Source organism: Enterococcus sp. AMC1252 (assembly GCF_058216515.1).
On the sequence record NZ_CM177097.1, the window covers coordinates 2075804 to 2133474 of the forward strand.

Below are 57671 nucleotides of genomic sequence, written 5' to 3' on the forward strand. Positions count from 1 at the left end.
TTCTTTTACGTCTGCTTCAGATACTTTTCCTTTACGACGTAATTTGCTCATTGCCTGTTGTAGGCGATCTGTTAAACTTTCAAAAGCCATAATCTCATTCCTCTACTTCTTGTATTTGTTCTATATATTGGGCAATCGTTGTATCTTTCGGATAGGTTTCGCTCACGTAGCTTTTTAATGTTTCTAGCAATTCTCCACGTACGACATAATCCGAAAAAAGATGAAGTTTTTTTTCATATTCTTCCAAAATTTTTTCTGTCCGTTTGATATTGTCGTAAACTGCCTGACGGCTGATATCATATTCTTCAGCGATTTCACCTAATGAAAAATCATCCGCATAGTACATCTCCATATAATTCATTTGTTTTTCTGTCAACAAAGTGGAGTAAAATTCAAACAACGCATTCATTCGATTGGTTTTCTCAATTTCCATAGTTATTACTCCTATCTTCAATCCCTTTTAGGTTACCGATTTCAGACTGATTAGTCAATAGTTCTTATTTGATTTTCAAGGATTTTTTTAAGATTCAATCAATCGATCATAATAACTTTGCATATTTGCACAAAAATCCTTTTCAGAGAAGCAATCTTCTGTTAGCTCTTGCCGATAATTTTTCTGACATTAACATTTATCACGTTCAATTACTGCTTGCCACTCACTTTCTGAAATTACATCAAGTCCTTTAGTGATGAAATAAGCAGTTGCAACACCTGGACCGGTACGAAGACTACCAGAAAATGTACCATCATAAATACTTATCCCTCCGCATGAAGGGCTATTTTCTTTCAAAATAATCGTTGTGATATTTTTTTCAACTAGATTTTGATAGGCGATGATTGCCCCCTGTTTAAACAAACTAGTCATATCTTCTCCTGTTTTAGTGAGGACTTTGGCTTTATCGTTCCAAACATCAAAACCGTCTCCTCCACAAATTTCAGCAGGCTCCCGAGGTATCGGTAACCCGCCCAAAACTTCAGGGCAAACAAGGATTGCTTGACCATTTTTTACTAATTTTTTTAAAGTCGTGATTTCTTTTGACTGACCATCGTAGCGGCAACAAATTCCACCAAGACATGCGCTGATTCCAATCATTTGTTTCCCTCATTTCAATCTTTATCATTATACCATTTCTTTGACGTTGAAAGTAGTTTTAGAAACATTCCATAAAATTTCTGATCGCTGGTAAACTGTGATAAAATAATCTTGTGTTTATTTCGTATCAAAAGGAGCCCAACAGATGAAGAAAATACTAGTTGTCGATGACGAACCTTCTATTGTAACGTTGTTGACATTTAATTTAGAAAAAGACGGTTATAAGGTGACAACAGCTGTTGACGGTGCAGTCGGATATGAGTTAGCTCTATCCAATCAATTTGATTTTATCATTTTAGATGTTATGTTACCGCACATGGATGGTTTAGAAATCACAAAATCATTACGTAGGGAAAAAATTGATACCCCTATTTTGATCCTGACAGCTAAAGATGACCAAGTCGATAAAATTATCGGGTTAGAAATCGGTGCTGATGATTACCTAACAAAACCTTTTAGTCCAAGAGAAGTTTTAGCCAGGATGAAAGCTATCTTCCGCCGTTTAACACCTGCATCAACTAAATCAGAAGAGTTTAATGAAACAAGTAAAGCACCGTTGATACTAGGAGAAATCATTGTAGACGAACAAAATTATGAAGTGAGCGTTCGTGGTGAAAAAATCGAGTTGACACCAAAAGAATTTGAACTGCTCGTCTATTTTATGAAACGTAAAGATCGAGTAATTGATCGTGATACTTTACTAGACCGAATTTGGAATTATGACTTCGCAGGGCAAAGTCGCATCGTTGATGTCCATGTTAGTCATTTAAGAGATAAAATCGAAATTGATCCAAAACGACCTGCATATTTAGTCACAGTTAGAGGTTTCGGCTACCGTTTTCAGGAGCCTAAAAAATGAAAAAACGCCAGCGTCTTGAATATTGGTTAGTTGGAATCGTGATGCTTTCCTTATTTGTCGGCAGTATTTTTTTTACAAACTACTTTTTCAAAAAAGAATTATTATCTCAGCAAGAAGAATATTTACAAAAAAAAGGAACTCTGATTCTTGACCAGCTCTCTCCTAATTTATTTCTGACTCAACATTTTTCAGAGCAAGAAAGAAAAATCATTGAACACTATTCAACAGACAAAAATGAACGACTAACACTTATGACTACCAAAGGAGATATTTTTTACGATAGCGTTGATCCCACACTCCACGAGTCTAGAAGCACTCGTCCAGAAATAAAGGCTATTCTTTCAGGTGCTGATTTTGGCTCTTCATTAAGGAAAAGTGCTACCTTAAAAGAAGAGTTACTTTATTTAGCCTTACCTGTTGATAAAGATGGTGAGCGAATCGGTATTCTTCGTATATCGGAAGAAACAACACAATTTTCTAATAGTATACAATCGTTCAAACGATATATCTTATTCACTTTAGGACTGTTATTTTTAATTATTACAGCTTTCGTCTTTCTATTACTACATCAGAAAAACGAACCGCTAGTGACTGTTCTGCCTGTATTAAAAAAAATCGTGAAGTATCCTGATGAAGCTCGTTCAATCATCCAAGATTCTCCAGAATGGAATGAATTGTATCAAACGGTCAATCTTTTGAGTCAACAAATGAGCCAGACTTATTTAGCCTATACATCTACCGATGAACAATTTCATGCTTTATTAGACGAACTGATGATTGGTGTGTTTATTATTGATGTAGATGGAAAATTGCAACTCATCAATCCTAAAATGGTATCTATTTTATTGATCGATGAAAAGGATACAGGTAAAGATTACTTTGAGGTAATCAATGAACCTGCTCTGATTCATTTGATTCATCAAGTAATTACTGAAAAAAGTTCGATACATCAAGAAATCAAGTTAACAGACTCATTGAACGAAACAATTTTAGATATGTCTTTAAGATTTATAGAAGAAGACGGTAATAATTACCAAGTGTTAGGTATTGCTTATGATTTAACCCGTGTTAGACAATTAGAAAAAATCCAAAAAGATTTTGTTAGTAATGTCTCACACGAGTTAAAAACGCCTGTTACATCACTTTTAGGTTTTACAGAAACCCTATTGGATGGTGCTAAAGATGATCCTGAAACCTTGTCACAGTTTTTAGAGATTATGCAAAAAGACGCTTTGCGACTGCAGCAATTGATTCAGGAAATTCTACAGCTTTCCCGTGATGGAAAAAACATTTCGTATGATGACCAAGAAATTACTTTATTCCCTTTTACTCAAGAAATCCTGCGTTCATATCGGAAAGTAATCAAAGAAAAAAATCTAACGATTGAAATACTTGGTTTTAACACAATAACCTACACAACAAAGTATGAACTTTTTTATCCCATCGTGAAAAATTTGATTGAAAATGCAATTCAGTATTCCCAATCTGATGGAACGATCACGATAGATTTTGGTTTTGGTGAAACATTCTTTTTTATAGTGAAAGATATGGGAATTGGCATTAGTTTAGAAGATCAAGAACGAATTTTTGAACGTTTTTACCGAGTTGATAAAGCCAGAAGTCGCCATTCTGGCGGAACTGGCTTAGGCTTGTCGATTGTGCATAACTATACTGAACTATTAGGTGGAACGGTTACAATCGAAAGTCACTTAGGACTAGGTTCAACTTTTATAGTAAAACTGCCAAAAAATAAATAAAATCAAAAAGAAGCTGACGTTTGTTTTACGTTCAGCTTCTTTTTGATTTTTTAGGGGAAGAATTTACTTTTTAGTGATTGTTCCTGAAACGTCGCGCTCAACTTTCATTGAAGTCATAGGTAAGTAACCTAACTCTTTAACAACACCTTCTTGGACATCGTCTGTCAACATAAAATCTAAGAATGTTTTTACATTGTCATCTGGTTGCCCTTTGGTGTACATATGTTCGTAAGACCAAATTTTCCAAGAATTATCTGCAACATTTTCTTCTGTTGGTTTTACATCATCAATACTTAGAGCTACTGTTGAGTCATTCATATATGAGAAAGCAAGATAACTGATTGCTCCAGGAGTTTGTGCGACAATTTGACGAACTGTTCCTGATGAGTCCTGTTCCTGTGACTGAACTGCTGTTGCCCCATCCAGTCCCCATTGCTCAAAAGTTGCTCGTGTACCACTTCCGCTTGGGCGATTAATCACAGCAATCTCTTGATCTTTGCCGCCTAAGTCTTTCCAATTTTTGGTCTTTCCAGTAAAAATGTCAATCAACTCTTGCTTAGTGATATTTTTCACGCCAACTTCTTTATTGACAACAGGTCCCATACCAACCACCGCCACACGATGATCAACTAGTTTCGATGCATCAATACCTGATTTTTCTTCTGCAAAAACATCAGAATTGCCAATTGTTACCGCACCATCAGAAACTTGAGAAAGTCCTGTCCCGCTTCCTCCACCCTGTACTGAAATTGTGTAATTCGGATGATTCGCTGTAAATTGATCTTTCGCTGCATCCACTAATGGTTGTAACGCAGTTGATCCTACTGCAACAATTTTTACAGGTTGATTACTAGTAGTGCTACTATCTTTTGATTTATTACTACTATCGCCAGTCGCGGCTCCTTGATTGCCGCACCCTGCGACTAAAAGTCCTACACTTAAAACAATTGCTGATAATAAACGTTTCTTCATCTTTACACGTCCTTTTCAATTAGTTACAAGATTAGTTTAACAGCGATGTGTTAATTCTGTTTCAAGGTTATGTAAATAATGAGTAAAGGAATGTAAAAGTTATGTTTAGAAGAAAACAGTTAAACGATTGCTCGCTTAACTGTTTTCTTTGATATAATGACCGATTCGTTTCATTGCTTCTTTTAGAGTAGCTAAGTCTGCCGCATAACTAATACGGACGTACCCTTCTGCTTCTTTTCCAAATGCCACTCCTGGTATAATTGCAACTGCTTGTTCCTGTGCTAACGACACACAAAATTTCATTGAGTCTTGTTCATAACCTTTAGGGATTTTAGCAAAAATATAAAATGCACCATTCGGTCGAGCTACTTCAAAACCGAAAGAAGTCATTTGTTCATAAACAAAATCTCGGCGTTCTCGGTACTCTTCTTTCATCACCGCAGCATCATTCATACCCTCAACTAAGGCTCGAAGTGCCGCTTTTTGAGAAATAGTGGTTGCTGCTGTAACTAAATATTGATGTACTTTGATTATTTCAGCAATCAACTCTTCAGGACCAAAAATAAATCCGATCCGCCAACCAGTCATTGCGTGTGATTTTGATAACCCATTTATCAAAATTGTTTGATCTGGAATAAACTCTGCAATCGACACATGCTGATCATCATAAGTCAATTCACTATAGATCTCATCACTTATTACGAAAATCGAATAATTTTTCAATACATCTGCAATTGCTTTAACTTCTTCACGATTGTACGTTACTCCTGTCGGATTACTCGGATAGTTTAAAATAATCGCTTTGACTTGATCACCATGTTCTAACATTGCGGCTTCAATCATTGCCGGTGTCAACACAAAATGGTTTGATGTCGTATCGATATAAATAGGTTCTGCATGAGTCAATGTAATGACTGGTTCGTATCCTGGATAAATTGGGGCAGGCATCAAGACTTTATCTCCCGGTTCCAAAATGGATAATAAACTTGCCGAAATTGCTTCGGTCGCTCCAACTGTTACTAACACTTCAGAAGCTGGTTGATAGCTGACACCGTATTTTTCTTTCATGAAAAATGTAGCTGCTTCGCGGACATCAGTTAAACCTGACATGCCAGAATAATGTGAAAAATTAGCGTTGATTGCATCATGAGCAGCTGCTTTTATATGTTCTGGCGTGTTAAAGTCTGGCTCTCCTAAAGTTAATTTTATGATCCCTTCGATATCTGTTACCTGTTCGTCGAATTGGCGAATCATTGAAACAGCAATTTTCCCTACTTGTCTGTTAAATCTTTTTGTTAACTCCATCAAATCATCTCCTCTTATCTAGTCGTATGATTGCTAGCGCTTAATGCTACCAAATAGACGATAATCAAAATACTTGAGTCCCAATTGTATTTTTCCTAATGAAATTATAATAGCATAATTCACCCTAAAATGAAATTTGTATTTAATTTTTTCTTTTTTTCTTCCCAAATTCACATTTTCCTCTTGCGAAACCCTCTCCTCTTCATTATAGTTAAGTGAAATGAAAGGAGAGAATTAGATGAAGGGTATTAGGAAAATCAAACCTTACGTTCCAGGAGAACAACCAAATTATTCAGATATGATCAAATTAAATACTAACGAAAATCCTTATCCACCTTCTCCAAAAGTCGATGAGGTATTAAAAAATTTTGATGTTGGGCAATTAAAACGATACAGTTCCATTGATAACCTCTCTTTAAAAAAAGCTTTAGGAGCTAAGTTCAACTTATCTCCTGATCATTTTTTAATCGGTAATGGTTCAGATGAAGTTTTAGCTTTTTGTTTTCTCGCTTTCTTCAATAGCGCTGATCCTATTTTATTTCCAGACATTACTTATGGTTTTTATAAAGTGTGGGCCGACTTATTTCAAATTCCATACAGAGAGTTACCTCTAAACGATAAGTTTGAACTAGTAGAAAAAGACTATATACAGCTAAATGGCGGGATTATCATAGCCAATCCGAATGCACCTACAGGCTTGTTCAAGCCTCTCGCACAAATTGAACATTTGTTGAAGAAAAATCAAGAAGTGATCGTACTCATTGATGAAGCTTATATCGACTTTGCAGGACCATCGGCTGTGACACTTTTAGAAAACTATCCAAATCTAGTCATTATACGAACTTTTTCAAAATCCAATTCTTTAGCAGGTTTACGTGTTGGCTACGCCATTGGTAATCCAGCATATATTCAAATTGCGGAAAGTATCAAGTCATCCTTCAATCCCTACTCTGTAGATATGTTAGCTGAACAACTAGCTACTGCAGCTGCAGAAGATGAGGGATATTACGCAGAAATAACGATAAAAATCTGTGAAACAAGAGATTGGTTTGCAAAAAAAATAAAGAAATTCGGCTTTGCTTCATTACATTCAAAAACAAATTTTGTACTGATAACACATCCTAATTTAGAGATGAAAGAGCTGTATCATTATTTAGAAACACAGGATATTTTTGTCCGTTATTTTCCAAAAATCCAACGATTAAGCAATTATTTGAGAATTTCGATTGGAACACAAGAAGAAATGGAGAAAGTTTATCAATTATTAAGTGGTTATGTAGTACAGAAAGAATTATGATTGAAAGCCCCCTAATAAATTTTTCTAAGTCTACTTTATTAGAGGGCTTTTATTAGTTCAACATAAGTTTTTTGTTAGATATATGCTAGCTGTTATAGCTAGCGTTGGCTTGTTTTCGTTCTTAAAATCTTCTATAGACTTTTCAAAAGACATACCAATGCGTTTATTCATCTCAACAGTTTCTTTCTTTTTCTCTATTCTTTCAATTGATAGATTTCTCATAAAATCACTCCTTTTTCGAAACAATTATAAAATAATACGACTAAATACTCAGTATTTCTGACAAAAAAATCATCCTAAGAAAGAAGGATGATTTTTTTTAAGTTATTGATTATTTTGTAACATCTTTTATAGAATCTAGCATGTTTTCTAACTCTTTACCATACTTGTTCTTTTTGCTATTCATCGTCCAAGCCATTCTTTGAGCATAATGACCCGCGTCAGATTCAACTAAATCATATACGTAGTAAAACTTCATTCCGTCCATTTTAGCGGTCATTAAACGACGCGTTCCTTTCCAGCCATTAAGATCGATTGGTCTCTCTGTTTCTTCTTCAATATCAACTGGAAATTCTGTCACTTCTTTAAACCCTTCAAATCCATCGTAATCTTCTTTAGATTCACTTAACAAAGCAACATACATCATTTTATCTTCATGTTCTAGACCCATGTCTGCATCATCATTCAATTCGGTTGGATCTATCTCTACCCATCCATCAGGTAGCACAACTGAAAAAGTTCCATTCTCTGTTTCAATTATTTCCTCAGTCTCTACTTTAACAGGTTCTTTTTTTTGTTCTGTTTTTTCTGTATTCTCTATTTTTTTACTACTTTTTGAAACAGGCGCACAACTTGTTAAAAATAGCCCTAACCCTAAAATAATTACAGTTCCCCCAACGGTATTCCTTTTCATTTGATGCTCTCCTTTTTTTCATTCTTTCTTTGTATTATGAAACATAATTCAACTATAGATGATTTCCAACCAGCTTTAGTATCCTACCACTAGCTTCATCACCTTTAAAAAAGCTGCTTTAATTCTTTCATAAAAAATTGACCAATCGTACTGATAGCTCTATTTTTTTGATAGAGAACACATATTTTATTATTCGTACTTTCTGCTAAAGGAACTAACTTAATTTCCTTTTTTGTAAAGCCAGTAACTACGCCTGATCCCGACGCATATGCATCTGTCTCAACCAATAAATTCATCAAAGTTCCTCGATCATTTGTATAAATCACTGTTTCTTGCTCTTGATTTTCAATTAAATCTTCTGAAAAATAAGCAAAATTACTACCTTCCTGCGTAAAACGAACTTGTGGATAACAGCATAGTTGTTCCAATTCTATTTCCGTTTGATTCGCTAACGGATGGTTCTTGCCAAGAAAAATGTGGGTTTTAAAGCTTCCAACAACATCATATGTTAAATTTGCTTGTTCTAGATAACGTTCAATCCCTGATTGATTTTGACTATTTAAATAAATGATTCCCAATTCACTATGATAACTCTTTACATCTTCGATTACTTTTAAAGTTGTTGTTTCAAATACACGAAAATTTTTATATTGGTCTTTGAATTGCTGGATGACTTTCCCCATCACTTCTCCTAAAAAATCATAATGTTGAGAAGAGATCGAAAAGCGTTCACTTTTAGTTACCTCTTGATATCTATTTTCAATCATTTCCATTTGTGTCAAAATTTTTTCTGCATGATCTAAAAAGGTTAATCCTTCTTCTGTTAAAGAAGCGCCTTTGTTGGTGCGAATAAATAGAGTTACACCTATTTCTTCTTCTAATTCACGAATACCATTTGAAAGACTGGGTTGCGTGATAAAAAGTTTTTTCGCAGCCTCACGGAAACTACCATTATTTGCAACAGCCACAACATATTTCATTTGTTGAATATTCATAAATGTCCTCCATCCTATTCAGAAAAATAGACTTTACGTCCATTCAACGCTTGGACTGGGCGATTATTGAATGACAGCATCCCTTCATCAATTCGCTCAAAAAAATCTTGATCCATTTGCTGAATAGAATCGAAAACAAACCAATGAACTGGACCTTTTGTTGGTGGCGTTGTTAACGAACCTAAATAATGGAAATGCGACTTTTGTTCTGGCAAGAAAATCGAAGGGTCAAACCATTGTTGATGGGTTTCCGAATTCCATTCAAGTGTTGTTTGTTTTTTTGAAAACTTATTTTCATCTGTGGTGATTGTAAATAAGCAACCAACGACTAAGTTATCCCCAGAATTATTCATATGAACAAGATGAAACTCTAAAGGCGAATGTTCCCCATCAAATGTATGCTCACTCGGAGTGTGAAAGTGAATATCAGTCAGATAATATTTTTCATCTTCAAAAACGATATAACTTTCTGTATTTGGCGGAACAAAATGAAACGTATTTTTAAATTCTTTTTCTGTAAACTCTTCTGTTTTATAACAAAAATCGATTGCTCTATGCGTAGCTTCGCCGTTCACTAAGTTTTTTGATAAATTAATTGGTGATTGATACGGATATTTAGCCCCAGTTGAAAACCAATCACAAAGCGTATGCCAATGTTCAGGACCACGCTCACCTTCATATCCCCATTCCACATCCATATTACGAATATTTTTCATCAAACCCCACCTTTTATATTTTATCGTTTAAATAACTTTATACTAATTATTATAAACAGTCAATTTTCAACGGCCACTTTGCTTTTATCAAATTATAACACCTCTACATACAGCCACCTATTAAAAAAAGTATAACTTTTGAATATAATCAAAAATTATACTTTTTATTTTCGTTTACTTATTTAGCCAATTTTCAGGATCTTGTTTCCAATTTTTTAATAATGCAACATCGGTTTCCTCAATATAATTTGATTCCAATGCGGCATCTATCAAGGTTGAATAGTTCGTTAAGGTAATTAAATCCATTTTATGCTCTGCGAATTTTTCTTTGCCTTTAGGTAATTCATAGGTGAAGATTGCTGTAACTCCCAAAACGTCTGCTCCCTCACGTTTTGCAGCTTCTACAGCTTCAAGAACACTTCCGCCAGTTGAAATTAAATCCTCAATCACAACCATTTTTTGACCTTTAAAAATTCGACCTTCAATTTGATTTCCCTTACCATGTTCTTTGGCTTTACTTCTAATGTAAACCATCGGCAAGTCTAATATATCCGCAACCCAAGCTGCATGTGGAATACCAGCCGTTGCTGTTCCCGCAATAACTTGTACATCTGGATAAGCTTCTTTGATTTTTTCTGCTAATCCTTTGGCAATATCTTTGCGAACGATTGGATAACTCATTGTGATACGATTATCACAATATATTGGGCTTTTGAGACCACTTGCCCATGTAAATGGCTCATTCGGACTTAAAAATACTGCTTCGATTTCTAGTAAATCTTTGGCAATCATTTTTGCTAATTCTGTCATTTGTTTTCTCCATTCCACTCATTTTTTATTGATTGATAAGCTTCATAAGGCATTTTAGCTTGTGTTATTGGTCGACCTACTACAATATATGTTGAACCAATTTTTCTTGCATCTGTCGGTGTCACGACACGTTGTTGATCCCCAATTTCACTACCGCTTGGACGTATTCCAGGCGTTAAGCAGACAAAAGAATCACTTGTGGCTTGATGGATGTCTTGAGCTTCTAATGCAGAACAGACAACACCGTCTAGACCAGCCATCTCTGTACATTTGGCATAATGAATCACACTATCTTTTAATGGAACTTTGATTAATTGGTCTTTTTGCATCTCTAACTCACTTGTCGAAGTAAGCTGTGTTACAGCAATCAAGATAGGAACATTCTCTCCACGTTTGGTCCCTTTTTTTAATCCTGTCTTAGCCGCCTGCATCATTTTCACACCACCAGCAGCGTGGACATTAGTGATATCCACACCAAGTTTTGCCAGGCCGATCATTGATTTTTCAACAGTGTTCGGAATATCATGTAGTTTCAAATCAAGAAAAACAGAATGTCCCAACTTTTTCAACCAACGCACTATTTCTGGTCCTTCTTGATAAAATAGTTCCATCCCCACTTTAACAAATAACGACTCTTCGGTAGGAAATTTATCTAAAAAGTTTTCTACTTCTGTTTTAGAAGGAAAATCTAAAGCTATGATTGGTCGTTGACTCATTTATTTTTTTCCTCCCTAACTTCTTTGATTAATTGCTCTAATGACTCAATACCAAGTTCTGCCATTCTTTTTGGCAAAGCATCGATCAGTTTAGGGCAAATATAAGGATCTGTAAAATTGGCTGTTCCGACTCCTACCGCACTTGCTCCAGCCATAAACATCTCTAATACATCATCCACTGTTTGCACTCCTCCCATACCAATGATTGGTAAGTTGGATACTTGAGAAACTTGATGAATCAAACGAATAGCAACCGGTTTGATCGCAGGACCTGATAAACCTCCTGTTTGATTAGCTAAAACTGGGCGACGCGTTTTTAAATCGATTCGCATTCCTAATAATGTATTGATCATTGAAAAACCATCCGCCCCGCCTGCTTCAATTGCTTTAGCAACAGGCACAATGTCTGTCACATTAGGAGAAAGCTTCACATAGATTGGAACTTTAGCCACTTTTTTTACTGCTTGTGTTAATTGAAACGCAACGTCTGGGTCAGTCCCAAAAGCAATGCCGCCATGTTTTACATTTGGACATGAAATATTTAATTCGATTGCTTTTACATTAGGAGCATCACCGATTTTACTGCAGACTTCCACATAGTCTTCTTCACAGGCTCCAGCAACATTAGCGATAATTGGTATGTTATATGCCTCCAAAGCTGGAAGTTTAGTATCCATGACTACATCCAAACCTGGGTTTTGCAAGCCGATGGCATTTAGCATGCCGCTAGGTGTTTCTGCCACTCTTGGTGTTGCATTTCCAAATCGTGCCTGCGGTGTTGTTGCTTTGACCATGATTGACCCTAGCTTACTAAGATCGTAATATTTAGCATATTCCTCACCAAAACCAAAACAACCACTAGCTGGAATAATCGGGTTTTTTAATTCTAAACCAGGGATGCTGATTGCTAGCGAATTCTTCTTCATAAAACCACCTCACTGGCTCTAAAAATTGGGCCTTCATCACAAACTTTGACACTCTTGGTTCCCGTTTCGTCATCTGGTACATGACAAACACAGGCATAACAAGCACCCATTCCACAAGCCATCCGTTGCTCCAGAGAAAGAAAAACATTTGGATTGTCAGAAAAGACCTGTGCTACCATTTTTAACATTCCATTAGCGCCACAAGCATAAACGGCATCAGGTTGATCATTCTTAATAGCTTCTAATAAAAGATTGCCGATATTTCCTTCCACCCCGAAAGAACCATCGTCTGTTGCAAATCTCGTATCACCTAAAGCGATAAATTCATCTTGAAAATAAGCAACTTCTTTTGAAGCATAACCAAGGAAATGTACAACTTCAATGCCTTTTTGTTTCAATTGCTTCGATAATTCATACATTGGCGGAATACCAATACCACCACCGATTATATACGCCTTATGACCACTAGTCAGACAATCGACATCAAATCCATTTCCTAAAGGTCCCATCACGTCCAATGTATCCCCAACAGAAAGTTCAGAGAAAACTTTAGTCCCGTCCCCTTCTATCCGATAAATGATTGTACATGTGTTATCTTGTTTGTTAATTTGGTTGATGCTGATGGGTCTTCTTAAAAGCATATCAGCTCGTGGAACTTTTATATGGAGAAATTGACCTGGCTTTTCCATTTCATTGACTAAATCACCAGTTAAAGTCATTTGAAAAATTCTAGGTGCTAATTGTTGTTGAGAGATGATCGTCATTATTTCTTGTTTCAAGTATTCCACTCCTTTACAACATTTATTGTAGTAAAAGCCGAGAGTTTCTCTCGGCTTTAGTTTAGATTGACTCAGTTGAAAAAGATCGTGATTCTAAAACTTTCAAAATTGCTTCTGCTGTGTCTAGCGACGTGAATAATGGAACCCCGTGCTCCACTGCTTCTCGACGAATTAAAAATCCATCTTGATTTAAGTCAGAACGATTTTTGTCCATCGTGTTCACAACAACTTGAGCTCCACCACTACGGATGAGGTCAAGTACGGTTTCTCCACCTTGGTTGATTTTAAGTACTGTTTTAACGAACAGTCCATTGTCTGTCAGAAATTGTGCAGTACCTTGAGTTGCAATCAAGCTATAGCCGATTTCATTAAACCGTTTTGCTAGAACCAGTGCTTCTTCTTTTGTTTCATCCGCAATCGTGAACAAGACCGCTCCAAAACTTGGTAAGTGAAGACCAGAAGCTTCAAACGCTTTGTATAATGCTTTTTCTAAACTGTAATCTGACCCCATTACTTCACCAGTTGATTTCATTTCAGGCCCCAAGTACGTATCTACTTTTTGAAGTTTAGTGAACGAGAAGACTGGTGCTTTGATGTGTACTAGCTGACTTTCAGGATATAGACCATCTTGATAACCTAAATCATTTAGTTTTTCACCAAGAATGGCTTTCGTTGCTACTTGAGCCATTGGAATCCCTGTAATTTTACTTAGAAAAGGGACTGTTCGACTAGCTCTAGGATTGACTTCGATCACATAGACCTTCTCCTCATGAATCACAAACTGAATATTCATCATACCGACGCACTTAAGTCCAAGCGCTAGTTTTCTGGTGTAATCTGCAATCGTTTGTTGAATCTCTTTAGATAAAGTTTGCGGTGGATAAACTGCCATTGAATCTCCTGAATGAACACCAGCTCGTTCGATATGTTCCATAATACCTGGAATCAAGACCGTCTGACCATCGCAAATTGCATCGACTTCACACTCTTTCCCTAAAAGGTAACTATCGACTAACACGGGATGTTCTGGGGAAGCTTTTACCGCATTGCGCATGTAGTCTTCTAAATCTCTTTGATTTTCTACAATTTCCATCGCACGTCCGCCAAGTACATAGCTTGGACGGACCAATACAGGGTACCCAATTTTATTGGCTACTACCACAGCTTCTTCAGCACTCGTAGCTGTGTCCCCTGGCGGTTGCGGAATATCTAATACTTGCAAGGCTTGTTCAAATAAATCACGATTTTCAGCTCTATCTAAGTCTTCAATCGAAGTTCCCAAAATCTTGACACCTTGTTTTACTAGTGGTTCAGCTAAATTGATCGCTGTTTGACCACCAAACTGTACAATAACGCCAGTTGGTTGTTCAAGTTCAATCACATTCATTACATCTTCAAGAGTTAGAGGTTCAAAATAAAGTTTATCAGAAATCGAGAAATCTGTTGAGACAGTTTCAGGATTGCTGTTCATAATGATTGCTTCAAAGCCTGCTTCTTGAATCGCTTTTACTGAATGCACCGTTGCATAGTCAAACTCCACACCTTGGCCGATTCTGATTGGTCCAGAACCTAAAACTAAGACAGATGGTTTCTCAGAGCGAATACTTTCGTTTTCAAATTCATAGGTGCTATAAAAATAAGGCGTTTGCGATTCAAATTCTGCAGCACAAGTATCCACCATTTTATAGACTGGGAGAATCATTTGCTCATGACGATAGTCGGCTACATCCTGCTCACTCAAGCTCCATAATTCAGCAATCTTTTTATCGGTAAAGCCATTTTGTTTCGCTTCTTTCAAAGTTTCGATATCTTTGATATTTTTTTTCAAAGCGGTTTCTAACTCAAAAATATGAAGCAGTTTATCAAGGAAAAATAAATCGATTTTGGTCAGCATAGCTAAATCTTCAATCGTATACCCTCGTCTAATGGCCTCTGACAGATAAAATAGACGATCATCTTGAGCTTTTACAATTTTTTCAGTCAGAAATTCATCACTAACATCTTGTATTTCTTTCAGCTCATTATGATAAGCTCCAATTTCAAGTGAACGAATAGCCTTTAATAAGGACTCTTCAATATTGCGACCAATTGCCATAACTTCCCCTGTCGCTTTCATTTGAGTTCCTAAACGACGTTCCCCTTTTTCAAACTTGTCAAAAGGCCAGCGAGGAATTTTTGCTACGACATAATCTAAAGCTGGCTCAAACTCCGCATACGTTGTTTCTGTTACTGGGTTTTTCATCTCATCCAAAGTAAGTCCCACAGCAATTTTTGCTGCTAGCTTAGCAATCGGATAACCTGTCGCTTTACTGGCTAACGCTGAAGAACGAGAAACACGTGGGTTTACTTCTATGACATAGTAGTTGAAGCTATGAGGATCTAATGCTAATTGAACGTTACAGCCACCTTCTATTTTCAACGCTCGAATGATTTTAAGTGACGCATCACGCAGCATTTGGTATTCATGATCGGATAATGTCTGGCTTGGCGCAAATACAATCGAGTCTCCAGTGTGAATCCCAACAGGATCAAAATTTTCCATGTTGCAGACAACGATTGCATTATCAGCAGAATCACGCATTACTTCATATTCGATTTCTTTAAATCCCGCAATACTTTTTTCAATCAAACATTGTGTTACTGGGGATAATTTCAACCCATTCTCAGCAATAGAGCGTAGTTCTTCTTCATTGTCACACATCCCACCACCAGTACCGCCTAAGGTGAATGCAGGGCGAACAATGATTGGGTACCCGATTGTATTAGCGAATTCTACTGCTTGTTCAACTGTATGAACAATCTCACTTTCAGGAATTGGTTGATCTAAATCTTCCATTAATTGTTTAAATAAATCGCGATCCTCTGCTTGGTCAATTGCATTTAATTTAGTCCCCAACAACTCTACATTCAGCTCATCCAAGATACCTGATGCTGCAAGTTCCATCGCCATATTCAGCCCTGTTTGTCCACCTAAAGTTGGTAGTAAAGCATCTGGTCGCTCTTTTCGTAAAATACGAGAAACAAACTCTAATGTGATTGGTTCGATGTACACTTGATTTGCAATTTCTTTATCTGTCATGATCGTTGCTGGATTTGAATTAACCAAAACAACCTCATATCCTTCTTCCTTCAAAGCAAGACAGGCCTGTGTGCCGGCATAATCAAATTCAGCAGCTTGTCCAATGATGATTGGACCTGAACCGATGACCATAATTTTTTTGATATCTGTTCTTTTGGGCATTAGTCTTGCTCCTTCCATGCATCCATTAATTCCATAAACTCGTCAAACAAATGAAGTCCATCGTGCGGGCCTGGTGCAGCATCTGGATGATACTGAACTGTGAAGGCTGGGTATTGACGATGGCGCACTCCCTCAACTGAACCATCATTTACCTCCACATGAGTAACCATCAATTTCTCGGGATCAACAGTTTTTTCATCGACTGCATATCCATGATTTTGTGAAGTAAAATCGATTCTGCCAGTTGCAATTTCTCGAACTGGATGATTCAATCCTCGATGACCAAACTTCATTTTGTATGTGTCTGCTCCATTTGCCAGAGCAAACAATTGATGCCCTAAACAAATACCAAAGATTGGCACTTTCCCTTGGATTTCTTGAATCATTTTAATTGCTTCAGGCACATCCTTAGGGTCACCAGGTCCGTTGGTCAGCATCACACCATCTGGAGATAGTTCTAAAATTGTCTCAGCGTTTGTATCATATGGTAATACAGTCAAATTACAATGTCGTTTCGACAACTCTCGTAAAATACTATGTTTCAAACCAAAATCAATCACAACGACATTGCGGCCAATACCTGGACTTGGATATGGCTTAGTCGTGGAAACCTGTGCCACTTGAGTTTTAGGTAACACTGTTGCTTTTAGTTGATCAAATTCATGGGTCAAATCATCATCTGCATCTATGAAGCCGGCCTTCATGGTTCCAACCGAACGAAGTTTTCTTGTTAACGCTCTTGTATCAATTCCTGAAATTCCAGGTATCCCTTTTCTTTTTAAAAATTCATCCAATGTCATCTGTGCACGCCAATTTGAAGCAAGGCGGGCATGCTCTTTTACTACTACACCCTTACAAGTTGGGGAGATTGATTCATAATCATCACGATTGATACCATAATTACCAACCATTGGATAGGTAAATGTAATAATTTGACCATTGAAACTTTGGTCAGTGATTGTTTCTTGATAGCCTGTCATGCTTGTTGTAAACACAACTTCTCCAACCACATTGACATCTGCACCAAATGCTTTTCCTTCAAAAACAGTTCCGTCTTCTAGTATCAATAGTCGTTTCAAATTTATGCATCTCCCTTAGACCACGCTGATTGTCCATCAACAAAAGTCATTAATGTATTCCCTTTAACTTTCCAACCGACAAATGGGGTATTCACCCCCATTGATTCAAAGGCTTTGTCATCGATGGCTTCTTCCAATTCTAAGTCAAAAACCGCTATATCTGCTGGTGCTCCAATGGTAAGAGTGCCTGCTTCCAGTCCAAAAATTTCAGCTGGCTTTGTTGCCATCCAGTTGATTACTTGCTCTAGCGTGAATTTACCCGTTTCAACAAAGTTTGTATAAATCAGTTGAAATGCCGTTTCACTTCCTACAATGCCGAAAGGTGCTTTTAAGAATGTTTGGTTTTTTTCCTCTAGTCCATGAGGAGCATGATCTGTTGCAATACAATCAATCGTGCCATCAAGTAACCCTTCAATCAAGGCATCCCGATCAGAAGTTGCTCTAAGAGGGGGATTCATTTTCCAAAAACCATTATCTTCTGGAATATCTTCATCGATTAAAATCAAATGATGAGGCGCAACTTCAGCCGTTACATGGATTCCAGCGCGTTTGGCATCACGAATCACACGTACGCTTTCTTTTGTCGATACATGGCAAACATGATAATGAACTCCTGTTTCACCGGCCAAAACAACATCTCGAGCGATTTGTGATGCTTCTGTAGAACTTAAAATTCCTGGCAGTCCTAATTTCTTAGAAATCTCTCCTTCATGCATGACTCCGCCAAAAAGGAGCGACTCATCTTCTGTATGAGCCACAATTGCCATACCAATAGCTGCGGCTTCTTTCATTGCAAGATACATTGTACCTGCAGTTTGTACGCCCACGCCATCATTTGTGAATGCGAAAGCACCAACTTCTTTTAACGCTCTTTGATCAGTCAACGTTTCACTTCGTAATTCTTCTGTGATCGGTGCATATTGTAGCACTTTTACTACTGCATTTTCTTTGATGATCTCGTAAACCTCTTTTAATTTTTCAGCAGTATCAGGTACAGGATTTAAGTTAGGCATAGCACAAACGGTTGTGTATCCACCTCTAGCAGCCGATTTACTACCGGTTTCGATTGTTTCTTTATAAGTAAAACCAGGCTCTCTTAGATGAACATGGACGTCGACTAATCCTGGAGTGATCAGTTGCCCTTTTGCATCATATACTTTTTCAAAGGCCACTTCATCAAAGGTTTCACCAATTGCTCTGATCTTACCATCTTCGATCCAAATTTCTGCTGGAATTAATTGGTTGTCTTTTTTAATGATTTTTCCATTTTTGATAAGTGTTTTCATTTTTCTCACCTATGCCTTTCCATGTAATACTGCTTCTAAAATTGCCATTCTCATATAAACACCGTTACTCATCTGTTGGATGATTCTAGATTGAATTCCTTCTACCAAAGAATCTGCCAGCTCAACATCACGATTCACTGGAGCAGGATGCATAATGACCGCATGTTTTTGCAGTCGCTTCGCTCGCTCAACCGTTAAACCATATTCCTGATGGTACTCTTCTTTTGAGAATATTTCTGATCCATCATGACGCTCATGTTGCACTCTAAGCAACATCATCACATCTACCATTTCGACCACTTCATCTAAAGGCATGTAATGTCCATAAGCTTCAAATTGCTTATCATACCACTCCTCAGGTCCTGAGAAAAAGATAGTCGCACCAAGCCTTTTTAGCATTTGCATGTTTGATTTTGCAACTCTAGAATGCGTGATATCTCCGACAATCGCAATTTTTAGTCCTTCAAAGTGTTTAAATTCTTCATAGATTGTCATCAAATCTAGTAAACATTGGGTAGGATGTTGTCCACTGCCGTCACCACCATTAATGATGGAACATTGAATCGTTTTACTTTGAATCAATTCATCATAATAATTTTCTTCTCCGTGACGAATGACTGCCACATCTACTCCGATTGCTGACATTGTCAGCACTGTATCATAAAGAGTCTCACCTTTTTTCACCGAACTCATACTTTCTTCAAACTCAATCACTTCGATCCCTAATTTTTTCTCCGCAACATCAAAGCTCTTATGCGTTCGCGTACTATTTTCAAAAAACAAGTTTGTTGCAAAGTACTGTTTTTTCTCAGGTTGCCAAGTCGCTCCTTGCTTAAACTCTTGCGCACGATGGATCAAGCCCATGACTTCTTGGTCACTTAATGCTTCGACAGTTAAAAGATGTTTTAAGCTGATACGTTCAGATGTGATGATCATTCGTTTTCCTCCTATTTTAAAACTAAGCAGGCTCGTTCAACTCCGACTGAAAAATAGGAAAATTAGAGGGTGGCGCGTTTCGCCACAATCAGATTTTATCTTTTTTCAGTTGGAGTTAGCCTGCGAATCTACATAACAATGTTCCGCTTCGCTAGTTAGACTTTTCTTCACTACGTGCTGTTTCAGGCAAAATCAAGTTTAGAATAATTCCTAAGACTGTCGCTAAAGCCATCGATGATAATTCAAAGGTATCTACTTTAAAGACTAAACCACCGATACCGATAACTAAGATCACCGATGCAATCAGTAAGTTCTTTTTCTTATCAAAGTTTATTTGATTATCAATCAAAATTTTCAACCCACTTGCCGCAATTACTCCGAATAAGACGAAGCTGATACCCGAGATAACAGGACCTGGGACGCTTAAAATAATCGCGCTTAATTTCCCTACAAAACCAAGTCCAACAGCGAAGATCGCAGCACCTGCAATAACGAAGACACTGTGCACTCTTGTGATTGCTAAAACTCCAATGTTTTCGCCATAACTTGTGACAGGAGGTCCGCCGACTAAACCAGCTACGATTTGTGCAGCACCATCACCCATGAGAGTTTTTGATAAACCAGGCTCTTGGAAGAAGTTGCGTTTTGTTAATTTATTCAAAACCATCAAGTGTCCGATATGCTCGGTCATTGTTACAAATGCGATTGGAGCCATTGTTGTAATTGCATTTAAGTGTAGTTTTGGTTGGTATTGAACAAAAGGTATTTCAAAGTTTGGCATAGCAAACCAAGCTGCATTTTTGATTGGTTCAATATCTACGATACCGAATAGCAGTGCAACGAGATACCCACTGACGATTCCAAGTAAAATGGGAATCAAGCCTAGAAACCCTTTAAAAAACATGTTATAAAATATTGTTAAGCCTAACGTAATCAAAGCAACTGCAATGAATTTAAAATCATACTCTCCGTTGTTGAACATAGCATTATTTGCAGCATTAGATGCTAGCCCTAATCCGATGACCATCACAACCGGCCCAACTACGATTGGTGGTAAGATTTTATCTAACCAAGCTGAGCCGATTTTACTGATGATAAGTGAAACGATTAGGTAAACTAACCCCGTTGTGATTGCACCTTGAGCAATTGCTGGGTAACCGTCACTTTTCATCAACATTTGCATTGCTGCAATAAAGGCGAAGCTACTTCCGAGATAAGCAGGAATTTTTCCTTTGGTTACGAATAAATAGACGATTGTACCAAGTCCTGAACTGACTAAGGCAATTCCCGGATCGATTCCTACCAAAATCGGAACTAATACTGTTGCGCCAAACATTGTGAATAAATGCTGTAAGCTTAAACCAATCCACTGTGCTGCCTTTGGTCTATCGTGAATATCTAATACGGCTTCTTCATTACGAAATTCTTTATCTGTCATCTCAACCTACCCTATCTTTACTATTATATTTGTCTACTCTTCTGTGCTTGCGATCAAAATTCGATCTGCTCCGTCTTTTTCCTCTACTTCAACAATGATTTCCTCTGCCATTGAAGTTGGAATGTTTTTACCAACATAATCTGCTCTAATCGGAAGTTCTCTGTGTCCTCTATCAACCAAGACTGCTAATGAAATTTTTCTAGGTCGACCAAGATCCATTACTGCATCCATTGCTGCTCGTATGGTTCTCCCTGTAAAGAGAACGTCATCAATCAAAATCACTTCTTTGCCTTCTAATGAAACGGGGATATCAGATGAGTGAAGTTCGGGTTCTTCTAGTGAACGATCTTTCATTGATTGTCCGTCCATGTCGTCACGGTATAACGTAATATCTAACTCACCCACTGGAACTTCAATATTTTCTAGCTGTTTTAACCGTTCTGCAATCCGCTGAGCAATGTAGATTCCACGCGTTTTGATCCCTACCAAAACGATATCTTGAATTCCTTTATTTCTTTCGATAATTTCATAAGTGATTCTAGTTAGTGCACGTTTCATAGTTACTGCATCAACGACTTCTTTTCCTTGCATTTTTTTCTCCTCTGAAAATGTATTTTTTTACTAATGTCTTATGTGCAACTTGTTTCAGTGTATAAGCGTTACACGTGCTCTTTTTCATGTGTGTTTGTTTTTCCTCATTTTGAGTAGTTGTTGGTTTTGGTTATTCACCAATATGCTAGCTTCGCTCACTTCGTTCGCCAAGTACTATTCATCATCTGCTCTGCAACGTAATCGCAGTGATTCACAGCAAACAAAAATCCTCCCACCCGCGTTCGGATAGGAGGATTGAATTTATCTATACAAAGATACCATTCAGTTCACACAGATTTTTTCTAAGCGCACCTAGATATTATTCTGCATGTTTCCTTCTTAGCCTCACGGGACTACTCTTAAAGGATTACTTATTAAATTTTCTTTCTAAAACAGTGTACCTTTTCTTATGAAATAAATCAATCATTATTTCTTAATTGATCTAAAGTTTTTTCAAAGAGCTCTGGTAAAGGAGCTTCAAAGACCATCATTTGGCCAGTTGTAGGATGTTTGAATCCCAGTACTTCGGCGTGTAAAAATTGACCGTTCCCTTTTAATGTTTTTCTTGGTCCATACAATGGATCGCCTGCAACGGGAAATCCAATATATTTCATGTGGACACGAATTTGATGAGTACGCCCTGTTTCTAGCTGTAGCTGAACCAATGTATAACCCTCAAATCGTTCTAAAACTTCAAAATGCGTTACTGCAGGCTTACCACCTTCAATCACGGCTTGCATTTTTCGATCATTTTTTGATCGTCCAATCGGTGCATTGATTTCACCTTTGTCATGTGAAATTTCACCATGAACTAAGGCAACATACTTTCTAAGTGATGTTTTGTCTTTTAATTGTTCTGCTAAAGCAATATGTGCTTTGTCGTTTTTAGCAACCATTAGTAACCCAGATGTATCTTTATCAATACGATGAACAATTCCTGGTCGAATAATACCATTGATTGATGATAAATCTTTTATATGATACAACAAAGCATTTACTAATGTTCCTTGTTGGTGGCCAGCTGATGGATGAACCACCATCCCTTGAGGTTTATTGACAACTAACACATCATCATCTTCATACACGATTTCAATTGGAATATCTTCAGCTACAACATCAAGTTCTTCTGGCTCAGGTACATTAATGCTGATTTCATCATTTTCTTTAACCTTATAATTTGAACGGGTAACCTCACCATTAACGGTAATATTTTGATCTTTTAACCACTGTTGAATTTGTGAACGGGAATGATTTTTCAATAGTTCACTTAAAACTTTATCGATCCGCCCTTTTTCTTGTTTTATTTTCACATTAATTTGGTCCATTTTTTCCATCCTTCGCTGCTTTTTCGTCTAAAATCAAATAAATAAAAATACATACTACTCCAATAACGAGTGCCGAGTCAGCAACATTGAATATAGGAAAATTAATAAATTCTGTCTGGAACATATCAACAACAAAACCTAGACGAATGCGATCGATAAAATTTCCGATTGCTCCAGCTAAGACTAAACTCAAACCGACTGTAAACCACTTGCTTCCATTTATATTTTTAACTAAAATATACAAAACCACTGCTACTACAATTACTGTAACAATATAAAAGAACCACATTTTTCCTTCTAGAAGGCTCCAAGCAGCCCCAGTATTACGAAGATAAGTAAACGATAAAAATCCTGGGATAAACTCTTTTGTTTCTCCCAATTGGATATTGGTCACAGTTAAATATTTAACCCACTGATCCAAACCAATCAAAACTGCACTGATAATTAGATAGATTGCTAACAAGGGCGTTCATTCCTTCTCTAAATTATTATATAAGTCTCTTGGACGGATAATACCAAGTAAACTGCCATTTGGATCCCCGTCTTTTGTAATCAATATCGCTTCCAATCTAACCTGAGTTACAAACATTTCCTCTACTTGAAAAACGGTTGTCTCTTTGCTAACGAATTGATAATTACTGCCTTTATAATTACTCACCAAAAGTTCGGAAGCTATCCTTCCCTCTAATTGGATCTCCCCCTTAGAACTTTCGATAGCTAGCCAAATACCTAATCCACGTACAGTAATCAACCCTTTAAATATACCGTTAGCATAAATGGGAAACTGTGAATATTGTTTGCGAGCAACAATTGATAAAATTTCTTTGATAGAAATATTTATATCAAATCCAGTTACCTTCTTACCAAAACGTGGTAGAACTTTTTCAGGACTGATCAATGATTTTTCAATTTCCAACATGCGATTGACTGCCCATTCATTAGGTTCAGCAATTACAAAATCAGTTGAAATCTGCTCATGTACAATGGCATTTCTCAATTGAGCCATTTGTAGTAAATCATCTTGAAATAGCGGGATTTGACTATCCTTTTTTCTAGATAACCTACGAACCATTTCACTGAATCCCATATTGGTAGGGTTATTTAATTGTTCACGAAACCACTTTTCAATACGGTTAAAACTACTTAAAAATTCTTCAGCTCTTTTGCCCATCACTTTTTCTCCTTGATCAGATATGCTTTACTTAACATAGAGAATACAAAAATAAAATAGATAACTAATAGTAGAAAAATTCCTATTACATTCAAATGCAACACAGGAATTAAAAACATTCCAACAAATAGTGTAACATAAACTAAAACAAGCGTTGGATTCATCGTGATTTCTAAATCAATCACTTGTCCCTGATCGATCACTTTAATTGGTTCGCTTTTTAAAAAGAAAAATCTGGCTTGAATCGTACATTCTGATGCGTCTATTTCAACTTGTTTTGTTTGATTTTGGTTTAAATAAAACCATTTTTCATTCTCTTGTCTAATCTCGATTGGACTCCCCATTCCATAAAATCCGGTATTTCTAGTACAACGAATCCTCATGGTGATCCCTCCTAGAGCTTTAGTTTAAAGTATATAACAAAAAGCTGCAGACTGGAAGAAAGAAGTTGGTTTTAAGCAAATTAAATAGTTAGCAACTTTTAAATCATTTTGTTTAACGAATTTAATACGTGGGTTAAATCTCAATTCCTTCTTCCATATCTCAATAAATAACAATTCATTTTCCATGAGTTGTTTGAAATGTATAAACATTATTCTTCAAAACAAGCGCATTTGCGGACCATCAGTTCCATGAATAAGCCAATATCTTGATAAATATTGAAATAAGTTTTATTGATTTTTTCCCGAACTTTATTTAACATTCACTCATTTTCATTAAGATATTACTAATTATAGTCTTTATTTCGAGGCTTTTCTAACTTGAAATGAATTTTTTTTCAAAAGATTGACGGGGTGCTTTTTTCACTTTATAATGATGCTAGACTTTAGAAAATAAAGGAGCGTGATTTGAATGGAAAAAGGGTTCGTCAAGTGGTTCGATAATAGAAAAGGTTACGGCTTTATTGGTTACAATGAGGACGAAGAAATTTTTGTTCATTTCACAGCAATTGAAGAAGATGGCTTTAAATCGTTAGAAGAAAATCAAGCTGTCGAATTTGAAATAATGGAAGGTACACGCGGTTTACAAGCTGCACATGTTAAAAAAATATAAACAAAGAAGCGACTGTTTTCTTATCGTTTTTGTATAACTAAAGAGAAGAGCTAAACAAACGTGTACGTCTTGTTTAGCTCTTCTCTTTTAATAATGCTTACTAATGGTCAATTCAGGATCATCAATAACAGTTGCGGTAAACAATGATTTTTCCTTGATTGACTCTAAAAATGCTTTTTTATTTTTTTTGGTCATGATAAACATTTGTGTACCTTCTTTAAATTCGGACGATTTTATTTCAATACATTTAGGTCCAACCCGAATCATTTCGATTGCTGGTAATGTTATTTTTTTACGTCTCACTGGTAATAATGCGTGCACGATCAAAAACTCATCGTCAATCATAAAATAACGATTACACCCTAATAATGCGAAGAAAAAGAAAATGCCTAAAACAATATTACTAATCAAATAAGGACGAGTGTGTTCCAATGTTAAAATCAAACTAAAAAATAAAATGCCAAATGTACAAGACCAATAAATTATCGCTGTTGATAATTCTGGTTGCCAATGATAGACTTTTTTCTTCATGTAGCGACCCCTTAATAAAAATTCAGTATGTTATAATAGTAACATACTTCAACTTTGAACGAAAAGAAAATAAGGAGATTTTTATGTTACGAATATATGTCGATGCTGCAACAAAAGGAAATCCTGGACCAAGCGGTGGTGGTATCGTTATCGTGGGGGATTCACTCCATGAGCAAATACACGTATCCCTCGGTGAATGTTCCAATCACGAAGCAGAATTTAAAGTTTTTATTAAAGCTTTGCAAATAGTCATCGAAAAACAGTTGAGTAATCAGACCGTCTTGATCCATTCTGATAGTAAAATCGTTGTGCAAACAATCGAAAAAAATCATGCTAAAAATGTACTATTTCAACCGTATCTACATGCCTTTCAACAATTAGAAAATAGTTTTTCTTTATTAATGGTAAAGTGGCTACCCGAAAGTCAAAATAAAGGTGCAGATACTTTAGCTAGACAAGCGTTACAAAAGTATCATCAACGACCAAACAAAAGTACTTGATTCTACATTGTTAGATCTACTATTTTGCCATTTGTTACGTTAAGAATCGAGACTGGAGATAACTCAATCTGCATTCCTCTTTTGCCTGCTGAGATAATAATACTATCAAAGCTGTTCGCTTCTTCTGCAATATAGGTTGGAAATAGCTTTTTCATTCCGATTGGTGAACAACCACCCCTAATGTAACCTGTTGTTTCTTCCAAGTCTTTTAAGTGAAGCATATCAACCTTTTTATTGCCACTTACACTGGCTAATTTTTTTAAATCTAACTCTTTATCACCTGGAATAACTGCAACAACTGGACCTGTTTTGTTTCCTATTGTCACTAAAGTTTTAAAGATTTTCCCCTCTTCGATTCCTATTTTTTGAGCAACACTATCCGCACTTATATGATCTTCGCTCCATTCAAATTCATATTCTTTATAAGAAATTTTATGTTGTTCAACAATTCTCATTGCATTTGTTTTTTGTATTTTCTTTTTCTTAGCCAATTTAATTCACCTCATTTTTAAGTGTATCAAAGAAATTAAAGGATGCAAGAAAAATAGACTAGCTAAAAACAAGTCCTACTCATTTCTAATCTAGTCTATTTTTTTAAAATGCCAATGTTTGAAGAATCTCACGTAGCTCGCTTACGGGTACTTGACCAGGTGCTGAGGCTTTTTTTGCTGCGCCAAAAGTCATCGCTGAGCCAAAAACTTCCCCACACATCCGGCTGACCATCCCTAATTGTCCCATCGACATTGTAACAATTGGTCGATCTGCATGCATTTTTTGCATAACATTAGTGGCTTCTAAAAGTGTCAATACATCTTCTGTATCTTGCGGCATAACAGCAATCTTACAGATATCAGCATTTTTCTCCTGCATACGGCATAATCTAGAAACAATTTCTTCTTTATTAGGTGTTTTATTAAAATCATGGTTGCACATAACAATCTTGATTTTTTTTTCATGAGCTGCTTGAATTGTTTGGTGAACAAGTTCTTCATCCATGAACAATTCAACATCTAATAAATCAATTGTACCCTTTTCGATGACCGTTTCGTATAAACCGAAATATTGTTCATCTGAAAATGGAATTTCTCCACCTTCCTGTTTGGTACGGAATGTGAAAAGTACTGGTTTATCTGATAGGATCGTTGAAATTTTTTTTGACATTTCGGCTACTGCTTGAAAATCGGCAACTTGATCAAAGAAATCCACACGCCACTCAACTAGATCACAATCAATTGTCAATAAATGGGTGGCTTCTTCTAATAATTCTCCTTCATTTTTACCTACTAGAGGGACGATGATTTTAGGACTCCCGCTTCCGAGAGTCACATCTTTAACTGTGACTGTATTCATTTTTGCATCCTCCTTATTTGGATGTATCGACTGTTTGACGATAGCGAATAAAAATAATAACTGCTAAAACAAAACCAATGCCTGCAATAACAGTATCTAATAACATAATACCATGGGGATTACTATTAGCGATTTTACCAGAAACAACTGGAATAGCAAAGGAAGCAATACTTCCGAACGTATAAAAAATACCTGTAATAGTCCCTTTACCAGCTGGGAACATTTCTCCCATCACAGTTAAACCTAACTGCATAACCCCACCAGCTGCAAAAAATCCTACCAAGACTGCCCCGATTGTTAACACTGCCGGTGTTGGGAATAACCACATCGCAGTGATTGCTAAGAATGAAGCCAAGGTATATGGTAATACTAAATTGACTGGACGAACTTTAGCAGCAACAACAGCCGTTACACCCACACAAACCAATGAACCTGTAGAATAATATGAAACAAGTAATTTAGCAGCATTTTCTGACATAGAAGCAACTTCTTGTCCATAGACAGCAATGTATTGACTAATCAAATAAAATGTTGCTTGAGAAATAAATCCGTAGATAACAAAAGCAACACCTTCAATGTGCATTTTAGGTTTACTTTTAAATTTCGTAACAGGCGCTGTGTCAACTTCAGCTCCCTCTTTTTCTGCTGCTTTATTGTCTGCATCTGGAAATGGTAATTTTAACAAAAAAATCGCATTGATACATAACAAAACTAAACATACGATAAACGACCAACCAAACCATAAACCACTGCTGCCTAAAAATGCAATCAAAAATGGTAAAGCGAATTGACCGATCTGTACAGCTGCTTTAATCAGTACACTAGCTGTTCCAGCTGTTTTAGGAAATGATTCCATCAAAGCTGGATAGGTCCCTGAATCGAGGCAGGAATTAGCAATTCCCGCAATTACTCCAAAAGCCATTGCGACTGGAACACTTGGACTAAAAAGAATTCCTACAAAAAATAGAGCATAAATCACCATTCCAAGATAAACAAATGGTTTACGACCAAATTTATCAGATAGCCAACCTGAAATTAAAATCGCAACTAATCTTCCAATTCCAAGCATTGCAACAACTCCTGACACTCCCTCTATATTCGTATGCCACTGTGTTGCTAACGCGTCTTTATTTTGCATAATGATCAGAACGCCCATCCCATGAACAATATAATTGATATACAGCCCTAACGCTGTTGGTACATACTTGTTTTTCATTTGTTTCTCTCCTGTAAGTTAATGTCTTTTTAATCTTTGAATAGTAGCTCTTTGATGTAGTCGACAGGCATATCTTCACCAGTAAAGTGTTTAAATGCTTCTGCTCCTTGATACAACATCATGCCAAGACCATTGATTGTTTTTTTTGCTCCATGTTCACGGGCAAATTTTAGTAGTTTTGTTTCTTTTGGAATATAAACAACATCGAAAACAACTAAATCTGGACGGATAACTTTTGGATCATTGATTAGACTTTCCTCTTGTAGAGGTTTCATACCTACACCTGTTGCATCTATATAGATACTACTTTCACTAATTGATTGTTTAAAAGCTACCTGATCGGATAAATCAGTTAATGTTGCAATACATTCAGTATTCTTGTTAATTTTTTTTACAGTTTTTTCAGCATTTTTATAGTGCTGATCGCTAATGTTAAAAATCCGTAATTCTTTGGCACCATCCAATGCAGCTTGAATTGCAATAGCCGTTCCTGCACCTCCTGCACCTGTCATCGTCACAATCTGATTCTTGATTTCTACGCCTTCTTCTTGCAGTGCGCGCATTGCACCAGTACCATCCGTTACATGTCCAACTAAATACCCTTTTCCATCTTTATTTGTTACTGTATTAACAGCACCAACTAATTTGGCAGCCGGCGAAAGTTCATCTAAATAAGGAATGATTGCTTGTTTATTTGGCATAGATACATTAGAACCTCGAATTCCTAACGCCCGAATTCCTTGAACTGCCTCTTCCAACTCTTCATTTCCTACTTCGAACGCCATGTAGGCATAATCTAAACCTAATCTAGCAAATGCCTCATTATGCATGGTTGGCGATAGACTGTGGCGAATCGGTGTTGCAATCAAACTGATCAATAGTGTGTGTCCGTCAATTCTTTCTGTCATGTTAATTCCCTCACTTTATTTAATCTGCGTTGCTTGAAAACTTTTTGTTTGTTCAAATAGCATTTTTTGTGTTCGAGTATTTTCTAACACTTCAATTGTTTTTAAAATGTCACGAGCTTCTCTTGTACCTTCCATGATTCGTCTAGCTACTTTACTATCTCCCATGTTTAAAAGAACGGTACCATTGCTCCTAGCATAATGATCTAATTCACGAATCATTGGTGCCTCTGCACGCATTCCAAGACATACAAAACCTAAATCAAACGATAACTTGATTATTTCTCCATCCTTTTCAACTAAGAAACTATTTTCTCTAACTTCTGTTAATTTAGTTTCTACATGAACTTCTACCCCAAATTTTTCGACAATTTCCATCATTGAGAGTTTCGTAATCAAGTCCAAATCTTTTCCAATTTCACTTTGCATTTCCACGATACTTACTTTTTTAGCCCCACGTTCAGCGTAATACTCCACAACGTCCAGCCCAACAGCACCACCGCCTATCACAACGATTTCTTTACCTTCAAATTCTTGGAATTTTGACATATCCTCTAAAATATCAAAAATAGAGAAGATTTTTCTGTTTGGATTGTCTAATTGTTTTTTCAATCCATTGATTGGCGGTAATAATGGTTTTGCTCCAGTTGCATTCACAATGATATCTGGACCAATTGCTTCAATATCCGCTAATGAAGCTGTGTGGTTTAGATGAATCGCTAAATTGTCTAATTCTTTACAACGATTGATTTCATAGGTAATAAAATCATCGATTCTTTTTTTATCTGGGAATCTAGCAATCTCATGCCCCAATCCACCTAAATAACCTTTTTGCTCAAAAAGCTCAACACTAACACCAACTTCTGCTGCTGTTGCTGCTGCTTCAAGACCCGTTGTTCCTCCCCCGATTACAACCATTTTCGTTGGATGTAAAATAGGTTTCATCTTGTACTCATCTTCATAATGTAGATCAGGATTAACTGTACAACGCATTGGTCGAGCTTTAGCAATTCGGTGATCCGCACAGCCAATATTACAAGAAATGCATTTTCTTAGTAAGTCTTCTTGTCCATTCGCCACTTTATTGACCCAGTTGGGTTCAGCAATCAAACCACGACCCATTGCCAATAAATCAGCATCTCCTGCTTCTAGAATCTCAGTAGCTCGTTTTGGACTACGGATATTTCCTGATGTAACTGTAATTTTATCTGGATAACGTTCTTTAACGGCTTTAGACATATATGCTCGCCAGCCATCTGCCAAATTCATTTTATCGATTTGATAGTGTAAACTGTCATTTAACGCCGCTGACACATTTAAAATATCGACTTCATCCGCAAAATAGCTCAATATCTCAATCGTGTCTTCTAAAGTATTACCTCCTTCTAACAATTCATCCGCACTAAACCTAAGAGAAATTGGAAAAAATGGCCCTACCGCTTTTCTAACGGCTTCAACTACTAATTTAGTCAAACGCGCACGATTTTCCGCATTTCCACCAAATTGATCCGTCCGTTTATTGTATAAAGGGGATAAAAATTGGCTTAGAAGATAAGAATGACCTGCGTGAATTTCTACACAATCAAATCCAGCCCGTTGTGCTCTTAAAGCCCCATCCGCATAACGATCAACGATTTCGTAAATTTCCTCTTCCGTTAATGGACGTGGTATAGGGTTGCCTCTTTTTGAAGGAATGTTTGAGGATGAAACCGGTTGTTCTCCTTCTAGACGTAAACCATAAGCTGAGGCACCCGCATGATTGATTTGAACCGAGGTACAAGCCCCATATGCATGCATTTTTTCGTTAAAATGCCACAACCCTGAAATATATTGATCATTGTCCATTCTTAATTGACGGGCGCCATTGGTTCCCATAGGATAGTCGATACACACATTTTCTAACGTGATTAGACCTGTCCCTCCCTTGGCTCGTTGTTCATAATACGAAACATGCTGCATACTGAATGTACCATCCATATTAGCGAAGTTGGTTCCCATAGGTGGCATGACAACACGATTTTTTAAAGTCATACGTTTCACAGTTAATGGTTCAAAGATTGCTTGATAATTATTCATGATTGCCTCCTCATTTTAAAAGCGGAACAAATCTGTTAGTTCTTTAGAAAAATTAGTACAGAAACATTCTATTTTATTGATCGTTTATCTATTTCCTTAAAGATTGATTTGTACAGCTGGATAACAATTAAAACGTTGCAGGCTCGTTTAGCTCTTAAAGTAAAGATTGAATCGCATTTTTCTCTCATTCTCACCCTTAGAGCAGATCGTATTGCTTGTTTTATAATTGTTACTTTATTCACAAATGTTATGAACTTATTTTAATTCAAGATATCGATAAACTCCAATGAATGTTTTTTATGTTTTCGATAAATAAAATTAATAGGTTAGATAGGAAATGATTTTACACTTTTTAATGCATCTTCTCATGTTTATTGATAAACTGTGCTTATGAATGAATGACAAGGAGTTTTATATATGAATTTAAGACAATTAGAATTTTTTAGAATGTTGGCAGATACTCAACACATGACGCATGCGGCAAAATTATTAAATACAACACAACCGAATTTAAGCCATTCTATGTCTGAATTGGAAAAAGAGTTAGAGGCTCAGCTATTTGAAAAAAAAGGGAGAAATATTCAACTGACAAAATATGGGAAATTTTTCCATACGTATGTTTCAACTGCTTTAGAAGAGTTAGCTAAAGGGGAACGAGCATTGAAAGAATTAGTGAGTCCAGAAAAAGGACTTATAGATTTTGGGTTTATTTACACTGCTGGTTCTCTATTAGCACCTATGTTGATGAAAGAATTTTCTGCCTATCCTGGGAACGAGGAGATTAGGTTCAATTTATTTCAAGGAAATTCTTCAGATATGACTGATTTGCTCTTAAAAGAAGAAGTGGATATTGCTATTACCTCAAAGTTAAAAGAAGATGAACAACTCAACTACGAAATTTTAACAGAGCAAGAAATCGTTTTGGTTGTCCCTTTTGACCATCCATTAGCCACTTATGACAGTATTTCATTGAAAGAAACAAGTGATTATCCATTTGTTTACTTTAATAAAAGAAGCGGTTTGCGTCCCTATCTTGATAAAATGTTGACTGCTGCTTCTGTCACACCTACCATTGCCTGTGAAGTAGAAGAAGATCATACCATGCTCGGTTTTGTTGCCCATGATTATGGAATTGCTTTAATGCCAAAAATCCCTTCGATTTCAGCTTATAACGTAAAATCTATTCCTCTTATAAACAATTTCTTCCCGCGTTATATTTATATAGCAACTAAAAAAGACCATTTTCTTTCACCCGCTGCACTCCGTTTTAAAGAATTTGTTATTCCCCTTGCACAAAATATGTTTTATCAGTAAAAAGAGGCAGGGACATAGCTCATAGAGTTATGTCCCTGCCTCAAGGAATCCGAATAAACGGTGGGCGTAGAAGCAACTCCTTCTTATTTCTCGGAGTTAAACACTTCGGTCCCAACCTCTTTTTATTATTTGTTTATCTCAATGAAAAACACTTTTAAATAGTTACCTTCTTCAAAATATTGATTTGTTTTAAAATCATCCGGTAATTGATATGTTTCTTTAAATTGATAGCCCACTTGTTTTTCTTCCAACGCTTGAACAATCATTTTTTTATATTTTTCTAAAGAAATATTTGCGGCATTTGTTGAAGCAATCAACAAGCCTTCTTTTTTTAAGATGTCAACAGAGTCCTTGACCAAGTCTCCGTAATTTTTTGCAACGGAAAAAACTTTTTTCTTATTTCTGGCAAAACTTGGCGGATCAAGAATGATCACATCATAGCTTAGTTCTTTACGGCTAGCATACTTAAAATAATCAAAAACATCCATTACTATGATTTTTTGATTTTCCACTGCTAAATGATTTACTTCAAATTGCTCTTTTGTTTTTGGTAAACTACGTTTTGCTAAATCCACACTTGTTGTTGTGCTTGAGCCTCCCATCGCACTTGCTACTGAAAACGCACCAGTATAGCTAAACATGTTCAATACAGTTTTTCCAGCAGCAATTCCTTCAACTAAACGTCCTCGTACTTCTTTTTGATCTAGAAAAATCCCAGTCATTAACCCATCATTTAAATACGTCGCATACCTTACACCATTTTCACAAACTAAAAGTGGCTCAGGTGCATCCAAACCAAATAATTTTTGAGACTCTGGTAGTGAATTCGTAGAAAATCGAATTTTTTCATAAGCACCTTTGATTTCCGGAATACTTTTTCTAAAAGCTTGGACAATTTCAGCTTTTTTTTGATACAAGGTTTCATTATACCAAGAAAAAACAGCAAAATCGTCATAACGATCAATAATCAAGCCTCCCAATCCGTCCCCTTCTCCATTAAATAAGCGGTAAGCAGATGTTGACTCATCTTGTTCATATTTATTTCGATTAGATTTGGCTGTTATAAATAAATTTTCTAAAAAAAGTGAATCTACTTGTCCCTGCCAATTTACTAGCCACCCGATTCCCTTATTTTGTTCACCTAGATACCCCGTCGCAATAAATTGGTCTTTATTATCAACAAACCTAACCCAACTATCTGAAAATACTTTAGGTAGGTTGAATAAGTCCTCCCTTTGAACAAGAGGATATCCTCCTTTAAATTTTTTTTCAGATTTTTTTGTTACTATTATATTCATTTGCGGTTACATCCCTTATCCAAATTTAATTTTTTAAAAGCAACTGCTCAGCTGCTTGACTTCTCATCATTCGCTAGTATATCAAATAATGAGTCATCTGTCGTTAGCTTTAATAGATAGATATACGTTCTATTATATTAAGAAAAGTAAAATTTTGTTAACTTTTACTCGCTCCTACTTGATTTAAATTGACATAGAATTGCAGAGAGAGTAGAATTAAAAGAGTATATGAAAAGCGCTTGAAATTTTTTCATTCGCTTTCTCTTAGATCTGATTTTAGAAAGGATACGTTTACTTTGAATATTATAAAAAAACTGCATATGCCTAAGTTTTTAGACACTCGGCTAGGACTTTTCGGGGTAGTTGCGGTGTTGATTTGGCTAAAAAATATTTTTGCTTACACCGTCGATTTTCATTTAAGAATTGAAAATGCTTTTGAGTATTTCATTCTTTTCATTAATCCGATTGCCTCTACGTTTTTCTTATTGGCAGTTGCACTCTATGTAAGAAGAAAGAAAGCTTCATACATTACCATGATGCTCATTTATTTCTTAATGTCTCTACTATTATTCTCGAATGTTGTTTACTACAGAGAGTTTACTGATTTTATTACTGTCAATACTATGCTTGGTGCTGGTAAAGTTGCTAGTGGACTTGGTGAAAGTGCCTTACGCCTATTCAGACCTTATGATGTGATTTATTGGCTTGATTTTATTATTGTAGGTATTTTATTGCTGACTAAAAAAATCAAGATGGATGAACGTCCAGTCAGAGCTCGTGTTGCTGTGTCAATCAGCATGTTGTCTGCTTTGTTTTTTGTAGCAAACTTAACACTAGCTGAGACTGCTCGTCCTCAATTATTAGGCCGCCAGTTTTCTCGTGATTATATAGTAAAGTTCTTAGGTTTAAATGCATTTACTGTTTATGATGGCGTTACGACTTATCAAACCAACCAAGTTCGAGCTGAAGCCAGTGAGAATGATATGGACGCTGTTTCTGATTATGTCAAGGGACACTATGCTGCCCCAAATCCAGATACATTTGGAATGGCTAAAGGGAAAAACGTCATTTATATTCACTTAGAAAGCTTCCAACAATTTTTAATCGATTATAAACTAAAAGACGAAAAAGGCGCTGAACATGTAGTAACACCTTTTATTAATAGCTTGTATCACAGTAACAGTACTTATAGTTTTGATAACTTCTTCCATCAAGTGGGACAAGGTAAAACAAGTGATGCGGAAACAATGTTTGAAAATTCATTATTTGGTCTAGATCAAGGTTCTCTGTTCACCCAAGTTGGTGGTAAAAATACTTTTGAAGCCGCTCCTGCTATTTTAGGTCAAGAAGCAGGCTACACAAGTGCCGTTTTCCATGGAAATGCTGGTAACTTCTGGAACCGTAACGAAACTTATAAACATTTAGGGTATAATTACTTCTTTGATGCTAATTACTATGATGTCAATGAAGATAATTCATTCCAGTATGGATTGCACGACAAACCATTTTTCCAACAGTCTACACAATATTTGGAACGTCTACAACAACCGTTTTATTCTAAATTTATTGCTGTTTCAAATCACTATCCATATTCTCAATTCACGAATAATGAAGCTGGATTCCCCATCGCTGACACTTCTGATGAGACAATCAATGGCTATTTCGCAACAGCAAACTATCTTGATAAATCAGTCGAAGAATTCTTCAATTATTTAAAAGCTTCTGGTTTGTATGATAACTCAGTAATCGTCCTTTATGGTGATCATTATGGGATTTCTACATCTAGAAATGATAACTTAGCAGAATTACTTGGAAAAACAAAATCAACTTGGAACGACTTTGATAACTCTACAATGCAACGCGTTCCTTACATGATTCATATCCCAGGTCAAACAAATGGCGGTATCAATCATACTTATGGTGGTCAAATTGATGCTTTACCTACCTTATTACATTTAATGGGAATTGATACAAAAAACTATATTCAAATGGGACAAGACTTGTTCTCTAAAGAAAATTCTCAACTGGTTGCTTTTAGAAACGGAAACTATGTGTCACCGAAATATACTATGCTTGGTTCTAGTATCTATGAAACGGCGACTGGTCGTTTGCTAGAAGAACCAACTGAACAAGAAAAACAAGAAGCAAAAGATCTGAAAAATAAAGCAAACTTACAGCTTCAAATGTCGGATCAAACAACCAATGGTGACCTATTACGCTTCTATACAAATAGTGGATTAACTCCAGTAAATCCAGATGATTACAACTACAAAGATCAATTAAAACAATTAGAGAAAATCGAAGATGACAAAGGTAAAAAATCAACAAGTGTCTACAGTAAAAATAATAATACCTCAACCGTTGACAAGTACCGCACTGAGTCATACCAAGATTATCTAAAATCTGGAAAGTAACACAGAATAATCATGAAAGCTTGAGTAAATTACTCAAGCTTTTTTATATCTTATTCATAATTAATTCATATTCTTCTTTTATACTTGATTTAGTGAGGTGAATATAGTTGAAAAACTTACGTTACGCTTTTGCTAGCGTTTCTTACCATAAAAAAATTTCATTTAGCATAGGTGCCTGCTCTGCTTTTTTTCTATTTTTATTAACTGGTATTTTGAACCTAAGAGATATAGAAAAATCGTTTTATGATCAAATAGGTACTATGGTCAATAACACGGAGTATCATATGAACTACCGAAAAATCATGCAAATGTACTCTTCTATGTATTTCATTACCTTATTTATTTGGATAGTACTCATTACATTATTAGTATTTATTGCATTGAAAATAAAAAATCCAGACATGATGAAATGGCGTATTATGGGCTTTTCAAATCATTTCGTTATCAAACAATCAATTATGGAAAGTATTATTCCTATACTTGCAGGAGTCATTATTCTAGCTTTATTTCTTATCGTTTGTCAGCATACATATGAATACATTTTGATCCGAATTAGGCCCCTTCTTGCAAATGGAATGGGTATTAAACGGATTTCACTTTTCTCTTCGCAAGTGCTTGTTGAAAGCACACCGAATCAAGTAATCAATACAACTGGAGAGACACATTTTTTATCTATGAGAATAAGCAGTTTAGCACCTTCAACAATTTTTAAGGCTTTTTCAAAAAATTGTCTTCTTCTATTATCCATTACGACTGGAATCACCTTATTTTCAACATATTTTCTTTCAAAGAAAACGAAAAAAGTATTTAGGATGTGAGTAAATGAATTTTCCTTTAGCAAAAAATTGGACTGAAGAAAGTTTTCAAGAATTATTCCAACAACAACATATGACAGTTGTTTTAGAAGATCAGAGCAATATCCAAGCGGATTTTTACTTCCTAATTGATAAAACATTTGCTATGAAACAGTCAATGGCTATTGGCTTTATTCTATCTGAAAACATTTTTTTGCCCTACCTTTCAATAAGGGATAACCTCTTTGTTGGTTCCACGATTAGAGAAAAAGATAAAAAGAAAATGCTTACCGACCTATTCGATTATGTAGGACTTACTACAAGTGTCTTAAATAAGTCTGAAGATGAGTTCACTTCCTTTGAACTAGTCAAACTTCAACTAGTTCAACTCATCTTAATAAAAAAAGATATCATTATTATTGACGACATTTTTCAAGAGCTTTCCATTAGTCAAAGACAAGAATTGTTACCATTACTCCAAAAAATAGCAAAAGAAAAGCAAAAAGCCATTCTAGTTTTGACTAACGATATTCAAATCGCTGAAAGTCCGTATATGGATAAAATCATCAAAACAGCATAAAAATACCAGTTAAACAGAAAATGTTTAACTGGTATTTTTTATGCCTCACCTTCTATTTCAACGTCAGGAAATGAAATAGTAAAACGAGTTCCTTTATTTTCCTGACTTTCTACACTGATTTTTCCTTTGTGAAGACGAACTAACTGTTGAACGATAGATAAGCCTAATCCTGATTCACCGTACTTTGTATTTTTTCTTGATGGATCAACTTTATAATAACGATCCCAAATATTTTGTACTTGTTCTTCAGTCATACCAATGCCAGTATCAGAAATCGTAATGATTGTCTCTAGATACCCTTTTTGTAAATGAACTCGAATCTCTCCGTCTTGGGTGAACTGTATCGCATTTTGAATAATATTGACCATAATTTGAACGAAGCGATCATAATCGGCATATACATCAATTGCTTCATCAGCCTCCAGTATAAGCTTGTCATTAGCAGATTCGGCTTTACCTTCTAATTGAGTAAGAATATCTTTCAGTGTTTCAGTTGCATCGAATTTTTTTACTACGATACTGATTTGATTGGTTCTAATTTTTTCATAATCTAAGTTTTCATTAACGAGTCTGATTAAACGTGACGTTTCATTTTGCATAAGTTTAATCGCATTTTCTCTTTGTCCTTCCGGAATCGCATTATATTGCAAGCCTTCCAGCAAACCATTAATTGTTGTCAATGGCGTTCTCATCTCATGAGAAGCATCTGCCATAAATTGACGACGGCGGTCTTCTTGGCGATCGATTTCTTCTCTGGATTCTTTTAAGGACTCAGCCATTTTATTAAAATCTTCTGCTAGATCATCAAATTCATCTTTATCATGTGTAACAAGTTTGATATCAAAATTGCCGCTAGTTATCTCCTTCGTTGCCTTTCGCATACGATTGATTCTCTTCACTTGAAAGCTAGCAAAGAAATAACTTAAAATCAAGCCTACTATACTAGAGATAATAAACCCTTTAAATAAATTAGCTGTTATTGCATCCACACTATCAGAAACGTTTTTGGCTGGTTGTGTAATAACTAACGCACCTATGATTATATTTTCATTTTGGGCATTCGTTGTGCTAACTGGCATCATCACATAAGATGACATATGATGATTTCCATATATATCTTTGTTGATTGTTGCGTATTCCTGTTGCCCTTCCATTAGAGCGCGCCAGTTATCTTTGATTACTGAATCATCTAATTTTTTTTCTGTATTCAAAGGATATTGAACTTCCATATTTTTGTCATAAAAAACAAACTGAACATCTTGGTTGCTTAGAAAACCTTCGAATAAACTAAATGATGTGTTCCAGATATCTTGATCGGTCATTCCAGGGAGTCTGCTGATTGAATCCTTTGTCTTCCATGCTGATATGGCATAACCTCGAAGTTGCTCATAGTTATTGTCCTGCAACGTTTTTTTAGTCAATTGAGTAAAAGAGGTACCAACAATCAAAATGATCAAAATGATCACACCCCAAAAAGCTAGAAGTTGTTGATATAAATATTTCATCTATGCTACTCCAGAATCGTCAAATTTATACCCTACACCCCAAACAGTTTGAATTACTTGCGGCCCTACTTTTTCAATTTTTTGACGCAATTTTTTAATGTGTGCATCTACTGTACGCTCATCACCAAAGTATTGATAATCCCAAACCATTTCAAGTAACTGTTCTCTTGAAAAAACCTGTCTTGGTTTTTTTGCCAATGTATAAAGCAAATCAAATTCTTTAGGCGTTAAACCATCAATCAATTTATTATCCAAATAAGCTTCTCTGGTCTTTGTATTCATCTTAAAGTGATCTGTTTCAACATCGAATTTATCATCCGAACGCTCCGCACCATCAGGAGTATGCTCTCCAATCTCAGAGCGACGGTGTAATGCTTTGATCCGTGCAATCAACGTTAATGGACTAAACGGTTTTGTCACATAATCATCTGCACCCATCTCTAGTCCAATCACTTGATCACTTTCTGAGTCTCTCGCTGTTAACATAATGATTGGAACTGTATTTGAAACTTTGCGGACTTCTCGACAGACTGCCATACCATCCATCGTTGGTAAATTCAAATCTAGTGTAATCATATCCCATTTTTCAGGATTTTCTAAAAAGGCATCTAACCCTTCTTTACCATCATATTTAAAAGTAGCCTCCCAGCCCTCATTTAAAAAAAACATTTGCATCATTTCTGAAACTGATTCATTATCTTCTATCATCAATACATTCATTATCTACTCGCCTCTTTCCTTCAAGTTTAACGTCATTTATATTATACTCTAAAAATCCGCTAGCACCAATAACTTCTATCTTTCTTCAAAAAAGCTTTGTGTTTTATTCAATTTTTGATAAGATTAACGATGAAAGGACGTTGAATATTCATGGAAAATATACAAGCAGTTGCTTTTTTTGATTTAGATGGGACATTATTGAATGACAAGTCACAAATTACAACAGAGATAACTGAGGCAATCACTGCTTTAAAAGCGAACAATGTCTTGCCGCTGATTGCAACAGGCCGAACAATAGTAGAGATTGAACCTATCATGAAAGACAGCGGGATTGATTCTGCAATCGTTATGAATGGTCAGTTTATCCAAGTGGAAGGAAAAAAAGTTTATTCCGATGAGTTCACCTATGATGAGTGCTTAAAGATGTATGAACATGTCAAAAGTTTAGGGCACGAAATTTCGTATTATAATGATCAGCAAATTTGGTGTTCTGGCCACAATGAGACCGTAGCGAATGCATACGCGTTTATTCATTCAACTGTTCCTGCAATAGATCGTTCTAGCCTAAATGGGAAAACAGTAAACATGATGTTAGTCTTATCTGAAGATGGTGATGAACATTATTTAAAGCATTTCCCAGAAATGACATTTTACCGCAATGGCCCATACTCAATCGATACGGTTAGAAAAGGCGTTTCTAAAGGCAGCGGTGTCAAAAATCTCTTTAAAACATTGAATTTGCCTAATGTTCCTACTTTTGCCTTTGGGGATGGGATTAATGATCTTGCTTTATTTGAAGTTTGTGACAATAAAATAGCTATGGAAAATGCTAGAATTGAACTCAAAGAACGCTCTAGTTTCATCACTAAAAAAAATACTGAAGGCGGAATCGTCCATGCCTTAAAACACTTTGATTTGATTTAATACATTGATTATATAAAAAAATCCCACTTCTTATTTAGAAGATGGGATTTCTTTTTTATGTCTTTTTTGATGAACACAGATAATGGTACCTGTCACTTGAATCAGTAAGAGAAAAAGTAAAATTGCACTTAAACCTAAATGTCCTTGATCGAAAGTTCTTTTTAACAATACAAGTAAAATCAGACTGCTTACTGAATAAAGTGACCATTGCTTATCCATAATATCTAGACCCCTTTGGTTTGTTACCTATAAGGATAGGACTTTTAATTAGAAAAAGCAAGCATCTTTTAGATATCTGTGAAGTTTCCAACAATTTTTTAGTGTTTCTTTATCATTCTAAGGAAACTCTAAATATTGTTCCTATAATTTTTTATTAGTAATGTACACTATTCATTTCAAACAACAGAAAAAAATGATACACTATTTTTGTTGCAACTTTACTATAAGGAGTTATTGATCTATGAATGAAGAAAAACAATCAAATATACAACTTATTTTAGATACATGTTTAATGGCTGGTAAAATCATGACAGAAAGTGGCTCCGAGGTTTACCGTGTTGAAGATACAATGAACCGAATTGCTGAAAATGCTGGTCAAAAAGAAAGTGTTAGTTATGTTACTGCGACTGGACTTTTTATGGGATTCCGCTCTAGTAACTACACTCAATTAGAAAATGTTACAGAGCGTAGTATCAATTTAGAAAATGTAGCAATCGTGAATAACCTTTCCAGAAAATTTGCAGATAAAGAAATTTCTTTAGAAGAACTTAATTTAAAACTTACAAATATCAATCATGAAGCGCCAACTTATTCAGTTCCTTTGCAAATTGTTGCAGCTGGACTTGTCAGTTGTACACTCATGTATATATTCGGTGGAACGTGGAATGACTTTCTGGCTACCTTTGTTATTGGAATGATAGGCTTTAGTATTGCTTTTTTTACAAAAAATTGGCTAAATATTAAATTTTTAGACGATTTTCTGGCGGCCTTTACAATTGGTCTGTTAGCTTATTTGGCTGTAAGATTTCATTTAGCTGGCAATATCGATAACATTATTATTGGCGCTGTAATGCCACTTGTCCCTGGAGTTGCGATCACAAATTCATTTAGGGATATTTTAGCAGGTCACTTATTAAGTGGAACAGCTCGCGCAACTGAAGCAATATTTGTTGCTGGTTCTATTGGCATTGGTATTGCTATCGTATTTAAACTATTTATGTAAGGAGACACGAATGTGGAAGTTGTTATTCATTGTTTATTTAGCTACCTAAGCACAGTTACTTTCGGGATCGTTACCAACGTTCCTAGAAAAGTTTTAAATGCTTGTGGTATTACTGGGGCTGTTGGTTGGATGATCTATTGGTTCACTAAAAATATGGAAGCAGGAGGTATTTTTGCAAACTTCCTAGGTGCTATCGGCATTGGTCTGTTAAGCATTTATTTTTCACGTAGAAAAAAAATGCCTATGACGATTTTTAATATTCCGAGTCTTGTTCCCTTAGTTCCTGGAGGTCCAGCTTATCAAGCCGTTAGAAGTATTGTTTTAGGTGAATACGTAAGTGGAATTCATTTTATCATAAAAGTGATCATGACTGCTGGAGCAATTGCCGCTGGCTTTATGGTTACGGAAATCGTTGAACGTTTGTTAAAAAATTTATTGGATAAAAATAAGACCATGCTAAAGAAATAAACGATCGTTCTAGTAATTCTTCATTACTGGAACGATCGCTTATTTTAATCAACCGATATTTCTTCTGCTTCTTCTTCAAAGAACAACAATAAATCTTGTAAGGTCAATTTTTCTTTTTCTGATTTATTCAAATCTTTAACGATTTTCCCTTTTTGTAATACAATCAATCGATTACCATAATGTAAGGCGTCTTCCATACGATGTGTAATCATTAAACAAGTTAACTTTCCTTCTTGAATACGTTGATCTGTCAGTTGCATCAATTGTTTGGACGTTTTAGGATCTAAGGCTGCTGTATGCTCATCTAAGAGTAGTAAATCAGGCTTAGTCAAGGTTGCCATTAGTAAACTCAATGCTTGTCTTTGCCCACCAGACAGATTTCCTGTTGGTGTATCTAAGTGATTTTCTAACCCGTTTCCGACCTCACTGCAAATTTTGGTAAATAATGCTCTCTCTTCATTAATTTTACGTAACCGCAGCCCTCGCTTTTTACCTCGATACATGGCTAATAATAGATTTTCAGCAACTGTCATTCTAGGAGCTGTCCCCATTTTTGGGTCTTGAAAAACGCGAGATAAATATACGGCGCGTTTTTCTTCAGAATAAGCAGTAATGTTCTGTTCATTGATAAACAAATCACCTTCACTTAATGTTACTGTTCCAGCAATGCTATTGAACAAAGTACTTTTTCCAGCACCATTACCACCTAACACAGTTACAAATTCGCCTTGATCAATTTGCAGATTTACATGATCTAAGATCATTTTTGTTTCATTCAAACCATTATCAATATACTTTGTTGCGTTTTTAAGTTCTAAAACTGTACTCATTTTTCCCCCTCCTTTTGTGGTAGAAAATGAAGATTCAATGCCTTTTTAAGCTGTGGAATCATTAAACATGCAGCTAAAATCACAGCTGAGAAGATTTTTAAGTAGGTCGTGTCAAACCCAAGTTTGATGACAGCTAAAATTAGTAATTGATAAATAATGCTTCCAACAACTATTGCCACCAAACGCTCTGCAAATGTCAATTCACCAAACAACACTTCGCCGATAATAATTGATGCCAAACCAATAACAATTACACCAGTGCCTTTATTGACATCCGCATACCCGTCATTTTGAGCAATCAATGCACCTGATAAGGCAATCACACCATTTGATAATGTTAGCCCTAATATTTTCATTGAATCTGTTTTAATGCCAATTGATCGTGCCATATGCTCGTTATCACCAGTTGCAATATATGCTTGACCCAAATTAGTATTAAAGAAAAATAGTAATAAGCTAATAATAATCACTAGAAAAATCACGCCTAAAAATACAATATCGTAATAATTGGGTAAATTTAACTGTAAGAAGAAATCTTGGATTTTTGGTTTATTCAACAAAGATAAATTTGGTGTCTGCATTACATACAGAATCACTGAATTCAAACCCGACATCACTAAAATACCCGCCAATATCACTGGGATTTTCCCTTTGGTAAATAGTAAACCTGTCACGAGTCCAGCACACATCCCTGCTAACACACCCAGTAAAGTTGCTAAAATCGGATGGAGTCCAGAAGTAATTGCCGTAACACATACTGCTCCTCCTAACGGAAAAGATCCTTCCGTTGTCATATCTGGAAAATTCAAAATACGATACGTCATGAAAATGCCTAATCCTAATATTGCCCATAACATTCCTTGTCCAATTGCTGATACTATCATGTTATCTTCTCCTTATGTCTAGTCTATGATCTTTGCATTTGATTTGATCTTTTTAGGAATCGATATCCCTAGTTTTTCTGCTTGTTTTTGATTAATGATGATATCACCTGTTTTAAAAGTATAAATTGGCGTTGTTGCAGGTTTACTTTTCCCTGACAAAATATCTGCCGTCATTTTACCTGTTTGAACTCCTAGATCAAACTGATTAATCCCTACTGTAGCCAATCCGCCCTGTTCTACCATTGTATCAACTGATGGAATAATTGGTGTTCTTGACTTATTTGCTTCATTGACTACGGTTTGCATCGCATTCGCAATAGTATTATCTGTGGGAATATAAATAACATCGACCTCACTTGTCATTACTTGAACGGTTTGCGCAATTTCATTACTAGAAGGAACAGCAAAGGTTTTTACAGACATGCCTTTTTTTTCAGCAACTTTTTTAGCTTCTTCAACTTGATATTTTGAATTTTCCTCAGAAGATGCATAGAGAATTCCAACTCTTTTAGCTTGCGGCAATATTTCTTTTACTAGCTGGAATTGAGCATCAACTGGTGATTTATCACTTACACCTGTGATATTTCCACCTGGCTTTTGATTGTCTGTTATTAATCCAGCACTCACAGGATCAGTGATCGCACCTAGGATAATCGGTATTTCAGATGTTGTATTCGCAAGCGCTTGAGCGGCTGGTGTAGCGATCCCTATTAGGACATCCGATTTTTTTTCTTGTACTAATTGTTGACTCATCGTGGTCAATTTACTTTGATCCGCTTGTCCATTTTGAAAAGCAATCGTCATATTTTTGCCATCTTCATAGCCTTTTTCTTTCAAACCAGCTTGAATTCCCTTATAAATTTGATCCAAAGCGGGATGACTTACAAATTGTAATACCCCAACTGTGGGTAATTTTTGTTTGGCTGTTTCTTTCTTTTCAACAAAAAACGATCCAATTAAAAAAATAATGATTATTATTACAACAATTCTTAAGCGATTCTTTCTCATATATTTTCCTCCTAATTTAAAAACTGAAAAGCTAGATAATACATAAAAAAACAACGACAAATCCTACTAAAGGAGCGGTCGTTGTTTTATAAACAAAAACCACATAGATCATTTATCTATGCGGTCAAAAATTCATCTTGAAAAAGCCGACATAGATACAAAATTTAGAATTTGTCTTCTAAAGTTGTATCTATGAGAGTCTCATATATACAACTATCTACGCCAGTTTTGCCATGAATTATTCAATTCTTTGATTGGTTTTGATAGTCGATTCATATAATCACTCCTATAGTTTTTGTAATAAAGCTAGTTTACACTAAAGAGAATTTGTTCGTCAAGTCTAAAAATGTTCTAAACTAAGAATATTTTGAATTACATTTTTATTTTTGAGATTTTTTTAAGTGTTTACGATAGCTCCAACTATCCTTATTTTCTTTAAAAGGATAAAAACCCAATTGTGTGAACATTTTTTGAGACGCTATGTTCCAGTTGAATATTTCGCTAACTGTAATGAAGTTTCGTCCCAACTTCTTAGCTTTATAAATAAAGTACTTTGTGACAATTCTACCAATACGACGATTGCGAAAGCTTTGATCGATCACAATAGCATAATCATCTTCTGCTAGCCACACATCCCCTATTATTTGGGAACCGTTGTCGCTAGTATACTCAATGTAATAAAGTAAACCATGTTCATTTTGCCATTCGTACATCTGTTTGATTTGTTCTTTCGTATATATGATTTTTATACCAACAATATTACGCATACTCTCTGGATCTTGATACCATTTTAATGACTCTGCTCGAATTTTATCAAAAGGAATCAAACGTACATTTTCGTTTAACCGAACTTTTTTTGGCGTATTACGATTGAAAGAGGACTCAGTATTAGGCTGAGTCCTCTTTTTTAATAAATCGATCGCCAAAGTCCGCCACTTAGCATTTGTCACGTCGTTCACTTCTTACATATACACGCTGTAATCTAGGTTTCATTATAAAAAGTCCTAATAAACTGAATAGAATTAATTCTCTCATATCAAGCCCTTCTTTCTAAAAATTGATTTATTGCGCTACTGAATCAGCTTCCACAGATTGTTCTAATGTTTGGTCAAGTGGTTGTTCTTCCTCAACTGCTTGTTGTCCTTCTTCTGTTGTTTGAGTAGTCTCGGTTGTCGACTCTGTTAAAGCTGACGTTGACGAGGCAGGCGGTTGAATACTTTGTCCTACGCTGGATAATGGCAACTGATTTAAAGCTGGAATAAGCATCGTTTTTGTATCAAGACTTGCATCAACAGATATTCTATTTTTCTCTTTACCATTTTCAAAAAAGACAATCGTTACTTCATCTTTCTTAATATTATAATTATTTTCAATTTTCTGTGCCTCGTAAACAATTGGATAGATGTAAATACTATGATTAAACTCTTTCATTTTTTCAGAATTTTTTAGTACATCAATAACTTTTCCATACGTTTTTCCGCTTGGTACTGAAAACAAAACAGTCATTGCGGTTTTTTCACTGATTTCTTTATCTGCAGTTTTAGCATCTAAGAAGCTTGCTTTTTTTGCTAGTTTTTCTTGATTCACTAAAGATTTAATTTCTGAAGCTCGAATATTTGCTTGTACTCTGGGAACTACTATAAATAAACTTATAATAAATAGAACAATGACAGCTAAAATAATAGCAGTAAGCTTCTTCTGTCTATTTATAGACGCCACAAAATCGTCTTTGACATCAATAAAATTTTTTTTCATGTGTCCTCTCCTCTACTACTTATACTTCTATTATACTAGTACTTCATTCCTTTGCCTAGTATAACAAATAATGATTGCTTCATTATAAACAAAAAAAAGAATATTTCCTATACAAAAATATATAAATATTAAAAAACAACAATAATAAAATCACCTGTTGACAAAATAAATCCTCTAGCCTATACTTTCTTTAATGATGAATAAATTAAAATACGATGAAAAGAAGAGTACTGTTTTTATAAAATTGATGAGAGAGTCTCGGTTGCTGAAAAGAGATAATTTAAAAAAATAGGAAGATGGTCTTTGAGTAAATGTTGGGAGCGCCCATTACAGCGTCAAGGTATCGATGAATAAAATCCGTACCTATAGAGGAAAATCTTGTAAGAGATTTTCGAATGAAAGGTGGTAACACGAGCAGTCGTCCTTTACTTTTGCGAAAAAGTATTGGGCTTTTTTTGTATTTTTCACAAGTCTGACAAAATAATGGAGGTACATTTATGACAAAAAAAAAGCACACAGTTCCTTTTCGTTATGATACTGTAGGGAGTTTTCTACGCCCAGAAGCCCTAAAAATCGCACGTGCAGCATTTGCTAATGGGGAAATTTCGAAAGAAGAATTAACTAAAGTTGAAGATCAAGCAATCATTGACTTGATTGAAAAACAGAAAAAAATCGGATTACAAGCTGTTACTGACGGTGAATTTCGCCGTCGTTGGTGGCATTTAGACTTTATTGCAGGATTAAATGGCATCACTGTTTATGATTTTCAAACTACTGCTTTTGGCATTACAACAGATGCTCAAGGAACTTACGTTAGTGGGCGATTATCATTTTCAAATGATCACCCTTTTCTTGAGCATTTCCGTTTTACTCAAAAACATGCAGCGCCAATATTAGCCAAACAAACGATTCCAGGTCCTAATATGATTTTTTTAGATTCACTGATTTTGTCAAAACAATACAATGAAAATCCGATTTATGATTCTTTAGAGATATTCAAAAAAGATTTAATCAAAACCTATCAAGAAGCCATTCAAGCATTCTATGATGCTGGATGTCGTTATTTGCAACTTGATGATACAAGCTGGGGCGGATTGTTCGATGATCGTTTCCGCGAAATGATTAAGAATAATGGCTTAGATGCCGATCAATTACTGAGTGATTTTCAAGAAGTGACAGAAAAAGTATTAGAAAATAAACCAGATGATTTAGCTGTTACTTTCCATTTTTGTAAGGGAAATTTCCAGTCTCATTGGCTTTATAACGGCTCTTATGAAAAAATCGCAAAAAACTTATTTTCTATCGAAGCTTTTAATGGTTTCTTCTTAGAATATGACGATGAGCGTTCAGGCGGATTTGAACCCCTTAATGAATTGAAGCAGCAACGAATCGTTCTAGGCTTAATTACAACAAAAAATGGTCAATTGGAAGAGCCTTCCACTATCATTAAACGAATCAATGACGCTAGTCAATTTGTTCCCTTAGATCAAATTTGTCTGTCACCACAATGCGGATTTGCGTCCACTCATGAGGGAAATCATTTGACAGAAGAAGACCAATGGAAAAAAATCGAACTGGTAAAAAAGATTGCTGAGACTGTTTGGCAAGACGCATAAAATAAAAAGGAGGCAACAACATGTCAACTATTAAAGAGATTCCATTTCGTTACGATCAAGTAGGTAGTTTTTTACGACCAGAAACATTGAAAAGAGCAAGAGAGAATTTTTTAAATAAAACGATTTCTGCCGAAGATTTAAAAAAAATTGAGGATCAAGCAATCATTGAACTGGTCAATAAACAAATCAAAAATGGTTTAAAAGCTGTAACTGATGGTGAATTCCGCCGAAGTTGGTGGCATCTAGATTTTCTTTGGGGCTTGAATGGTGTTGAAAAGACAACTCCTGAACGTGGTTATCAATTTAATGAAGTAGAAACAAGAGCGGCTTCTTATCAAATTACCGATAAGGTCACTTTCAATTCAAACCATCCATTTTTTGAAGCTTTTACCTTTTTAAATGAGCATACACCTGAAGGAATCATCGCTAAAGCAACCATTCCTTCCCCAACACTTCTATTTAATCGTAAAAGTGATACATTCATGTACGCGAGCTATTCCGATGAAGCTGTTTTTATCGAAGATTTAGCTAAAGCTTATCATCAAACCATTTTGAAGTTCTATGATTTAGGCTGCCGCTATCTGCAGTTGGATGATACGTCTTGGGGAATGTATACTGGTTTTATTGAAAAGGCTAAATCAAAAGAAGAAATCACGCACTGGCAACATCAATGTGAAGCTGGCGTTTCCGTAGTAAATAAATTGCTTGAAGGTCTACCAGAAGACTTAACAATCACAATGCATGTTTGCCGTGGTAATTATAAATCTGATTGGGCTATTGCGGGACCTTATGATCACGTTTCTTCTTATTTAGCACGCTTAAATATTGACGGTTATTTCTTAGAGTATGACGATGACCGCTCTGGCGGATTTGCACCATTAGCACAAATCTATAAAAATGGTCCTGCTAAAAAGGTTGTTCTTGGTTTAGTCACTTCTAAGTTTCCTAAATTAGAATCTGAAAATAGTTTGACCAAACGAATTACTGAAGCTGCAACATACATGCCACTGGATAACCTTTGCCTTTCACCCCAATGCGGGTTTGCTTCTACCGAAGAAGGCAATCATCTAAGTGAAGATGAACAATGGGCAAAAGTACGACTGGTCGTTAATACCGCAAAATCGGTCTGGAATGATGCTTAAAAAAAGATGTTGGAACAAATGTGCTTAACTCTAAGAAATAAGAAGAGTACTTCTGTATCCACCATTCTTCTAGATTCTTTGAGGCTGTGATCTAGCTCGTAGAGTTAGTTCACAGCCTCGTTTTTATTTATCTATTTACCGAACGAGCCATTCGATTGATGGTATGTCGCATTCCGCGAATCGCAACCGACATTTCATAAATATTTTCAACTGGAGCCAATCCACCATAACCAGCATCACCAATGTGTTGAATATCTACTCCACAAATTTTATTAGTCAAAGCAATTTGGCGAATCGTTTCTTTATTCGCACTTTCTTGACTTGTTCCGATCGCTGACATTGTTAATAAATCATACTTTTTAGCAATTGCGACAGCTGCCTTCATATCTTCTTCTGTAAAACCTTGGACTGTTCCTACCGCGGGCAGTAATAAAATATCCGCTCCAGCTTTAGCATAAGCTTCAACAGCCTCAGTCGACACAACCGGCTCATCAGAACCCGCACTATGCATTTTCCCAGCAATAATCAAACCGGAAAAATTTTCTTTTGCAACTTTTACTGCTTTGGCAATTTCTGCATTAGTTACTCCGGTTCCTGGATTTCCAGTCAAACAAATAAAATCAATTCCCAGTTTTTCTGCTCTTTGAATCGTTTCTTTGGAACTCGTACGACCGTTACTAATTGTTAATTTATCACTAAACATTGCAGATGAATCATCTACTGGTTCCAAATTCACTCCAATGGGACGTCCTACTAATTCTTTTAAAATAGGAATTGGATTAATTTTGTTTTTTTCTGGATTTTGCCAATAGTTCATTACCTCTTCAATGGACATACCAGGAATGCCTTGTACGATTGGATTGAAGCAATCAAAGACGTTTAACAAAATCAAATCTGCTCCAAATGCCGCCGCAACTTCAGCATTACTAATATCGCCGGCTTGCGGTGATGCTATAACAACATTTTCAGACAGTATTGTCCGCCCCTCACTCGCTTTGATCGACTGCTTCAATTCCTCTGCTGTCATTTTTGCTACTTCACTATAACTGGCACTGATCAATCTTTTTACCATATTGGTTCCTCCTCGTAATAAAGATAGTTTTATTATACTAAATTACAAAGGAAAGCGCAGACATTTCCTAGATAGATTAATCAATTTCACATTATACGGCTTTTATTCTCCACTTCCTTTATAAATTAAAAGAACTCCGTTATAATAGTACTATTATGTATATAGAATTGAGGGATGTTTATGTCATTTGATGGCGTATTTACTCATGCAATGGTCTCTGAGTTATCCGAGACCTTAGCCACGGGCCGAATTTCAAAAATTCATCAGCCTTATGAAAATGAAATTATTTTAGTTATCCGTACTAAAGGAAAAAATCATAAATTGCTTTTATCCGCTCACCCAAGTTATGCTCGGGTTCAATTGACCGAAATCGCTTATGCGAATCCTGATACTCCACCAAATTTTGTTATGATGTTGCGTAAATTCCTTGAAGGTGCTATTTTAGAACAGATTCATCAAATTGAAAACGACCGTGTCATTCATTTCACATTTTCAAAAAGAGATGAACTAGGCGATCTACAAAACATTGTTCTAATCGTTGAATTAATGGGCAGACATAGTACAATCGTTCTAGTAAACAAAGAAAATGGCAAGATTTTGGATGCAATTAAGCACATCGGCAGTTCCCAAAATAGTTACCGTTCTCTTTTACCTGGCGTTGAATACATTGATCCGCCGAAACAAGAACAACAAAATCCATTTCTATCAAGCAAAGAAAAAGTTTTTGAACTTCTTTCTAAAACAAACGAAATTACTGGCAAGTATTTACAAAGTCAATTTCAGGGTTTAGGTAGAGATACCGCTGATGAATTAGCCTTTCGACTAAACGAGCGTCCAAATGAAAAAATGCTTATTTGGCAATCCTTTTGGTCTTCTCTTGAAGATCAAATTACGCCGACATTAACAACAACGGAGAAAAAAGAATTCTTTACACCTCTTCCCTTCACTTCTCTAGAAGGAAAACGACAAACTTTTGTGACACTAAGTGAATTGTTAGATATGTTTTATGGTGGGAAAGCTGAAAAAGATCGTGTGAAACAACAAGGTGGCGAGTTGATTCATAAAATCGAAAATGAATTGAAACGAAACCAAAGTAAAGTGATAAAACTTCAACAAACATTAGCCGATACAGAGCTAGCTGAAAATTATCGTCGGGATGGCGAACTTCTGACAACCTTTATGACTCAAGTTCCAAAAGGAGCTGAATTCGTTGAATTACCTAACTATTACGAAGAAGACCACTTATTAAAAATAAAATTGAACCCAGCACTTACACCCAATCAAAATGCTCAAAAATATTTTCAAAAATACCAAAAATTAAAAAATGCTGTGAAAGTAGTTCACGGTCAAATCGAGCAAACCAATCAAGAAATCAGTTATTTAGAATCTGTCCTATCTCAACTAGAAATTGCAGGTCCAATGGATATCGAAATGATTCGTGAGGAATTACTCGAACAAGGTTATGTCAAAAAACGCGGTACTAAAAAGCAGAAACAGCTTAAAAAAAGTAAACCCGAAGAATTTTACTCAAGTGATGGCAGCTTGATTCTTGTTGGTCGCAATAACCTTCAAAATGATCAGCTTACTCTTAGAACAGCTAAAAAGACCGACATTTGGTTGCATGCAAAAGATATTCCAGGTTCTCATGTAATTATCAAAAATACCAACCCATCAGATGAAACACTTATGGAAGCAGCAAACCTTGCGGCTTATTACTCTAAATATCGCCTATCAGCTCAAGTTCCAGTTGATTATGTTCAAGTCAAACATGTTCATAAACCAAACGGCGCCAAACCCGGTTATGTTATATACGAGAATCAAAAAACACTCTATGTTACACCAAACGAACAATTACTGGCAACACTAAAAACGAACATACCTCATTAAGGGGTATGTTCGTTTTTACTTAGTTTCCGGCAACCATTGCCCGCTTTACTAATTTATTGCCTACATCAGCGATAATATTATTAGCAGAAACACCTTGCAATAAAGGCTTTTTAATTGTCATATAAAATATATACTTAGGGTTTTCAGTCGGTGTAATCGTAACAACAGAGTGTAAGTATTCTTGTGTTTGATAACTACCATTCTCAAAAAATTCTGCCGTCCCTGTTTTAGCAGAAACATTCAACCCTTCTATTGCATATTCTTTTCCCATTCCATACTTCGGATCTACAGTAACATCTTTCATATATTCCAATACTTTTCCAGCAGTCTCACTGGAAATTGGTGTTCCTACAAGCTCTGGTTGAATCGTTGTTTCTTTCCCATTTGAAGAGACGATCTTGCTGATGATATTTGGTTTTAGCATTTTACCACCGTTAGCAATTGCTGTGTACGCCTGGAGCATTTGTAAGTGTGTAACTGAGATTCCTTGACCATAAGACGTCATTGCTCTATCTACAGTTGTCTTATTTTGGATTTCTCCGGAAGCTTCACCAGATAAGCCAAAACTGATACTTTGACCAAATCCAAATTTTTTAAGATATTCTTGCCATAAATCAGGCATTCGTTCTTGAAGGTGCACCATTCCAACATTACTTGACCATGCTAAACCTTGTCTATAGGTCATATCTCCTTCACCAACACCGTTATTCCAATCTCTGATCGTTGTATCATCGATTTTGATCCTTCCTGATGTAAACAGTTCACTTTCGTTGAATTTATTTTCTTCAAGCGCACTTGCTACCATCATACTTTTCATTGTTGAACCAGGTTCATAGACATCTTCTACAAGAATATTGCTCCAACGAGCAGTGTTAGGATCGTCCAAGCCTTTTCGCGTATCCAGTTCGAAAGATGGTCGTTGAGATGTTGCCAATATATTCCCTGTTTTTGCTTCCATTAACGTTGCAGTAATATGCTCAGGCTGGTATTTTTGAGCAGCCTCCGTTAATAACTCTTCTAGATAAGATTGCAGATTGCTGTCTAAAGTGGTGTAGACATCACTTCCGTCGACTCGTTTCTTCTCTTTCACACTTCCAGGTTTTACATCGCCTAATGCAGAGTTTTTTTCATAGCTTCTAGTACCATTTTTGCCAGATAACTTATCATTGTAGGCTTCTTCGATGCCCATTACACCTTGTTCATTCCCTTTATTATCTTGTTGGGTGTAACCAATAAAATAAGAAGCAAAATTTCCGACTTGATATGCCCGTTTTTTCTCTTCTCTAAAATAGATACCAGAGATTTTTTTGTTATCTAACTCTTTTTGAATCATTCTTTTTGTTTCGAAATTTAAACTCCTACCATTCGTTCCAAATTCAACAGTTGTAACTGGCTGACCTTCTGCATTGACACTAGGTTTTAGTTGTTTTAACGTTGTATCTTTCTCTATTTTTACATATTTTTCAAAAATATCAGCAATAGTTACCCAATCTTTTTCCTGAACATATAATTTTTTACCTTCTAAATCAGTATAATTTTTATCCAAGATCGCATATAAGGAGAACGCACTCGAATCCTCAACTAAAACATTGCCATCTTTATCGAAGATCGAGCCTCGTTTAGCTTCCAAAATCTCATGTACCTCATAAAGTTCCTTTGTCTTTTCAGAAAGATCCGTTCCGGCAACTTTCCCTGAAATTAAAATATATGAAAGGCGCACCGTAAATAACAAAAAAACGATGAGGCTCAAAAATAAAATGATCACACCCACTCGTTTGCGATTTTTAATGGTTGAAAGATTACGTTTTTTAAACAGTTCTTTTAATTTTTTCATTTAAGCTTATCTCCAAAGTATTTTTTAAGTTGTCTTCTGATCAGCGTATCCATTTAAGATCAGAATTACAACGAATAATCTTCTTTCATTTTACCTCTTTTTGTCACTCTCTTTTGCCTTATAGTTCCGTTCTTAATCAAAAATTAGAGTATTGTAACAAAAAAAATACATTATAACAATTGAAACATGGAAAGAGTTGATACTGCCAACCAACTATTGAAAAATGTTGATTCCAAGTATAAAAGTACGTAACGCAGAGATTGACTGCGTTACGTACTTTTTTAGTTTATTTTTTTCTAGCAACATGAACTTTCAATTGCTTGCCTTTAATCGTTCGTTCTTTCATTGCCCGAATAACAAGTTGACCTTTCCCATTTAAAATATCGACATAGGTCACGTTTTCTTGAATGGTAATAATCCCGATATCCTCTGAAGTGATGCCTTCGATTTTTGAAATAGTTCCGACAAAATCAAGTGCTCGTAATTTCTTTTTCTTACCGCCATTGAAGTACACTTTTGTGATTTCTTCATTTACTCTTTTGGCTTTTTGATTTTTCGGTTTTTGTTTTGTTGTTATTTTTGCTTCAAATGCTGCCTTGCTTCTCGCAATTAATTTAGCATTTGGTAATGTGATTCTTGTCATGCTTAGATCCGTAAAATGTTCGATTTCTTTTTTCAACGTTTCTTCTTTCGGCGTGACAAAAGTTAAAGCAAACCCTTCTTTTCCAGCACGACCAGTTCGACCTACTCGATGAACATAGCTCTCTTTTTCAAAAGGAACGTCTAAATTGATGACGTGTGTGATATTTTCAATATCGATACCACGAGCTGCTACGTCTGTTGCAACAAGATAGCGGAACTTCCCTTTTCTAAATGCGTCCATTACTTCAAAACGATCTTCTTGCATCATGCCGCCGTGCAACTTGCCAACAGGATAACCTGCATCAACTAAAAAATCGTACGTCTCATTGACTTTTTCTTGTGTATTACCAAAAATAATACAGGTATCTGGATTTTCAACGATCGTCACAGCTTCTAAAGCAGTCATTTTATTGGTTTCAGCAACCTCTAAAAAAGCATGTTGGATTTTAGGCGTTGTTTTTTCCGTGGCAGCGATGTTTATTACCTTTGGTTCATGCAGATATGTACTGCTCATTTGTTCAATAACTTTTGGCATAGTCGCAGAGAATAACAAAGTATTTCTGTTTTTTGGAAGTGCTGCGATAATTTCTTTTACTTGATCAATGAACCCCATGTTCAGCATTTCATCTGCTTCATCAATCACTAAACAACTGATCTTTTCAAGAGGTAGGCTTCCTTTGATTATATGATCCAACACTCGTCCAGGTGTTCCTACCACTATGTGGCTTTTTTGTTTTAATTCTGATTTTTGTTTGATGTACGATGCTTTTCCATAAACTGCGGTTGCTTTGATTCGTTTATAGCGGCCAATATTGATCAAATCTTCTTGGACCTGCTGTGCTAGTTCTCTGGTTGGTTCTAATACAAGAACTTGCGGTTTATTTTCAGTCCATTCTACTTTTTCGCAAAGCGGAATGCCAAAACTAGCGGTTTTCCCACTACCAGTCTGTGACTGAACTAAAACATCCTTTCCATCCAATATAGCTGGAATAACTGCTTGTTGAACTGCAGTTGGTGTATTATAGCCCAAATCTGATATTGCTTTTACGATTACATCACTTAACCTATCATCAACAAAATATGTTTTATCCATGTTTCCCTCATTCTTCTATAATATTCGATACATTTTTTAAAACGTGTGCTTACTTGATAAAAATAGAAAATTGGTAACGAGCACTCATCCCTGATAAGTAGCAGTGGTGCAATAACTCTTTCTTTTTATGTTTATCACTCAATTGCTTATTATCTATGAAAAGTCATTGAACTGCAAGCTTTCAAGGATATTTTTTCTAAATTTCCATCTTTAGTATGCTTATTTATCGATTGTTTGCTCCATATTTGAGGGAAAACGTTCACCATATACTTTTATTCCAGAGAGTTTGTCCATCTCAGCTACAGATAATCGAAACTTTGAAGCCGAGGTATTCTCTAGTAGGTAATCAATATGTCTAGTTCCAGGAATTGGAATCAGATTATTGTTTTTAGTTAAAAGCCACGCTAAGGCAATGACGGCCGGATTACACCTATGCTCCTTAGCAATCGTAGTAATTACTTCAACAATATTTCTGTTTTTAATCAACATCTCCTTTTTAAAACGTGGAAAGTTGTTACGCCAATCTGTTATTGACAAATCATTGGTTTGTTGAATATTTCCCGTTAAATAGCCTCTTCCTAAAGGTGCAAAAGGAACTAAGTTAATAGCTAATTCATTACATAGTGGAATAATTTCTTTTTCAAGCTCTTGATACCAAATAGAATATTCTGACTGTAGTGCTGTTATTGGGTATACGTTATTTGCGCTTTTGATTGTCCTGGCAGAAGCTTCGCTTAACCCTAGATATCTTACTTTCCCCTCTTTGACAAGTTCTGCCATTGCATAAATTGTTTCTTCAATCGGCACCAGAGGATCTACTCGATGAAGATAAT

57 protein-coding genes (2 of these 57 running past the window's edge) are annotated in these 57671 nt (G+C 35.8%); 15 read left to right on the forward strand and 42 right to left on the reverse strand.

Translation table 11 applies throughout. The features are described from left to right. The 3 genes from ffh to AC4BB5_RS09800 all read right to left on the reverse strand — a co-directional run. Positions 1 to 90 carry the beginning of a signal recognition particle protein gene (gene ffh / locus AC4BB5_RS09790; protein WP_490455969.1) on the reverse strand. It extends 1329 nt beyond the left edge of the window, so 90 of the gene's 1419 nt are visible here — the first part of the coding sequence; the start codon lies at positions 88 to 90; the stop codon falls past the left edge of the window. A gap of 4 nt (positions 91 to 94) precedes the next feature. Further along, positions 95 to 433, reverse strand: a complete 339-nt coding sequence (locus AC4BB5_RS09795; RefSeq protein ID WP_490455970.1) for a putative DNA-binding protein — start codon at positions 431 to 433, stop codon at positions 95 to 97. A gap of 189 nt (positions 434 to 622) precedes the next feature. Next, positions 623 to 1093, reverse strand: coding sequence for a 2-thiouracil desulfurase family protein (locus AC4BB5_RS09800; protein WP_490455971.1), 471 nt, complete (start codon positions 1091 to 1093; stop codon positions 623 to 625). Positions 1094 to 1238: 145 nt separating this feature from the next. On the opposite strand from AC4BB5_RS09800, the gene AC4BB5_RS09805 reads away from it, so the two are divergent. Together AC4BB5_RS09805 and AC4BB5_RS09810 are read left to right on the forward strand one after the other, a co-directional pair. Continuing rightward, entirely contained in the window at positions 1239 to 1952 is a 714-nt protein-coding gene (locus tag AC4BB5_RS09805) for a response regulator transcription factor (RefSeq protein WP_490455972.1), read from the forward strand. Next, positions 1949 to 3709 carry a sensor histidine kinase gene (locus AC4BB5_RS09810; RefSeq protein WP_490455973.1) on the forward strand — a complete coding sequence of 587 codons (1761 nt, stop codon included), beginning with the start codon at positions 1949 to 1951 and terminating at the stop codon, positions 3707 to 3709. Before AC4BB5_RS09805 ends, AC4BB5_RS09810 begins: the two co-directional genes overlap by 4 nt. Before the next feature lie 63 nt (positions 3710 to 3772). On the opposite strand, the gene AC4BB5_RS09815 is transcribed toward AC4BB5_RS09810, so the two are convergent. Further along, positions 3773 to 4681 (reverse strand): phosphate ABC transporter substrate-binding protein PstS family protein, encoded by a 909-nt coding sequence (locus tag AC4BB5_RS09815; protein ID WP_490455974.1) that lies wholly within the window; start codon positions 4679 to 4681, stop codon positions 3773 to 3775. Positions 4682 to 4816: 135 nt separating this feature from the next. After that, positions 4817 to 5986, reverse strand: coding sequence for a pyridoxal phosphate-dependent aminotransferase (locus AC4BB5_RS09820; protein ID WP_490455975.1), 1170 nt, complete (start codon positions 5984 to 5986; stop codon positions 4817 to 4819). Between the two features lie 238 nt (positions 5987 to 6224). On the opposite strand from AC4BB5_RS09820, the gene hisC reads away from it, so the two are divergent. Beyond that, positions 6225 to 7283 (forward strand): histidinol-phosphate transaminase, encoded by a 1059-nt coding sequence (gene hisC, locus AC4BB5_RS09825; protein WP_490455976.1) that lies wholly within the window; start codon positions 6225 to 6227, stop codon positions 7281 to 7283. A 57-nt stretch (positions 7284 to 7340) separates the two neighbouring features. On the opposite strand, the gene AC4BB5_RS09830 is transcribed toward hisC, so the two are convergent. From AC4BB5_RS09830 to AC4BB5_RS09915, 18 genes are all read right to left on the reverse strand, one after another. Next, positions 7341 to 7505 carry a hypothetical protein gene (locus AC4BB5_RS09830; protein ID WP_490455977.1) on the reverse strand — a complete coding sequence of 55 codons (165 nt, stop codon included), beginning with the start codon at positions 7503 to 7505 and terminating at the stop codon, positions 7341 to 7343. 109 nt (positions 7506 to 7614) lie between these two features. Beyond that, on the reverse strand, positions 7615 to 8196 hold the full coding sequence (locus AC4BB5_RS09835) for a hypothetical protein (RefSeq protein WP_490455978.1): 582 nt from the start codon (positions 8194 to 8196) through the stop codon (positions 7615 to 7617). 104 nt (positions 8197 to 8300) lie between these two features. Next, positions 8301 to 9191: a LysR family transcriptional regulator gene (locus AC4BB5_RS09840; protein WP_490455979.1), complete on the reverse strand. Its 891-nt coding sequence runs from the start codon at positions 9189 to 9191 to the stop codon at positions 8301 to 8303. 14 nt (positions 9192 to 9205) lie between these two features. Next, positions 9206 to 9907 carry a carbonic anhydrase gene (locus tag AC4BB5_RS09845; RefSeq protein ID WP_490455980.1) on the reverse strand — a complete coding sequence of 234 codons (702 nt, stop codon included), beginning with the start codon at positions 9905 to 9907 and terminating at the stop codon, positions 9206 to 9208. 174 nt (positions 9908 to 10081) lie between these two features. Continuing rightward, a complete protein-coding gene (gene pyrE, locus AC4BB5_RS09850) occupies positions 10082 to 10717 on the reverse strand; it encodes an orotate phosphoribosyltransferase (RefSeq protein WP_490455981.1) in 636 nt (211 codons plus the stop codon). Next, entirely contained in the window at positions 10714 to 11433 is a 720-nt protein-coding gene (gene pyrF / locus AC4BB5_RS09855; protein ID WP_490455982.1) for an orotidine-5'-phosphate decarboxylase, read from the reverse strand. Before pyrF ends, pyrE begins: the two co-directional genes overlap by 4 nt. Next, a complete protein-coding gene (locus AC4BB5_RS09860) occupies positions 11430 to 12359 on the reverse strand; it encodes a dihydroorotate dehydrogenase (protein WP_490455983.1) in 930 nt (309 codons plus the stop codon). Before AC4BB5_RS09860 ends, pyrF begins: the two co-directional genes overlap by 4 nt. After that, the gene (locus tag AC4BB5_RS09865; protein WP_490455984.1) at positions 12356 to 13138 is read right to left on the reverse strand and encodes a dihydroorotate dehydrogenase electron transfer subunit; all 783 of its coding nucleotides are present in this window, start codon (positions 13136 to 13138) and stop codon (positions 12356 to 12358) included. The genes AC4BB5_RS09860 and AC4BB5_RS09865 overlap by 4 nt, the downstream gene beginning before the upstream one ends. A gap of 61 nt (positions 13139 to 13199) precedes the next feature. Further along, a complete protein-coding gene (gene carB / locus AC4BB5_RS09870) occupies positions 13200 to 16379 on the reverse strand; it encodes a carbamoyl-phosphate synthase large subunit (protein WP_490455985.1) in 3180 nt (1059 codons plus the stop codon). Beyond that, complete coding sequence (locus AC4BB5_RS09875) at positions 16379 to 17458, reverse strand: carbamoyl phosphate synthase small subunit (RefSeq protein ID WP_490455986.1); 1080 nt, start codon at positions 17456 to 17458, stop codon at positions 16379 to 16381. Before AC4BB5_RS09875 ends, carB begins: the two co-directional genes overlap by 1 nt. A gap of 2 nt (positions 17459 to 17460) precedes the next feature. Next, positions 17461 to 18744 (reverse strand): dihydroorotase, encoded by a 1284-nt coding sequence (gene pyrC / locus AC4BB5_RS09880; protein WP_490455987.1) that lies wholly within the window; start codon positions 18742 to 18744, stop codon positions 17461 to 17463. A 9-nt stretch (positions 18745 to 18753) separates the two neighbouring features. Further along, on the reverse strand, positions 18754 to 19680 hold the full coding sequence (locus tag AC4BB5_RS09885; RefSeq protein ID WP_490455988.1) for an aspartate carbamoyltransferase catalytic subunit: 927 nt from the start codon (positions 19678 to 19680) through the stop codon (positions 18754 to 18756). Positions 19681 to 19831: 151 nt separating this feature from the next. After that, positions 19832 to 21118 (reverse strand): solute carrier family 23 protein, encoded by a 1287-nt coding sequence (locus AC4BB5_RS09890; protein WP_490455989.1) that lies wholly within the window; start codon positions 21116 to 21118, stop codon positions 19832 to 19834. A gap of 33 nt (positions 21119 to 21151) precedes the next feature. After that, the gene (gene pyrR, locus AC4BB5_RS09895) at positions 21152 to 21709 is read right to left on the reverse strand and encodes a bifunctional pyr operon transcriptional regulator/uracil phosphoribosyltransferase PyrR (protein ID WP_490455990.1); all 558 of its coding nucleotides are present in this window, start codon (positions 21707 to 21709) and stop codon (positions 21152 to 21154) included. Positions 21710 to 22128: 419 nt separating this feature from the next. After that, on the reverse strand, positions 22129 to 23034 hold the full coding sequence (locus AC4BB5_RS09900; protein ID WP_490455991.1) for an RluA family pseudouridine synthase: 906 nt from the start codon (positions 23032 to 23034) through the stop codon (positions 22129 to 22131). Next, positions 23021 to 23497: a signal peptidase II gene (gene lspA / locus AC4BB5_RS09905; RefSeq protein WP_490455992.1), complete on the reverse strand. Its 477-nt coding sequence runs from the start codon at positions 23495 to 23497 to the stop codon at positions 23021 to 23023. The genes AC4BB5_RS09900 and lspA overlap by 14 nt, the downstream gene beginning before the upstream one ends. A 6-nt stretch (positions 23498 to 23503) precedes the next feature. Further along, entirely contained in the window at positions 23504 to 24205 is a 702-nt protein-coding gene (locus tag AC4BB5_RS09910; RefSeq protein ID WP_490455993.1) for a CBS domain-containing protein, read from the reverse strand. Then, positions 24205 to 24588 (reverse strand): hypothetical protein, encoded by a 384-nt coding sequence (locus tag AC4BB5_RS09915; protein WP_490455994.1) that lies wholly within the window; start codon positions 24586 to 24588, stop codon positions 24205 to 24207. The genes AC4BB5_RS09910 and AC4BB5_RS09915 overlap by 1 nt, the downstream gene beginning before the upstream one ends. 469 nt (positions 24589 to 25057) lie before the next feature. On the opposite strand from AC4BB5_RS09915, the gene AC4BB5_RS09920 reads away from it, so the two are divergent. Next, the gene (locus AC4BB5_RS09920) at positions 25058 to 25258 is read left to right on the forward strand and encodes a cold-shock protein (protein ID WP_490455995.1); all 201 of its coding nucleotides are present in this window, start codon (positions 25058 to 25060) and stop codon (positions 25256 to 25258) included. Between the two features lie 87 nt (positions 25259 to 25345). Here the strand turns inward: AC4BB5_RS09920 and AC4BB5_RS09925 are convergent, their stop codons facing one another. Then, the gene (locus AC4BB5_RS09925) at positions 25346 to 25789 is read right to left on the reverse strand and encodes an EbsA family protein (RefSeq protein ID WP_490455996.1); all 444 of its coding nucleotides are present in this window, start codon (positions 25787 to 25789) and stop codon (positions 25346 to 25348) included. A gap of 83 nt (positions 25790 to 25872) precedes the next feature. On the opposite strand from AC4BB5_RS09925, the gene AC4BB5_RS09930 reads away from it, so the two are divergent. Further along, entirely contained in the window at positions 25873 to 26289 is a 417-nt protein-coding gene (locus AC4BB5_RS09930; protein WP_490455997.1) for a ribonuclease HI family protein, read from the forward strand. Positions 26290 to 26291: 2 nt separating this feature from the next. On the opposite strand, the gene ybaK is transcribed toward AC4BB5_RS09930, so the two are convergent. From ybaK to AC4BB5_RS09955, 5 genes are all read right to left on the reverse strand, one after another. Beyond that, positions 26292 to 26780, reverse strand: coding sequence for a Cys-tRNA(Pro) deacylase (gene ybaK, locus AC4BB5_RS09935; RefSeq protein WP_490455998.1), 489 nt, complete (start codon positions 26778 to 26780; stop codon positions 26292 to 26294). A 103-nt stretch (positions 26781 to 26883) separates the two neighbouring features. Beyond that, complete coding sequence (gene aroD, locus AC4BB5_RS09940; protein WP_490455999.1) at positions 26884 to 27639, reverse strand: type I 3-dehydroquinate dehydratase; 756 nt, start codon at positions 27637 to 27639, stop codon at positions 26884 to 26886. Positions 27640 to 27652: 13 nt separating this feature from the next. Then, complete coding sequence (locus tag AC4BB5_RS09945; protein ID WP_490456000.1) at positions 27653 to 28855, reverse strand: MFS transporter; 1203 nt, start codon at positions 28853 to 28855, stop codon at positions 27653 to 27655. Positions 28856 to 28884: 29 nt separating this feature from the next. After that, a complete protein-coding gene (locus AC4BB5_RS09950; protein WP_490456001.1) occupies positions 28885 to 29763 on the reverse strand; it encodes a shikimate dehydrogenase in 879 nt (292 codons plus the stop codon). Between the two features lie 15 nt (positions 29764 to 29778). Continuing rightward, positions 29779 to 31836 carry an oxidoreductase gene (locus AC4BB5_RS09955; protein ID WP_490456002.1) on the reverse strand — a complete coding sequence of 686 codons (2058 nt, stop codon included), beginning with the start codon at positions 31834 to 31836 and terminating at the stop codon, positions 29779 to 29781. A gap of 417 nt (positions 31837 to 32253) precedes the next feature. On the opposite strand from AC4BB5_RS09955, the gene AC4BB5_RS09960 reads away from it, so the two are divergent. Further along, complete coding sequence (locus AC4BB5_RS09960) at positions 32254 to 33150, forward strand: LysR family transcriptional regulator (protein WP_490456003.1); 897 nt, start codon at positions 32254 to 32256, stop codon at positions 33148 to 33150. 125 nt (positions 33151 to 33275) lie between these two features. Here the strand turns inward: AC4BB5_RS09960 and AC4BB5_RS09965 are convergent, their stop codons facing one another. After that, entirely contained in the window at positions 33276 to 34448 is a 1173-nt protein-coding gene (locus AC4BB5_RS09965; RefSeq protein ID WP_490456004.1) for a class I SAM-dependent rRNA methyltransferase, read from the reverse strand. A 320-nt stretch (positions 34449 to 34768) separates the two neighbouring features. Between AC4BB5_RS09965 and AC4BB5_RS09970 the strand changes: the two genes are divergently transcribed. The 3 genes from AC4BB5_RS09970 to AC4BB5_RS09980 all read left to right on the forward strand — a co-directional run bounded on the left by AC4BB5_RS09970 (position 34769) and on the right by AC4BB5_RS09980 (position 38236). Then, complete coding sequence (locus AC4BB5_RS09970; protein ID WP_490459056.1) at positions 34769 to 36862, forward strand: LTA synthase family protein; 2094 nt, start codon at positions 34769 to 34771, stop codon at positions 36860 to 36862. Positions 36863 to 36969: 107 nt separating this feature from the next. After that, the gene (locus tag AC4BB5_RS09975) at positions 36970 to 37680 is read left to right on the forward strand and encodes a hypothetical protein (protein WP_490456005.1); all 711 of its coding nucleotides are present in this window, start codon (positions 36970 to 36972) and stop codon (positions 37678 to 37680) included. Positions 37681 to 37684: 4 nt separating this feature from the next. Next, positions 37685 to 38236 (forward strand): hypothetical protein, encoded by a 552-nt coding sequence (locus AC4BB5_RS09980; protein ID WP_490456006.1) that lies wholly within the window; start codon positions 37685 to 37687, stop codon positions 38234 to 38236. A 38-nt stretch (positions 38237 to 38274) separates the two neighbouring features. Here AC4BB5_RS09980 and AC4BB5_RS09985 read toward each other — a convergent pair whose 3' ends face one another. Beyond that, on the reverse strand, positions 38275 to 39741 hold the full coding sequence (locus tag AC4BB5_RS09985; RefSeq protein WP_490456007.1) for an ATP-binding protein: 1467 nt from the start codon (positions 39739 to 39741) through the stop codon (positions 38275 to 38277). Next, positions 39742 to 40461: a winged helix-turn-helix domain-containing protein gene (locus tag AC4BB5_RS09990; protein ID WP_490456008.1), complete on the reverse strand. Its 720-nt coding sequence runs from the start codon at positions 40459 to 40461 to the stop codon at positions 39742 to 39744. Positions 40462 to 40611: 150 nt separating this feature from the next. On the opposite strand from AC4BB5_RS09990, the gene AC4BB5_RS09995 reads away from it, so the two are divergent. After that, on the forward strand, positions 40612 to 41385 hold the full coding sequence (locus tag AC4BB5_RS09995) for a Cof-type HAD-IIB family hydrolase (RefSeq protein WP_490456009.1): 774 nt from the start codon (positions 40612 to 40614) through the stop codon (positions 41383 to 41385). A gap of 30 nt (positions 41386 to 41415) precedes the next feature. Here the strand turns inward: AC4BB5_RS09995 and AC4BB5_RS10000 are convergent, their stop codons facing one another. After that, on the reverse strand, positions 41416 to 41604 hold the full coding sequence (locus AC4BB5_RS10000; RefSeq protein WP_034701337.1) for a hypothetical protein: 189 nt from the start codon (positions 41602 to 41604) through the stop codon (positions 41416 to 41418). A 241-nt stretch (positions 41605 to 41845) separates the two neighbouring features. Between AC4BB5_RS10000 and AC4BB5_RS10005 the strand changes: the two genes are divergently transcribed. Together AC4BB5_RS10005 and AC4BB5_RS10010 are read left to right on the forward strand one after the other, a co-directional pair. Then, entirely contained in the window at positions 41846 to 42607 is a 762-nt protein-coding gene (locus AC4BB5_RS10005) for a threonine/serine exporter family protein (protein WP_490456010.1), read from the forward strand. Positions 42608 to 42619: 12 nt separating this feature from the next. Beyond that, positions 42620 to 43075, forward strand: a complete 456-nt coding sequence (locus AC4BB5_RS10010; protein WP_490456011.1) for a threonine/serine exporter family protein — start codon at positions 42620 to 42622, stop codon at positions 43073 to 43075. 44 nt (positions 43076 to 43119) lie between these two features. On the opposite strand, the gene AC4BB5_RS10015 is transcribed toward AC4BB5_RS10010, so the two are convergent. From AC4BB5_RS10015 to AC4BB5_RS10035, 5 genes are all read right to left on the reverse strand, one after another. After that, positions 43120 to 43905: an ABC transporter ATP-binding protein gene (locus tag AC4BB5_RS10015; protein ID WP_490456012.1), complete on the reverse strand. Its 786-nt coding sequence runs from the start codon at positions 43903 to 43905 to the stop codon at positions 43120 to 43122. Then, on the reverse strand, positions 43902 to 44789 hold the full coding sequence (locus AC4BB5_RS10020) for an ABC transporter permease (protein WP_490456013.1): 888 nt from the start codon (positions 44787 to 44789) through the stop codon (positions 43902 to 43904). Before AC4BB5_RS10020 ends, AC4BB5_RS10015 begins: the two co-directional genes overlap by 4 nt. Before the next feature lie 18 nt (positions 44790 to 44807). Then, the gene (gene trpX / locus AC4BB5_RS10025) at positions 44808 to 45797 is read right to left on the reverse strand and encodes a tryptophan ABC transporter substrate-binding protein (RefSeq protein ID WP_490456014.1); all 990 of its coding nucleotides are present in this window, start codon (positions 45795 to 45797) and stop codon (positions 44808 to 44810) included. 380 nt (positions 45798 to 46177) lie between these two features. Continuing rightward, positions 46178 to 46747, reverse strand: a complete 570-nt coding sequence (locus tag AC4BB5_RS10030; RefSeq protein ID WP_490456015.1) for a GNAT family N-acetyltransferase — start codon at positions 46745 to 46747, stop codon at positions 46178 to 46180. A 112-nt stretch (positions 46748 to 46859) separates the two neighbouring features. Beyond that, positions 46860 to 47552, reverse strand: coding sequence for a hypothetical protein (locus AC4BB5_RS10035; RefSeq protein ID WP_490456016.1), 693 nt, complete (start codon positions 47550 to 47552; stop codon positions 46860 to 46862). Between the two features lie 497 nt (positions 47553 to 48049). Between AC4BB5_RS10035 and AC4BB5_RS10040 the strand changes: the two genes are divergently transcribed. Continuing rightward, positions 48050 to 49168, forward strand: coding sequence for a 5-methyltetrahydropteroyltriglutamate--homocysteine S-methyltransferase (locus AC4BB5_RS10040; RefSeq protein WP_490456017.1), 1119 nt, complete (start codon positions 48050 to 48052; stop codon positions 49166 to 49168). A gap of 20 nt (positions 49169 to 49188) precedes the next feature. Further along, complete coding sequence (locus tag AC4BB5_RS10045; RefSeq protein WP_490456018.1) at positions 49189 to 50310, forward strand: 5-methyltetrahydropteroyltriglutamate--homocysteine S-methyltransferase; 1122 nt, start codon at positions 49189 to 49191, stop codon at positions 50308 to 50310. A gap of 127 nt (positions 50311 to 50437) precedes the next feature. Here AC4BB5_RS10045 and AC4BB5_RS10050 read toward each other — a convergent pair whose 3' ends face one another. Continuing rightward, complete coding sequence (locus AC4BB5_RS10050; protein ID WP_490456019.1) at positions 50438 to 51382, reverse strand: DUF7916 family protein; 945 nt, start codon at positions 51380 to 51382, stop codon at positions 50438 to 50440. A gap of 180 nt (positions 51383 to 51562) precedes the next feature. On the opposite strand from AC4BB5_RS10050, the gene efbA reads away from it, so the two are divergent. Then, a complete protein-coding gene (efbA, locus tag AC4BB5_RS10055) occupies positions 51563 to 53269 on the forward strand; it encodes a fibronectin-binding protein EfbA (RefSeq protein WP_490456020.1) in 1707 nt (568 codons plus the stop codon). 19 nt (positions 53270 to 53288) lie between these two features. Here the strand turns inward: efbA and AC4BB5_RS10060 are convergent, their stop codons facing one another. From AC4BB5_RS10060 to AC4BB5_RS10070, 3 genes are all read right to left on the reverse strand, one after another. After that, the gene (locus tag AC4BB5_RS10060) at positions 53289 to 55103 is read right to left on the reverse strand and encodes a penicillin-binding transpeptidase domain-containing protein (RefSeq protein ID WP_490456021.1); all 1815 of its coding nucleotides are present in this window, start codon (positions 55101 to 55103) and stop codon (positions 53289 to 53291) included. Positions 55104 to 55389: 286 nt separating this feature from the next. Continuing rightward, a complete protein-coding gene (locus AC4BB5_RS10065) occupies positions 55390 to 56838 on the reverse strand; it encodes a DEAD/DEAH box helicase (RefSeq protein ID WP_490456022.1) in 1449 nt (482 codons plus the stop codon). Positions 56839 to 57057: 219 nt separating this feature from the next. Next, positions 57058 to 57671 carry the 3' portion of an aldo/keto reductase gene (locus tag AC4BB5_RS10070; protein ID WP_490456023.1) on the reverse strand. 370 nt of this gene lie beyond the right edge of the window, so the window shows 614 of its 984 coding nt (coding positions 371-984); its start codon lies off the right edge, out of view; the stop codon is at positions 57058 to 57060.

Excerpts from the sequence above, each read along its gene's own strand:
- AC4BB5_RS10060 (WP_490456021.1), bottom strand. The coding sequence starts at position 55,103 with ATGAAAAAATTAAAAGAACTGTTTAAAAAACGTAATCTTTCAACCATT.
- pyrC (WP_490455987.1), bottom strand. The coding sequence starts at position 18,744 with ATGAAAACACTTATCAAAAATGGAAAAATCATTAAAAAAGACAACCAA.
- AC4BB5_RS09990 (WP_490456008.1), bottom strand. The coding sequence starts at position 40,461 with ATGAATGTATTGATGATAGAAGATAATGAATCAGTTTCAGAAATGATG.
- AC4BB5_RS09805 (WP_490455972.1), top strand. The coding sequence starts at position 1,239 with ATGAAGAAAATACTAGTTGTCGATGACGAACCTTCTATTGTAACGTTG.
- AC4BB5_RS10000 (WP_034701337.1), bottom strand. The coding sequence starts at position 41,604 with ATGGATAAGCAATGGTCACTTTATTCAGTAAGCAGTCTGATTTTACTT.
- AC4BB5_RS09930 (WP_490455997.1), top strand. The coding sequence starts at position 25,873 with ATGTTACGAATATATGTCGATGCTGCAACAAAAGGAAATCCTGGACCA.
- AC4BB5_RS09845 (WP_490455980.1), bottom strand. The coding sequence starts at position 9,907 with ATGAAAAATATTCGTAATATGGATGTGGAATGGGGATATGAAGGTGAG.
- trpX (WP_490456014.1), bottom strand. The coding sequence starts at position 45,797 with ATGAGAAAGAATCGCTTAAGAATTGTTGTAATAATAATCATTATTTTT.
- AC4BB5_RS09800 (WP_490455971.1), bottom strand. The coding sequence starts at position 1,093 with ATGATTGGAATCAGCGCATGTCTTGGTGGAATTTGTTGCCGCTACGAT.
- pyrR (WP_490455990.1), bottom strand. The coding sequence starts at position 21,709 with ATGCAAGGAAAAGAAGTCGTTGATGCAGTAACTATGAAACGTGCACTA.
- AC4BB5_RS09810 (WP_490455973.1), top strand. The coding sequence starts at position 1,949 with ATGAAAAAACGCCAGCGTCTTGAATATTGGTTAGTTGGAATCGTGATG.
- AC4BB5_RS09925 (WP_490455996.1), bottom strand. The coding sequence starts at position 25,789 with ATGAAGAAAAAAGTCTATCATTGGCAACCAGAATTATCAACAGCGATA.
- AC4BB5_RS09915 (WP_490455994.1), bottom strand. The coding sequence starts at position 24,588 with ATGAGGATTCGTTGTACTAGAAATACCGGATTTTATGGAATGGGGAGT.
- AC4BB5_RS09980 (WP_490456006.1), top strand. The coding sequence starts at position 37,685 with ATGAATTTTCCTTTAGCAAAAAATTGGACTGAAGAAAGTTTTCAAGAA.
- aroD (WP_490455999.1), bottom strand. The coding sequence starts at position 27,639 with ATGAATACAGTCACAGTTAAAGATGTGACTCTCGGAAGCGGGAGTCCT.
- AC4BB5_RS09945 (WP_490456000.1), bottom strand. The coding sequence starts at position 28,855 with ATGAAAAACAAGTATGTACCAACAGCGTTAGGGCTGTATATCAATTAT.
- AC4BB5_RS09950 (WP_490456001.1), bottom strand. The coding sequence starts at position 29,763 with ATGACAGAAAGAATTGACGGACACACACTATTGATCAGTTTGATTGCA.
- AC4BB5_RS09890 (WP_490455989.1), bottom strand. The coding sequence starts at position 21,118 with ATGACAGATAAAGAATTTCGTAATGAAGAAGCCGTATTAGATATTCAC.
- pyrE (WP_490455981.1), bottom strand. The coding sequence starts at position 10,717 with ATGACAGAATTAGCAAAAATGATTGCCAAAGATTTACTAGAAATCGAA.
- AC4BB5_RS10065 (WP_490456022.1), bottom strand. The coding sequence starts at position 56,838 with ATGGATAAAACATATTTTGTTGATGATAGGTTAAGTGATGTAATCGTA.
- AC4BB5_RS09995 (WP_490456009.1), top strand. The coding sequence starts at position 40,612 with ATGGAAAATATACAAGCAGTTGCTTTTTTTGATTTAGATGGGACATTA.
- AC4BB5_RS10035 (WP_490456016.1), bottom strand. The coding sequence starts at position 47,552 with ATGAAAAAAAATTTTATTGATGTCAAAGACGATTTTGTGGCGTCTATA.
- carB (WP_490455985.1), bottom strand. The coding sequence starts at position 16,379 with ATGCCCAAAAGAACAGATATCAAAAAAATTATGGTCATCGGTTCAGGT.
- AC4BB5_RS09960 (WP_490456003.1), top strand. The coding sequence starts at position 32,254 with ATGAATTTAAGACAATTAGAATTTTTTAGAATGTTGGCAGATACTCAA.
- AC4BB5_RS09835 (WP_490455978.1), bottom strand. The coding sequence starts at position 8,196 with ATGAAAAGGAATACCGTTGGGGGAACTGTAATTATTTTAGGGTTAGGG.
- AC4BB5_RS09885 (WP_490455988.1), bottom strand. The coding sequence starts at position 19,680 with ATGATCATCACATCTGAACGTATCAGCTTAAAACATCTTTTAACTGTC.
- AC4BB5_RS09955 (WP_490456002.1), bottom strand. The coding sequence starts at position 31,836 with ATGAATAATTATCAAGCAATCTTTGAACCATTAACTGTGAAACGTATG.
- AC4BB5_RS09830 (WP_490455977.1), bottom strand. The coding sequence starts at position 7,505 with ATGAGAAATCTATCAATTGAAAGAATAGAGAAAAAGAAAGAAACTGTT.
- AC4BB5_RS09820 (WP_490455975.1), bottom strand. The coding sequence starts at position 5,986 with ATGGAGTTAACAAAAAGATTTAACAGACAAGTAGGGAAAATTGCTGTT.
- hisC (WP_490455976.1), top strand. The coding sequence starts at position 6,225 with ATGAAGGGTATTAGGAAAATCAAACCTTACGTTCCAGGAGAACAACCA.
- AC4BB5_RS09900 (WP_490455991.1), bottom strand. The coding sequence starts at position 23,034 with ATGGACCAAATTAATGTGAAAATAAAACAAGAAAAAGGGCGGATCGAT.
- AC4BB5_RS09860 (WP_490455983.1), bottom strand. The coding sequence starts at position 12,359 with ATGAAGAAGAATTCGCTAGCAATCAGCATCCCTGGTTTAGAATTAAAA.
- pyrF (WP_490455982.1), bottom strand. The coding sequence starts at position 11,433 with ATGAGTCAACGACCAATCATAGCTTTAGATTTTCCTTCTAAAACAGAA.
- AC4BB5_RS09920 (WP_490455995.1), top strand. The coding sequence starts at position 25,058 with ATGGAAAAAGGGTTCGTCAAGTGGTTCGATAATAGAAAAGGTTACGGC.
- AC4BB5_RS09840 (WP_490455979.1), bottom strand. The coding sequence starts at position 9,191 with ATGAATATTCAACAAATGAAATATGTTGTGGCTGTTGCAAATAATGGT.
- AC4BB5_RS10020 (WP_490456013.1), bottom strand. The coding sequence starts at position 44,789 with ATGATAGTATCAGCAATTGGACAAGGAATGTTATGGGCAATATTAGGA.
- efbA (WP_490456020.1), top strand. The coding sequence starts at position 51,563 with ATGTCATTTGATGGCGTATTTACTCATGCAATGGTCTCTGAGTTATCC.
- AC4BB5_RS09795 (WP_490455970.1), bottom strand. The coding sequence starts at position 433 with ATGGAAATTGAGAAAACCAATCGAATGAATGCGTTGTTTGAATTTTAC.
- AC4BB5_RS10040 (WP_490456017.1), top strand. The coding sequence starts at position 48,050 with ATGACAAAAAAAAAGCACACAGTTCCTTTTCGTTATGATACTGTAGGG.
- AC4BB5_RS10045 (WP_490456018.1), top strand. The coding sequence starts at position 49,189 with ATGTCAACTATTAAAGAGATTCCATTTCGTTACGATCAAGTAGGTAGT.
- AC4BB5_RS09985 (WP_490456007.1), bottom strand. The coding sequence starts at position 39,741 with ATGAAATATTTATATCAACAACTTCTAGCTTTTTGGGGTGTGATCATT.
- AC4BB5_RS09815 (WP_490455974.1), bottom strand. The coding sequence starts at position 4,681 with ATGAAGAAACGTTTATTATCAGCAATTGTTTTAAGTGTAGGACTTTTA.
- AC4BB5_RS10005 (WP_490456010.1), top strand. The coding sequence starts at position 41,846 with ATGAATGAAGAAAAACAATCAAATATACAACTTATTTTAGATACATGT.
- AC4BB5_RS09965 (WP_490456004.1), bottom strand. The coding sequence starts at position 34,448 with ATGAATATAATAGTAACAAAAAAATCTGAAAAAAAATTTAAAGGAGGA.
- AC4BB5_RS09970 (WP_490459056.1), top strand. The coding sequence starts at position 34,769 with ATGCCTAAGTTTTTAGACACTCGGCTAGGACTTTTCGGGGTAGTTGCG.
- AC4BB5_RS09910 (WP_490455993.1), bottom strand. The coding sequence starts at position 24,205 with ATGGGCAAAAGAGCTGAAGAATTTTTAAGTAGTTTTAACCGTATTGAA.
- AC4BB5_RS10015 (WP_490456012.1), bottom strand. The coding sequence starts at position 43,905 with ATGAGTACAGTTTTAGAACTTAAAAACGCAACAAAGTATATTGATAAT.
- AC4BB5_RS10050 (WP_490456019.1), bottom strand. The coding sequence starts at position 51,382 with ATGGTAAAAAGATTGATCAGTGCCAGTTATAGTGAAGTAGCAAAAATG.